This window comes from Gimesia maris (assembly GCF_008298035.1).
Lineage (GTDB): Bacteria > Planctomycetota > Planctomycetia > Planctomycetales > Planctomycetaceae > Gimesia > Gimesia maris.
The window spans coordinates 4,491,855-4,549,525 of record NZ_CP042910.1 but is presented as its reverse complement, the minus strand read 5'-3'; the positions used below and the strand labels follow the sequence as shown (position 1 = coordinate 4,549,525).

Genomic DNA, 57,671 nt, shown 5'->3' with positions numbered 1-57,671 from the left:
AGGATATTTCAGCAAAACGCAGGTCGACTTACTGGTCAAAATGCTCAGTGATTATGCCCAGGCTTCTCTGTTTCCAAATCCTCGGGTGATACAGAGCATCCATTAGTAAAGGCTGTTACTGTTCCTTGCTTCAGTGCATGCCATGTGTCCGGTCTAAATACTCGCTCACAGTGATCGACTAGAACGCATCACATTTAACCATGGCGTCTCTCGATCTATTATAGCTGCTCCAAATGGCTTTGGAGACGCTACAGTGAAATGGGACACAGTCCAGGCAGCCTCCCATACCAATAAAAAAAGGCAGGACACAAATAATCTGCGTCCTGCCCCCTGTTGCATTATCTGAAAAGCCAAGCTTACTCAGGCCAGGGAGATTTCTCCGTCGCCAGGGAATAAATCACGGACTTGGAATTACAGAATTCGTGGGCCGCTTCGATGAAGCCCAGTTCCGCTCCGAATCCACTCTTTTTGTAACCATAGATCGGCACGTTCGGTCTGAGATAACCGCCACCATTGATCGAGATCCGTCCTGCCTGCAGCTCGCGGGCGACTCGCAGCGCCCGTGTGCCGTCAGTGGACCAGATATTGGCCATCAAACCAAAGTCGGAATCATTGGCAATGCGAATCGCTTCTTCTTCCGTTTTAAATGTCATCACGCTTAAGACCGGCCCGAACACTTCTTCCTTCGCGACAGCCATGTCGGGTGAGACCTGGTCGAAAATGGTCGGCGGATAGAAGCAGTCCAGCGGATCATCGGAGATATCACCCGAGAGGACTAACCGGGCCCCTTCCTGTTTTGCCTGTTCAACGCGACTCCGCACGAAGCCGCAGTGCGTTGGCGTGGCCAGACAGCCCAGGTGCATTTCGGGATCGGTCGGATCTCCCTGTTTCAAACTCTGAGCCTTGGCGATAATCCGCTCGAGCAGTTCATCATGCTGGCTCTCATGCACCAGCAGTCTTGAGCCGGCCACACAAATCTGACCCAGGTGACAGAAGATGCCCGTGATCACACCGTTGACAACATGATCCAGCGGGGCATCGGGAAAGACGACGCTCGGCGTTTTGCCGCCCAGTTCCAGCAGCACGCCTTTCATGCCATCCTTGGCCGCTTCCATCAACTGCGCACCGGTTTCATACCGTCCCGTGAACGCAATTTTATTGATGCCCGGATGTTTCACAAGAGCCGTCCCCGCTTCCGCGCCCGTGCCGTGAATCACGTTAATCACGCCAGGAGGAAAGCCCACTTCTTCAGCCATCTTCGCCAGCATCAATGCGGACAGCGGCGAGACTTCAGAAGGCTTCAGCACCACCGTATTGCCGCAGGCAAGAATCGGCGCCAGTTTAATGGCGGCGTTAGTCATGGGATAATTCCAGGGAACGATGGCTGCGATCACACCCATCGGCTCGCGAAACTGCATCGTCACATTGTCCGGCAGGCCGCCATAGGAATGCCCGGCGATTTTGTCCGGCAGTCCCGCATAACTTTCGATTACGTCCGCCCCACAGGGAATGTCAAAGCCCAGCGTGTCGCGAATCGGCTTGCCGATATTGAGCGTATCGGTCATCGCGAGATCTTCCGCAGATTCACGAATGCGTTCTGCCAGCTTGTAAAGCAATCGACCCCGCTGCAGAGGATCCAGACGCGGCCATTCTCCCTTGTCAAACGCACGACGAGCCGCAGTGACCGCCAGATCGACATCACTGGCATTCGCCAGGGCAATCTCCGCCAGCGGTTCCCGGGTCGCCGGGTTCGTGATCGTCCAGTTCGTTTCCGAGCGACCGTCGACCCATTTTCCATCAATATACATTTTCTCTGGCCAGGCTGGCATATTCTTATTTCCTTACTGAAGTGATTAAATCATGGCGTTGTCTGATCGATTTGTGGCTTGACGGTGACCAGAGCAGGAGCGGTATTATCTTAACAAAGCTAACCAATCCGGGGCAACAGTTCGAGAGAGTTTGAGACCAGAAACAGGAACGACCTCCATGCATTAGAAATTTGTCTAACGCAGTTTTAAACGATTCCAGACAAAATGTAGCAGCAAATGGAAACGATAAGCAGGCACCGCTGGCCTCTTTTACTCTGCCCTGAAACAGCGAGGCAGATACCAGCCCTGTTTTCGTGCCCTTTCGTGTTTTTCGTGGTAGAAAAAAACGGATCTGGATTCCAGCTCCTGTTCTGTTAGACTCAAGAGAGGATATGATCCCGTCTCGTTTATAAAAATGGCACTGAATGTGAATCCCCGGGTGAGAGTTTTCTCGGGGAATAGTGCCAGGTTTGTTCTTCGTTACTTTTACAAACCTGGAGATTCCATGTATCGACTATCTGCCCTGCTGATGTTTCTGCTTCCTGCTTTAGTTCAGGCGGCTCCGCATAAAATTATTCATGTCGTCAATCCGCATCATGTTTCCCGGGCTGAATATCTGGCTGATCTGCGGGCGAATTCCAGCTTGACTGACGACCAGATAGATGACCGCTACAGGGAGTTTCTTCACGATCGGGAAAGAAGCCAACGGGGGCTGATTCTGAAGTTGCGGGTTCTGATCAAAAAATACCGCCTGAAGGGCATCTATTTACAAGGGCTTTCTGAGAAGAATCACCAGGCAACGCTGGATTACCTGGAAAGTCTGAAGCAATACGAGAAGACCAATACGATCAATGAATCTGAATTTGAAAAACGGAAAAAAGATCAAAACCGACTCGATTTGTCAGAGTTGGGAGCCGCAGGTCAATTAGTCATCACTGGTGAATTACAGACCATTCTGCCAGCGGAGGATGCAAAGGCTTTCGAAGCGGTTAATTCGGTGAAATCAGATGGAAGCATTAAATTTGTTGAGAAGGAAGAGCACGAGCGCGAGAACGCAATCGTCAGAAACTTAATGAAAGCCGATGGTGTGGCTGTGATCGTGTTGAGCCGTGATCACAACCTGGCAGATAATCTGAAGGAGCTGGGGTTCAGCTGCAGGTATGTGATAACGGGGAGCGATCCACCTGTAGAAAGTAATATAGATACTTTCAAAAATTCAATCTTCAAACGTAGCGATAAACTTACAGGAAACCGACTTAAATAACATCGGCAATAAACAATAAGTTACCTGTAGATTAACAGAGTGAGATCTGAAATGTCACTTGCAGTGTCCTACCTGCTTCAATGTTATTTGGTGGTAGAAAAAAACGGAGGAATCTCCCCTCTGTTTCAGTCCGCCTGCCGCTCCACCATGATCTTGCGACACAGAATCGTTTTCCGTTTCACGCCACTCTCATCCGGATAATAAAAATCACTGTAGAAGAGCAGGGCACTGTTCTCATCCAGAGGCACGATCTCCGGGTTATTGCAGGAGCCGTCCCAGTCGTGAAAGGTGGGGTCAGCTACAGGCTTGTTCGCCAGTCCGCTTCGATCACCGGGCGTCATCACCACCAGCGGTTCAGTCCACTCTGTGCCGCTGTCGTTGAGCGCAGCCCGTACGAATGTCCCCGGACGGGCATAACAGAGCAGTGTCACCCCATTCTCGAGTCGACACAAACGCGGCAGGATACCGACGTCGTCGAACTTCACCGGCTTCGACCAGGTCCGCCCCAAGTCGGTCGAACGCGTCATATACATCGGATCCCACTCTTTGCCGGTTGAAGAATACCAGGTCGATCGCAGGAACCAGACAATCGAACCGTCCGGCATGAATTCAAAGTCACTGTCGCTGAAACCGCCACTCTTATAAGGAAACTCGTGGCCGTTCGCTTCATATTCCAGATGTGAACGTCGCTGGAATGTTTTCCCGTTGTCTTCGGAACGGAAGATTTCCGCCGAGTAGTAAGGGCTGTACTGTCCGTTCTCCGGATTGAGATGCCCCTCCCCCGAAAACACACTTACCCAGATCGCACCGTCGGGCCCCAGCTTCGGATTACCCCGCGGAAAGATCGACTTCAGCACCTTCTTCCCATTTCGACTGACGTGAACCACCCGCGTCAGGTAAGGCCAGTCCACATCGGCCTGCTCCTGCACTGGTTTTGTCTGACCTGCAGGAATGCGATACAGCGTCCATTCCTTTTTAGACATACTCGGCGGCAGGCGATCGGCGTTAAATGCATTGATGGTTGTGCCTCCCATCCAGAAGGTCATGCCATCGGGAATCGGCAGCGTTCCTTCCTCCGCCTGCTTCGAGAAATCATAAGCGGGCGTGTATTTGTTCCAGGGAATCTGCTTGTACTCGCTTACGTCGACACCCGATTCCGGCGGAAGGTAGACCCGGTCACCACTGGGGAGCAGCAAGCCGCACTCCTGCGCGATCGAATCATCGACCTCTTTCCAGGTCACACCCTGATCGCGACTTTCGAACCAGAGGGCCGTCGCACCATAGTTGCTGATATCATCGTTTTTCACATGCACGGAAACAACGAACCGGTCTTTCAGCCGATAAGGACGCGGAAACTGGTACGGCCCCCAGAGCTGCTCCTCCGGCCGAATCCCCCGCACGATCACATGCGGTTCCCCCATTGTCAGCTTGATCCGCGGCGCAGGTCTTTCTTCGGTGTTCGACTTGCTGCTGTCTTGCGCAACTGCGTTAGTCGTGCAGATGATCACCAATAATAAGGAACTGAAGAGGGAGCGTATGGTAATTCTCATGAAATCTGCTGTTGAACTCAAAATAGAAATAAAACGGCTTCAGTTTACGATTAACTGTTTCAGGATTGGGCGGGGATCTCTGCGATCTGTTTCGTGGCGATGCCGACGGGGCGGTCCAGGGGAATCCCGGCGCAGGTCAGCAGGGTTGTTAATAAGTCGCCCTGGTTGCCTTTGACATCGGGCAGGAAACGTCCCGTGTTGATCGCACCGCCGCCTCGTCCTGCCAGAATGAAGGGCAGATTGGCCCGGCTGTGCCTGTCACCGTCTTCCAGGCCCGAGCCCCACATCATAATGCAGTTGTCCAGCAATGTGCCGTCGCCTTCCTTCAGGCTGTGCATCTTGTTGACCATGTAGGCAAACTGGTCGATATTGAATTTCGTGATCGCGGCGACTTTATCCACCTTCTTCTTCTCGCCGTTATGGTGCGTCTGGGAATGGTGCTGATCGTTGAAACCGAGTTCAGGATACGAGACGCCGTTCGGGGTGGAACCAATGTAGGTGCAGACGCGAGTCGTGTCGGTCTGGAACGCGAGCACGTTGAGGTCGCACATCACCTGCATGTACTCACTCCGTTTGTCTCCCTCGGGAATCTTGATCTCGATGGGAGGCGAGTCGGTTTTGTGACTGCGATTCGGTCGGACTCCCGCTTTCTCCAGTGCCGCTTCTTTCTGGCGTATTTCAATGGCGGCGATCCTTCGTTCCACCGAGCGGACACTGTCCAGGTATTGATCCAGCTTGCGCTGGTCAGTCTTTGACAGTGTGCGACGCAGATCGCGGGCACCGCCGATCACCAGGTCCAGCATGCTCCGATCTAAACTGCTCATCCCGTTCGCTGACAGTCCGTCCCCTTTTTCCTTCTTGTTGAACAGACGATTCAGCACGTTGCGGGGATTGGTCTCGGCGGGAACCGCCTGGGTCGGCGAACGGAAGCTGCAGTGGGAATAGTAGGCCTCGTTCAGCCCCGCCTGGTTTTCCTTCCACGTTTGCGGCATTGTGGCCAGTTCCAGCGAAGGCAGCGCAGTAAACGCGCCCAGCGAATTCGCGGCAATCTGGTCGGCGGAGATGGAGATACTGATTTCGTCCCGCTTATCCGGATCGGGTAACGCTGCGGTGAGCCACGTCGAGAGCTCGAGCGCGTGCGGCGCGCCGCGAAAGGGACCGTTGGAAACGCCGGCGATCCCCTTCATCAGCAGACATTGATCGAGCACCGGGCGCAGTGATTCAAGGGCAGGGGGAGGCGAGGTCAGAAACGTTTTGGGATCTTTGGGCCAGAATTGATCCATGATCACGCCATGCGGCATATACATGAACCCCATTCGGACCGGCGGTTGGAACGTTTTTTTCTCGCTGTCTTCAGCCCAGCCCATAACATCCAGCAGAGGCAGTGCCAGTGTGGCTCCCAGGCCTTTCAGACAGGTGCGACGATTGATTCTTTTATAATTACTCATGGGAAGGCTTTCAGGTGGGTAGCAGAGGAAAACAGGTATGTGATACGACGGCCTGCCATTCCGTCTTACCGGTCATTGGGTGTGGTTCGCGGGTCACTCAATACGACGATGCATGAAAGGATAACTGGTGACGACCTCGGTGATGAGCGTCTGGATGCGGTAGTCGTCTTTGGCGATTTTCTGCATCAGTCCATCGATCACAATTTCGTCGTACCCTTCCAGGCGTCGGCATAATGCATAGGCTAACAGTCGTTCGACCAGATTGCGAGAAAACTTTGCGTTATGCTGAGCGATAATCGCTTTCAGTTCTTTGGGATTGGAAAAATTCCTCCCGCCGGGGAGTTCGCCCGAGGCATCGATGGCCTGGCCGTTCTCGTCCAGGTCGCGCCAGCGTCCGATGGCGTCGAAGTTCTCCAGACCGAATCCGATCGGGTCGAGCAAGCGATGGCAGTTGGCACAGACCGCCTCGGAGCGGTGCAGTTCGGTGCGTTCGCGCAACGTCAGACTGGCGATCTGTTTTTGGTCCTGCTTCTCCAGTGAAGGCACATCGGGCGGAGCGGCAGGGACATGATCCCCGAGCACCTGTTCCAGCACCCAGACACCACGATTGACAGGGCTGGTGCGGTTAGGGAACGAAGTCGCCGCCAGCACGCCGGGCATTCCCAGGATTCCGCCGCGATTTCCGTTGGTCAGTTTGACCTTACGCATCTCGGGGCCGGTGACAGTATTTTCCAGACCATAAATCGACGCCAGATTTCCATTGAGGAAGGTGTAATCGCTGTCGATAAACTCCGAAACGCTGCGGTTCTCCCGCACGATGCTTTCGAAAAAGAGCCGGGCTTCATCATACATCGCGCTGCGCAGGGCGGCGGTCATCTGCGGGAATTTCTTCGGGTCAAAGGTTCGCGTGTGCAGATTTCCCAGCTTGAGCCACTGTGCGCCAAAGCCGTCAAACAGGGCCCGCGAACGCGGGTCCATCAACATCCGCGTGACCTGATCTTTCAACACCGGCAGCTCGTGGAGTTTTCCCTGGTCTGCCAGCGTCAGCAATTCAGCGTCGGGCATGGTAGCCCATAACAGATAAGACAGACGCGAGGCAAGCTGATAATCATCAAGGGGTACAATCCCCTTTTCAGTCTCCACTTCTCTCGCCGGCGTGATAAACAGAAACTGCGGGGAAACCAGAATTGCCTTGAGCATTAGACGACAGGATGCCTGGTAGCTGAGGTCGTTCTGTCTTCCCAGTTCAAAAACTTTGAGCAGGACATCCACTTCGGCAGCAGAGGGGGGACGACGGTAGGCGCTGCGCGCCAATGACTTTGCAAGCTTGCGGGCATTTGACTTAGCGTCGGTCTCGGACGTTGGCGGTTCGCCAAAGAGTTCTAACTGAATGGCGGTCGGCGGTTTCCCTTCCGGAGCGACCACCTGATTCAGGACTTTTTCGGAGATGGCCAGATACTGTTCGAGTTGCAGCGGGGAGAGCGAATTGAGATATCCTTCGCCGCTGACTTCGTCAGGCAGACTGGCGACGATGTCAGGATCGACGCCCAGCAGATCGTGCAGCGTGTTGCCATATTCCGTTTTGGTGAGCCGCCGAATGACAAATGGACCAGGATCTTTCGGACTGAGATATTTTATCTGCTGCATCCATTTTGCAAACATCTGACGTTCTTTGTCGGACGGCTGATCCAGTCCTTCCGGCGGCATGTCATGTGCTTTCACGCGGGCCGCCGACTTTTTCCATTTCTCACTGAAGGCCGCATGCCCGGGACTTCGTAGAGCCGGGTCAAAGCTAAGACCGGCTTCCGTCGGCCGACGGTTCTGATGGCAGTCGATGCAATATTTTTTAATGAACGGCTTGATCTGCTTGCTGAAAAACTGCTCCGCTTCCGCTTTCCGCGCCGCCAGCGCTTTGTTCTCTTTCGATGCAGCAAGCCCAGCCTGCGGACAGACCCACAACCCCCACACCAATCCGGCAATCACACCGCGAACAAAACGCGCCTCTAACACTGACATTGCTAAACTCCTCCGACACAATAATCGTACCCACTCATTATAGTTTCTGCATATGTCAGTGTAAACAACTGCCAGAAAACGTAGCGTCTGCACGTGAGTGTAAGTTAATAATAACGTAAAGAACAGTTCGCTATCTGTTGGTTTCAGTTCTGATCGCACAGACCGTCGTTCTAATTCATGCGAGGAAATTAAATAACACTTCTCAGGTTTCAGGAGCATTTGCCTGACGAGGTCTACTTTGAAATTGTTGATGAGATATCGAGCAACTTCAGGATGTGACAAACAGCAGGGCTTTGAGAGGCAGGGAACACGAAGTTAAGATAAGGAGCAAACAGACCTGGAACAGTTCCAGAATTCAGTTAAATAGAGAAGCTCAGGTTTACCGATTATGAAAAACATGGGAGACGATAACATATCCGGTTGCAGAACAAATTACGAATTTGCACACACTTCGACCCGCTGTCTCAATTGACGTATCGCGGGCCGTTTATGTTATAATTACAATTCTACCCAAAAGCATAAACCGGCTCTGCCACAAAAATACGTCCCACTTTAAGACTCAACAGGAAACCCACCATCATGACCTCCACCTCAGATACCACCCGCCGTGACTTTTTGAAAACATCCGTCGCAGCTGCAGCCGCAACCACTTTCGCCGCACCGGCATTTGTCCGCGGACAGAATTTGAACTCGCAATTGCAGTTTGCGGGGATCGGCACCGACGGCAAAGGGTATTCCGACATCAAACTCATTGCCAGCCACGATAAAGTGAAATGCGTCGCCTTTTGCGATGTTGATTTGTCGCGGACCAAAAAAGTCAAGCCGTTAGCACCTGAGGCTCCTGTCTTCCAGGACTACAAAATCATGCTGGATGAACTGGGGGATAAAATCGACGCTGTTTCGGTTTCCACACCCGATCATACTCACGCCATCATCAGCATGGACGCGATGCAACGCGGGAAGCATGTTTACTGCCAGAAACCGCTGACACGCACGGTTTGGGAAGCACGCCAGATGCGTCTGCAGGCAAAAAAATCAGGTGTCATCACACGCATGGGGAACCAGATCCACTCGCACTCCGCTTATCGCACCGCAGCGAAAGCGATACAGGATGGTGTCATCGGAAAAGTGAAGGCCGTGCATTCCTATGTCGGTACCACCGGACATGGACGCAGCGGTCTGCTCAACAAGCCTGCGAATAACGAAGCGGTACCGAAAACACTCGACTGGAATCTCTGGATCAGCGTGGCCCCCATGCGTCCGTACGGCGGAAACCGGGTATACCATCCCTTTACATGGAGAGACTGGCAGGACTTTGGCTCTGGAGCCATCGGCGATTTCGGCTGCCACTTACTTGATCCAGTATATACAGCCCTCAAAATCACGGGCGACCCGATTAGCGTGCACTCGGAACATACCGGCATGAATGATGAAGTCTGGCCCGCCCAGGAAACCATCAAATACGTTATTCCCGGCACGCAGTATACTGCCGGTAGCAGTCTGCCGATTACCTGGTACGATGGTGGACGGCGTCCGAGTGACAGTATCGCCAAACTGTTACCCGGCCAATCTCTGCCGAGCGGTGGCTCCATTTTCGTTGGTGAAAAAGGCAACCTGATTCTGCCTCATTACCGCCAGCCGTTTGTGAACATCGAAGGTGTTAACATAGAACCGGTAGAAAGTCTCGACCATTATCATGGCTGGGTCGATGGTTGCCTGTCTGGAAAACAGCCCAGCGACGGGTTTGAATACGGAGGCCATCTGACCGAAGCTGTGCAGTTGGGAAATGTGGCCGCGTTCTTCCCGGGCGAAACCCTCGAATTCGATGGCAAGGCGCTCAAGATCACCAACAACTCGGAGGCCAACAAATACCTGACACGAGACTACCGCGCCGGCTTCGAAATCGCTTCGATCTAGCCTTCTGATCCTTCAAGATAGAAAACGCTTCGTATGCAGTATTTTAATCTCCGTCGTTTTGCTGTTTTACTGGTAATTCTGTCTGGAACGAGCACCTTGCTGGCTGCCGATGCGGAGTTGGCAAAGCACATCACTGTACCCACGGACTGGAAGGGGGAGCAGATTTCGCTCCCTCCTTCCTTTGCCAGGGAAATGAAATTCAAAGGGCTCGAAGAAGCCCGGTTTTCGCCCGGCATGTTCCAGGAAAAATCAAACACGTTTTTCTCTTACTTCTTCGTGTTTAAAATTGATCCCGGCAGTGAACTGACACAAAAAAACATCGAACGCGAACTACTCACCTATTATCAGGGACTGTCGCGCACCATTTTCAACAGCCGAAAAGCGAAAGTGGATACCAGCGGGTTTTCCTGCGAACTCAAAAAAGTGGTCCCCGTCGATGCTCAGAAGATTTACCCCGAGGGACTCACGGAATATTCGGCAACCGTCAAATGGATCGAACCGTTTGTCACTCAGAAACCGCAAACGCTGCATCTGATCATCCAGGTCTGGACAGACAAAACCACCAAAGACGGCTATCTGTTCGCCTGTGTTTCGCCGCAGGAGATGAAAGCCGAGATCTGGCAGTCAATGCAAAACATCCGCGACTCGTTCTACCGCAGTCTGCAGAAGTAATTCTTCTTGTTGAACTCTGCTCCATTTCTCCCCGGTTTTGAAAAGCTGATCAAATCCAACTGATTATTAAGAGTCACAGTAATCGACCGCAATCTGTCACAGCATTCCAGATCTGTTAGTACGCGAAACTGAAGAATACGTGTCATAAGGGGGGGAGAGAACCAGAGCAACCAGATTGGGGGGGACCCGAATGCAATTCGGGTCGAGCGCAGCAAGCAGGAAACTGACGGTATAAACTTGCCATTGAGTAAGTACGTTCCTGCATTGAATTCATGTTTCGGGATCTGTCCCTTTTACAGCGGTGCCCACTGCAGCGGGTCTATATTATTGTCCGACTTGCCCGTCAGTACAAAGGTGGCGGGTGGCACCGTTGGCTTGCTATTAAGACCGGACACATGATACACAACCGTTCGGGCGGGTGGCACCGTTGGCTTGCCCAACGGTGAAAATCAGGGCCAGGTTTTAACCCCTTTATTTCGAAGCCTGATAATCCTTCCCATTGATACTGCGGATCACAGACCGCATCCAGGCATCCAGTTCCTGCTGCATCTGTTTCACTCGCTGAGCCTGTTCTGGATCTTGGGAAAGATCGGTTTTTTCCATCGGGTCATCACTCAAATTGTAGGGTTCGTATCTGGTACCTTTGATCCGATGCAGTTTCCAGGGCCAGTCATTTCAGGTGGCGGGTGGCACCGTTGGCTTGCCCAACGGTGAAAATCAGGGCCAGGTCTCAACCCCTTTACTTCGATTCCTGATAATCTTTCCCATTGATGCTGCGGATCACAGACCGCATCCAGGCATCCAGTTCCTGCTGCATCTGTTTCACTCGCTGGGCCTGTTCTGGATTTTTAGAAAGATCGGTTTTCTCCATTGGGTCATCGCTTAGATTATAGAGCTCGAATTTTGTGCCTTTGATGCGATGCAGTTTCCAGGGCCAGTCGTTCCAGGCGGCATGCCCGGTCGTGGTCTCTTCGGGAAACTGTGGGAATTCGTCGACGTCTTTACGCATTCTGACAGAATCATGCGGTAAGGGGGCACCCGCCTGTTGCTTTTCCATGATCGCTTTCTGAATCTGGTCACTGCGTGTGCCTTGTCCCCTCTGAAGTTGATGCCAGAAACCCATCGGCTTACTGCGCTTGGTAACCGATCCTGTAATGATGCCGCTCACATCCATGCCATCGAGGGGATGCGGCGCATATAATTCCACGCCGGCCAGTGACAGCAGGGTTGGATAGATATCAAAGGTCGCCACTGGGACCGAGGTGCGACCTTTGAGCTTACGTGCGGGCCATTCGATGATCCCCGGCACACGCAGACCCCCTTCGTAGATGCTGCCCTTTTTCTCGCGGCCGCCGGAGGTCTCCTTGACCAGCCCGCCATTATCGCTGCAGTACCAGACGATGGTATTCTCCGCAATGTTCATGTTCCTGAGAGCGCGTCGCAGTCGTCCAACCTGCTGATCCAGCAGCGTAATCTCACGGTAGTACCCCGCATGTGGTTTCCCCTTATATAGACTGGGGCCTTCCGGCACTTCCGCGTGTGGGTCATGCGGAGAGGGGAACCAGACGACCGTGAAGATCGGCTGCTCGCCGTCTTTGTGTTTCTCGAGGAATTCGAGCGTATCATCCATTAAGATGACCGAACCTTTTCCTTTACGATGCTCGATCTTTCCCATGCGGCTCAGGTAGGGATCGTTGTCGAAAAAGTTGAGTCCGATCACCCATTCATCGAATCCCATGCCACTGGGATTGCAGGGGGAGTCGGGCTGTCCCGAACCCAGGTGCACTTTGCCGAAGATACCGGTGACATAGCCGGCTGCTTTCAGCGTTTCAGCGATGGTCTGCTCATGCGGGCGCATGTAGCGACCGTGGTTGGTGACTTTGGTCCGGTTCGGATTGCGACCGGTCATCACGCTGGCCCGTGTTGGAGAACAGACCGGCGCACCGGCATAGAAGCGGTCGAAGACGAATGCGTCTTTCGCCATGGCATCAAGTTCCGGTGTCTTTACAAACGGGTGACCATTATAACTGGTGTCTCCCCAGCCCTGATCATCCGCCATCACCAGGATGATGTTGGGTTTACCGGAGCGTTCCGCTTTCGCCGCAAAGGAGGCTCCGGTTGATACCAGAGCAAAAACGACTCCTGTCACTGCTATAAAAACGCGTCGATTCCGCATGATTGACTCTCTTCTGCTTTGTGACTGAAATTGTGAATATAAGCCCAATTGAAATCAGGATCATCAGTAATAATCATACCAGTGCCGGTCCCTGATTCACATTATCAGCTCGTAAGAGGATGAAATTATTTTGTATCCAGATCAGGGGAGATTCATAGATCAAAGAGAGGCAGAACCATCCTGCAAGCAGGCAGAAGAAATAAAGCAGCTGAAAAGAGCGGTGATGCTGCTGCTCCATCTGTGTCTCCTGGGAAGCAGACTTAAAAGAGACTACATAGTGATAGCGTTATGAAAAAGCGAATAAATAAATAATGCTACGGAGACGATGATAACGAGATTCGCATAGATCAGCTTGAGCAAGGTGGATTCCGAAAGGGATTTAGCAAGCGAAAAACCCAGTGCAAAACCTACTGCTCCCAACAATATCATTCCGATGGGAACTGTAAAAATAAAGAAAGGCCAGAACCCTTCAATTTGTGTGTAGAACATAAAATAAAGGAGGCCATAAAATCCAATAAATCCACCAGGTACAATTCCATTGATTGTGGAAAAGATAGATAAAATGATGGTTAAAATAGTTTTGTCAGGCACAATCATACCTCAATAACCAGCCATAATCGAAAATGTAAGTTTCGCTGCCTCAACTATGTTTCTGGGCGTAGAGAGTGATCAAATCTCACGCGTATATTGAAAAATTATAGATAATAAGAATGAAGGTCTGTTTACAAAATCGTTTTGATCGATTTCGATCGGGTATTGCGGGTTGACTGCATATACTCAACTGCTTCCCCATTATTGTTCAGCAGCGAACAACGATATACGAATTCGTCACTTTGAAATTAAAGTGGTTTTCAGAGGAGGTTCTACTTTTTTTGATATAAATCAATTCGTTTTTGAATATCGATCGCAGGTTCGGAATTTGGAGGGACAAGAGTGAGTGCAGTTTGCAGGACGCTGATTGCAGCTTGAGTTTTTCCCAATCGATACAGAGATTCTCCCAGATTGAAATAAGCCGGCGCGAAATCAGGCGACGTTTTCATAGCTAGCCGAAAATAATATTCTGCCTGCTCATGATCCTGTTTTTTCTGTAATGTGGTTCCCCGCATATTGTAGGTGAATGTCAATTCCTGAATAACCTGCCTGTGCAAATCAGGCTTCTTTGTTGAGTCCAGGATTTGCAGTGCAGATTCGTAGTGCTTAATGGCTTTCTGCAGATCAGCATTCTTTGCAGCCATCAATCCCAGATTAAATTCGTTAGCCGGGTCTAATAAACCCTGCTTTCTCGAAAGATCAAACTGGTGTTGTGCATTTGTCATGTCTCCCAGTTCCAAATAGAGGTTTCCCAGCGTTTCGCGAATTCCAGGGGCGTCCGGATTGAATTTCAAAGCCAACTGGTAATATCGCAGAGCTTCTTCGTAATTTTTCTGCTTTCGGGCCAGGTTCCCCAATCCAAACAAGGCATCCGCATTTTGAGGTTTTGCTTGTAGAGACTGGAAGTAATGGTTAAATGCTTTTTTGTTGTCTTCTCGAGCTTCGTAGTAAACACCTAAAGCAAAATGTGCACCTGCATGTTTTGGATCAATCTTCAGGACCTTATTAAAGTATTGTAATGCTTGATCCTTACGCCCCAGTTCCATGTAAATCGTTCCCAGGTTCTCATTTGTTCCCACATCATCAGGTATCACTGAAATCGCGTTTTTAAAATGATGAAGCGCCTCGTCATACTTTTGATTATTAAAAGCCAGGTGGCCGAGATTATTAGACGCAATAAACGCATGGGGATTATGCGCCAGGCAATGTTGGTAGAGTGTTCTGCTGTTCGACCAGGTTGCAGTCTGCATAAAGCTCAGGCCGGCGAAGAGAAAGAGAGCAGCATAAGTCAAACTCAGGGAAACCGTTTTGTGATGACTTCGCAAGAGCCAGGCAAGCGCAAGAGCGGGACCCAGCATAGCGAGGTAAACATATCTGTCTGCAACTGTAGAGATAAATTGATAAGAAAAAGGAATCAGGCCCAGCACTGGCAATAGCCCGGTAATAAAAATGGCCAGTGAAGCCTGCAAGACGCGTCTCTGCCTGGGAATGCAGGCGAGCAGAAAGATCAGGCAGGGGATCAGCCAGGACCAATAAATCCAGGATGTGTTCAGAATCAGTTTGATACTCTTATCGTATTGCATTAACAGAGGAGTGGGAATAAACAGTTTCTGAAAATAAAAGGCAAGCGCATCTCCAAAAATCAATGGTCTTGCCCAAAGCGGACTGTCAAAGAGAAGATCAGACTGTTCCCCGCGAGTGATGAAAATGAATGCCAGGGCAAGCATCAGCCAGCAGAGAATCCATCTGCCCAGTTTTTTAAGATGCTCAGCAAAGAAAACAGAGATGAGGATTCCGATGATCAATGGTGTGGTCACCGAACTTGGTTTTGCTAACATTGAGAGTACAAAACACATCGTCGCAATGATCAAGTCGAAATTGGTTTTCCCTGTTTGGGCAGGTGTGGAAGTTTCAGACTTTTTTACATATTTCAGAGTGAAGTAGATTGTGGCAATTGAAAATAAATTACTGAGCAGTCCGCGTGTTTCGCTGATCCAGACGACGGATTCAACCTGTAATGGATGCAATACGAACAGCAATCCCCCCAGACAGGCTGCACGAGTGTCATTCACAATGATATTTAAAATACGGTATATCAGAAGAGAATTGATTAAGTGTAGAAGTAAGCTGCCAGCATGAAAAATGTAGGGGGCCAGGACCGCATGATCCTGAAAGCCGAACAACTGTGTGAGATAAACCTCGATCGCAAAAAAAGAATAGCTAAGGGGGATATAGAGTCCCTCATAAGGCTGACTCCAGATATTCCACATCCCCTTAAAAGAAACGGGATTCAGAGAGGGGTTATCTGTGAGGTGCAGATTATCATCCCAATCCAATAAGGGATAGGGCAGGCATCGCGAGAAAACAAGTAATATCACAAACAGATAAAGTAGTGTTACTCCCAATAAATTAGTTTTGGTTGATCTCTTTATGGGATCATGCTCTGCTGGAATCTGAGGGTTTATCTCATTCATCTATCGTTTTCTATATGTAGCATTCTAAAACGCATCACATTTAACCAGAGCGTCTGTAGATCAATTATCCCTGGTCCCAATAATCCTGGAGAAGCTACAGTAAAACTGGATTCAGTCTCAAGTCAAATCGCATTCTCATATTAATTCACACGTTGAATAAGTTGAATCAGAGAATGTCTGTTTGCTACATCCTATTTAACATTGTTTGGTGCTTCAATGGAATTATGTCATTTCTTTCCTGCATCTCTCTGTTTCCGGTATTCAATAATGGTATTGAATCAGACAGCACAGTGATAAATATGGGAAGTGATTTAAAGATACTGGCACATTGACGCGACCTTCCAGTGACTTATGTGCGAACACAAATTCAACTGGTCGGTCACGGAGCAACGCGAACAATCGGATACCGCGTCTCGGCGTCAGTTAGCTGAGTCGAAAACTATCAGGAGCTCAGGCTTGGATCGGGGGGCTACGTACTGATCTCCGCCGGCATCTGATCTGGTTCGAGTTGCGAGTTCATTCTGGTTTCGTGATCACGACGCCCCATTTACCGAACTTGATGCGGTCTCCTGCTGAAACGCGGCGTTGGTAGACCGAACAGACATTGCCGGGAATCTCGCGTCCGCCCGGCATCAGGAACAGCACGAATTCGGGAATGGAAACCAGTTCGAACCCCTGCTTTTGTAATTCGTCCGTCACGCTATCTCTGTTGCGGTCGGGCAGCGGTGTCACGACATAGACCACCCCCAACGTGGTACAGTCAACTTCGGTATTTTCCATCGGGCTGAAGATAAAATTCCCATCTTGCAGGAACGAAGGCAGCTTGTCATGGAAGGCATAGCTGCGGTTGCTGAAGATCGCCTCGCCGAGTTTTATATCGCGTATTTCACCATTCACGGGTTTCAACTGTGCGCCGGGTTTCTTGAGCAGAACTGCCGCTGTTTCATGCTTGTTTAGCGAAGTAACGCGCTGCTTCTTCAGCCAGGGCTTTGAATTGACGCCCGTCGCATGGTTGATGAGCACTCTCTGCCGGGCCTTGGAACTTTGAAATTTGCCAGCCAGTACATCGGCTTCCGTGAAAGTCGTCAGCAGAATATGTTTCTCATCCGCCCGGTTCCAGTCGTAAATCACGTAGATGGTCCCGTCAGGGGCCTGGGTTGCGTCCGGGTACGAGACCATGTCGCGTGTGTCCAGCAGCAAGCCTCCTTTCCACGATTTGCCATCGTCAGCGGAGAGGTAAGCAGTCAGATGATTGCGGCCGCGGGAGCGTTCATCGATTCCGTTGTGCTTGATCAGCAACAGATTTCCGGATGCCAGTCGCTGGATATGGAAGCGGGATGTGGTTTGCTGCAGATGATCTTTCACTTCCGTCCAGGAGCGACCGGCGTCGGTAGAGACCGAATCTCCAATGCCGTAGGAGGAAGTGCGGACCAGCAGCCAGACAGAACCGTCCTGCCGTTCAACGAGCATCGGTTCATCGCAGTTGCGGCGGTCCTTCGGAACATTCGCGGCGCCGCGCAAAGCCCAGGTACGGCCTTGATCCTTCGATACCATGACGCGACAACTGTCATCCTGTCGCCAGATTGCGGCGGGCATCAGCCACTCGCCGTTTTTGGTGACGATCGGTTTGTTGATCATCACGCCGGGGAACAACGCCCGCGGTTCGGTCCAGTTGGGATTTTCTGCATCCGGATTCTCAGTCGTGATCGACATCGTCACATTCAACCCTCCGCCGTTCATCCACCAGAACAGCCACAGTTTGCCGGAAGGATCAAGCCAGAAACAGGGGTCTGAAGCGCGGCGTGGTCCGTCTCCATCGGGATTGATCACGAATTTCAGATCGCTCCAGGTATTGCCATCGTCGTCGCTGATAGCGGCCATCACGTAGTTGAAGCGGTCTTCGTTAATCGGTCCGGCATACCAGCCTGCCCACAGGCGACCGCCCGGCGTGCGTTCTATCGTCGGGATTCCCTGGTATTTTCGAGCCTCGGAGTTTGATTCTGCGCCCGGGCTGAAATTTACCGGCGGATGAACAAAGTCTTTTAACAGTTCCCCGGTTGCGACAGGAGTATCCTTCGAATCAGCGTGCAGGGGGGCGTGTACCGATAACAGCAGCATGGTGGTGAGAATCAGAAAATGTCTCATGATTGTAATCTTTCTAATGTATCGAATGATGGCGTGTGAGGTGGGAGCGGGAAGTTACGCTGTATTCCTCAGGTAGGAACCGATCCTGGCACACCAGCGGCGGCATCCGTCTATAGTACTCTCAAGTCTTCTGCGTTTCCATGATCTCTTCTCGTCTACCCAGAGAGAGGGATAAACTGAGCAGTGCCCACGTAATGAAGCTAAACATGGCATGGCCGGATACCGGGTTCTGTCGCATCAGACGGAAAAGGGGGATCATGATTATATAACGAGCGAAATTCATACTGCAATTGCTTTGTCGAGAGTGGCATTGCTAGAATAAGGAATATTACAAACCTGGCCTGGATCCAGGCTCCAGCTACCTGGGAAATGTCTGTGTGCAACGATTTTCATTAATTGACTCACTCAGCTCAAGCGGAGACGCCTCCGGGGGTTTTCGGAACGGGATAAAACGATATGGCGGGCAAACCATGCAGCGGACCGGTGAATCGTCGGGAATTCATGCGCATTGGTTCCTTATGCCTGGGCGGGTTATCGCTCTCACAACTGCTGGCATTACGTAGTGAAGCAGGTCAGCCGCGGCAGGATACCTCCGTGATCCTCCTGTTTCTGCATGGCGGACCTTCGCAACTGGAGACTTACGACCTTAAACCGGAAGCTCCCTCGGACTATCGTTCTCTCTTCAACCCGATTGCGACCAATGTCCCGGGTATGGATATCTGCGAACTCTTTCCCCGGCAAGCTAAAATCGCAGATAAATTCTCGCTGGTTCGATCCTTACACCACGACGTGGGAATTCATAGCGACGGTGGGATTATCGTGCTGTCAGGCAAGCGTCCCTCCAAACTGGATCCTTCGTCTGGATCAAAAAGCGAACATCCGGATTTTGGATCCGTCACCAGCGCGGTGCGGGGCTTATCAGGCAAGGGGACGCCTCCCTATGTCTCGATTCCCTCAAAATTTTATATGGTACAACCGACTTATCTCGGTCTGCAGCACGGCCCCTTCGAATCCACCGAACCCTCGTCTGCAAATTACCGCCCGCCATCACTGAAGCTGCAGGCCGGTCTGGATGGCCAGCATCTGGTCGAACGTCGGCAGCTATTAAGACAGATCGACCGTCTGCGGAACGACCTGGATCTGAACGGTGACCTGGCTGGCAACGACAAATTCCGTGATCTGGCATTTCAAATGCTTACCAGCCCCGATGCCGCCAGCTCATTTGAAATTGATCGAGAACCAGACAGTCTACGTGACCGCTATGGCCGTAACATGTGGGGACAGGGCTGCCTGCTGGCCCGCCGACTCGCGGAATCCGGTTGTGGCGTTGTTTCCCTGTTCTTCAATACCCCCAAAAACGGTCAGGAATTTACGAACTGGGACGATCACATTTTAAACGCAGGGCGTCCCGGACATTTCGCGAAGTATATGAAAGTCCGACTGCCATATATGGACCAGGCACTGGCAACTCTTATCGAAGACATTCATGAACGAAGCCTGGAGAAAAAAATCATGGTGGTCGCAGTCGGCGAATTCGGCCGCACGCCCCGACTCTCATCCAATAATTCAGGGACCGGTCGTAACCACTGGCCTCAGGCTTACACGGCACTCTTCTCTGGTGGCAATCTTAAAATGGGACAGGTCGTCGGTGCCACCAATTCCAAAGCAGAGTACCCCACACACTCACCCTGCACGCCACAGGATATGCTGGCTACCATCTATCAGCACCTGGGTATTGATTTTACCCAGTCTCTCGTCGACCACCAGGGGCGACCGATTCCCATTCTACCGCATGGCAAACCTATCGCCGAACTGATCTGAGTGCTTCCTTTTTCATCAACGGGGATTGTCCATGAAGCATTCTAGAGTTCAGAATTGAAAGCCGGTGAGATTCACTAAGCCTCCAGTTTCCTGCCTCTCTGTTGTGATGTTTTATTCAATTCATCAGAAAATGGTGTTTTTTTTAGAAAACAGACCTGAATAATTCTTCGGGTATACGATTACTTATATGACCCAATCTCATTGAGTTCGTTCTCGTGTGACTACACCTTTCTCATTGAGTGGTTCGCTGCTGCGCGGAGTGATAAATAACAATTCTTATTCAGTAACCTGTGTTGTGACTATCGAATAAGTAGCACTACCAGCTGCTGAGTCGAACCGTCACAACGATCTCTGTGTGTGCAGGGCTGTGAAAATCACAGCTTGATCAAGCTGTCACATTTCTATTTTTGTTGTAGTCAGTTCTTATTCCTCAGATTGATTATCTTGTTTCAGGAAGGGCTTTGTTATGTTGAATCGCAGTCATGGGAGAAGGTCAGGTTTTACACTTATTGAGTTGCTGGTTGTGATCGCTATTATCGCGATTCTTATTTCATTGCTCTTGCCAGCGGTACAGCAGGCACGTGAAGCGGCACGTCGAAGTACTTGCAAAAATAACTTGAAGCAGATCGGCCTGGCGCTCCACAACTATCATGAGACTTATGGTATGTTTCCCATTGGTGGAACTGGAGATCGCGATTTGCCGCCGAGGGTAAGCTGGCAGGTTCGAATTTTACCTTATGTCGATCAGGCAACATTGTTTAATCAGATCGACATGTCTGGCGCTACTGCCTCGGCTGTACAGGCCACGCTTGCCGACGGCAGAATCGTACGAGAAATTCCCATGACAATCTATACCTGCCCCAGCGACCCATACAATCAACCACGGGGCGGATATGCTCAATGTAACTATGCTGGATCCATGGGGTCTCAATCAGCACCCAGCGGCTCTTCGGCTTGCAGCCCTTTTCAGGTTTACGCGTTGAAATCAACACTGTATGGAAAGACGCTTTTGAAAGGCGGCATTTCCGGGATGATCTCGCGCAATGGTGCCAGTATTCGTATTGCTGATGTTCTCGACGGCAGTTCAAATACGATTCAGGTGGGAGAGACACTGCCATCATGTCTCGACGCAGACCGGGGTAGCTGGTCCTACGCCCAGTCGACCTGCAACGCAGAAACGATGACACTGACTCCCATCAATGAGTTCACGACCTGCGATCAGTTGGGGTCGTCCCGACGCATCACAAACTCTGCATGCACTGCGCATACTCAATGGAACTACTCTCTTGGGTTTAAGTCGATGCACTCGGGGGGAGCCCACTTCCTGATGGTCGACGGTGCCGTGCGTTTCCTCAGCGAAAACATCGATCATGCCGACACGTTCCAGCATCTGGGCGACCGAGCTGACGGCGCGGTTCTCGGCGAATTCTAATCCTGTCTGAGACGTGAGGATGGGAAGGCTACTTGCACATTCTGTTTCTGGTCAAATACGTACTGACTTCAGTTGGAAACCTGTAACCGACCAACGGCTGGATGCAAAGTCATTCTCCAGAAATCAGGCTGCATCGATGGCTCACAGGTATTCCCTCTGAGCCTTCCTTATCTCCTGGCCTGAACAAGAGAGCGTTATCGAACGCCGTTTATTGTAAACAGGCACTTTATGAACAAAATCTAATAGGAGCATCGAATGAATAGATTCACTGGCATCCTGCTACTCATTTCAGCGTATACACTGTTTGGCTGTAGCGGGAGCGATGGCCCGCAGGTGGCGGCAGTGGAAGGAACAGTTACCTGGGAAGGAAAACCGCTTGCTGATGCTGGCGTTGCTTTCACTCCGGAGAAAGGCCCTGTTGCTATTGGCAGAACAGATGAGTCTGGGCAATTCAGCCTTTCCACTCAAGGACGCGACGGTGCAGTCGTAGGGCCACATCGAGTCACCATTGAAGCCTTCGAACCACTGCCTCCCGGTAAGAAAGCAGTCAGCGAGGAGGGAGAGGTGCTGATCGTACCGGTTTCACGCATTCCTTCCAAATACGGAATCCTCACAAAAAGCGGTCTGGAAGCCAGGGTGACGGCTAATGACAGCGAAAACAATTTTGAGTTTGAACTGAAGTGACAGGGAACTGAAGTGACAGGGATCATCGCAGCTCTGTAAAATTGTGAGGTCGATCACCGTTAGTGTTCTGATTGCACGTCGATGCCCGCAGGAAGTGAGTGAGCTCGATCTCTGCTGCACAACCAGGCGGGCAGCAGTTTATTTAGCTCATCTGGCTGCACCGAAAATATGACATCCAGCTTTTCATCGGTTGCGATGGACAAACGGTCTCTGGGTGTTCGTCGAGACTGGTCTCTCTCCGAGACTACAAATAATTGAATATTTTGTAGATTATTCGAATACGCAACCTGTAATATCCATTGGGCGTACGATTACTTATAGAGACCAGGATAACTGCGTGTTGCCATGATAAGGATGGGAGTGGAGTTGTGTTGGAAAAGCTCGCGGAGCAGAAGAATCAGGAAAGTCAATTTACAAAACTGCTGACAGCTCATCGTCGTCAATTGTATGCTTTCATCTATTCATTATTAGCAGATCACGCTGATGCAGAAGATGTTTACCAGCGTTGCAGTATGATTATGTGGGAAAAATTTGACCAGTATGATTCGAGTTGTGATTTTCTCCCATGGGCGATGGGAATCGCTTTTTACGAAGTGAAAAACTTTCAACGTGTCTCATCGCGAGATCGGCATCATTTCTCAGAGCAGCTTCTCGAACAGCTCTTTGCATGTATGTCTACTCATAAAAACGATCATAGTACACAGATGCTGTCTCTGGAGAAATGTTTGAAATCACTGCGTCAAAAAGATCTGTGGCTGGTGCAACAGGTGTACTGGGAAAGACGGAAGTGCTCGGCCGTCGCAGAAGAAATCGGGATGAAAATCAACGCGCTCTATGACCGGGTTGGCAGAATCCGGAGTCAGTTGAAAGATTGTGTGCGGCGACGCGTAGCGGAGGTGGAACATGTCTGATAACAATCAGAAAAATGATGAAGAATTTAGACGACTATTAAGCCGGCTTGCCGAAGGTTCGCTCGACAAAGCCGATGCGGAAGTTCTGGAGTCGTTGCTGATAAATCAGCCAGAGCGTCAGGCATTGTACCTGGAAACCATGTGGCTGGATGCGTCACTGATTGAGCTGGGGGGCGTTCACAACAGTGCTCCTGAACTCAAAGTGATTCGCGCACAACGAAAATATTCATTCCCCTTCAGCGGGTGGGCGCTCACGGCAATCGCTTTATCCTGCCTGGTGGTAACTGTTCTCTTGACATTCCCGGTTTTTGAACAACGAAAACAATTCGCGGAAAATGAATCTGCAGAGCAAGCGGTAGAATCTACGACCGGAAGAAAAAATCACGACGAATTATTATCCGAAGCGATATTGATTGCAGGGCATCGTACTGTGTTGCGTGGCTCCAGTTCTCCCATTTCGATTGGCAGTCGTTTCCGCTTCGCAGAGCATTACATGCTGCAGGAAGGGTTGATCAAGATTCTTTTTGCTTCGGGCGCCGAAGTGATTCTCAGCGCACCGGCACAGTTTCAGGTCGTCGATAACGAAAAGCTTGCCGTGAACCTTGGCAACTGCTCTGTATATGCACCAGCGGGGGCCGAAGGCTTTGAAGTCACGACGCCGACAAGTGAAGTGATTGATCTGGGAACCCGTTTTTCCGTGGAAGTTGCTGAAGACGGGGCATCAAGTGTGTCGGTCGTGGATGGTGAGGCCGAAGTCACTCCTCTGAGTAAATCTCAAAAACGCACACTGTTCAAGGGCGATTCTGCTTATGTGGGTACTGATTTGCACATATTGGAGGGGGGCGAGAAACCACAAGTTGATGCGTATGTGGCCTCGATCCCTGATCGCCTGATTGCCTATGAGACAATTCAGGACAAGCTGGGGCAGGCAAAAGAACTTTCGTCTTTGACTGTACAACGTGGGGGAGTGAGTCGAACCTATCACCGTGACGATTTCATTCTGCCTGGTATCAATCATTTTCGGCCTCAAACGAATGTCTTTGGTGTCGTTCCGGCGAATTCTCCCCCGGATGAATTTAATCGATTTGGTTCGATGAATCTCCTGTTTGCATCGGGGTTCATTAATCCCGGCGGTCAGAAAGATTATTTTGAGGGTGATTTTATTTCAGGAAAAGATGGTACTCCTGGTATGAATATTGTCTTTGATCAACCCGTTATTAATTCACCCGGTCCCGATATTGTCATCTTCGATGCTCAGTCAATCGCTCACTCTCTCGAAGGAGATGTATTCCATTTGTATCCACATTCCAGTCATCCGAATGCACATCCAGCAACTTTCATGAAATACGACATTGATGGCTATTCTGCAGATGCGCAGTTTATGACCGGTTGTCGATTGATTCACTTGAGTCAGGCTTTTGCCGAGGATGGGACTCCACTACCCAAATTTGGGCGATCTCAATTGATTAATAGAGTTCCCTCTCGCATGTTTGCCATCGGCATCGATCTGGATGACATGAATATTCCACCTGGCGGGTCGATCACCGGCCTCTTTCTTCAAGATGCCCAGGACGACAAAGACTGTATTGACCCCGTCGTCATCGTCGGGCTCCCACCCGTGAAATAATTTGCAAGATCTCAACATTCATGCTTCACATATTCAAATACCTTGTGTGTATCCTTTTCTGTTCTCTACTGACGGTTTCCTCGGCCAGTGCCGCTGATCTGTCACCGGAAGTGATGACTTTTTTTGAAAAGGAAGTACGCCCGCTTCTTTCAGAACACTGCTGGTCCTGCCACGGTGAGAAGGAACAGAAAGGAGCACTGCGTCTCGACACGCGCGGTCACACGCTCCTGGGAGGCGAGTCTGGTACATCAATCATTCCCGGAAAACCAGACGAAAGCCTGCTCATCGAAGCGGTGCGCTACGAATCCTACGAGATGCCCCCTTCGGGAAAACTGAAGGAAAAGCAGATCAAGATCCTCGAAAAATGGGTCGCTCTGGGGGCGCCCTGGCCCGGCGCAGACGATTCTGTTCCGGTTCGTAAAGAACACGGTCCCGCGTTCACCGACGAGGATCGCACCTGGTGGGCCATTCAGCCACTGCAGGAGGTGATTGTCCCGGAAATTGAAAACTCTGACTGGGGCAGAAACGAAGTCGACCGCTTCATTCTTGCAAAATTAAAACAACAGGGACTGGCTCCGTCACCAGAAGCGGATCGAAAAGCATTGATCCGCCGGGTCTATTTTGATCTGCACGGCCTGCCTCCCACTCCCGAGGAAGTTCAGGAATTCGTAAATGACCAGAGCCCTGATGCCTATGAGCGGCTGGTAGAGCGACTGCTTGACAGTCCACGCTATGGAGAACGCTGGGCCCGTCACTGGCTTGATGTTGTCAGATACGCTGATTCAGACGGTTATCGCGCTGACGGCTTTCGCCCGAATGCGTGGCGCTATCGGGATTATGTGATCCGCTCGCTGAATGAAGATAAACCTTATAATCAGTTCGTTCAGGAACAACTGGCAGGCGATGAACTGTTCCCCGATAATGTCGATGCGCAAATCGCAACCGGCTTCCTCACGCATGGCAATTATGAATGGAACAGCCGCGATGTCGCCGGTCAGTGGAATCTGATGCTGAACGAACTGACCGATACGGTGGGCGATGTCTTCCTGGGAGTAGGCATGCAGTGTGCCCGCTGCCATGATCACAAATTTGACCCCATCCTGCAAAAAGACTATTTCCAGTTACGCGCTTTCTTTGAACCGATTCTGATCCAGACTGATCAGGTCGCTGCCTCTGCGAAACAACTGGAGAAGTATAATCGCGAAATGGCCGACTGGGAGCAGGCGACGAAAGAAATTCGCCAGGAAATCGAAGAAATTCAGATCCCTTATCACAAGAAAGCCGAAGCAGTCGTCAAGTCGTTTCCTCCTGAAATCCAGGCCATGATCGACAAACCGGAAGAGGAACGGACGCCGCGCGAACGTCAACTGGTCAAACTCGGCTGGAGGCAGGTGGAATACAATTACGACAGGCTCGACAGAATGTTGAAGCCGGAGGACAAGGAAAAAGTCCTCGCGCTAAGACGTAAGCTGGCAAAGTTCGACAAGCTGAAACCCGCACCGTTACCGGTTGCGCAACAGGCCAGGGATATCGGTCCCGTTGCCCCCAAAACAACCATTCCCAAAAAACGGATTGAATGCAAACCAGGCTTTCTGACAATTCTGGATGAAACCCCCGGCGATTATTTCAACTCCCAAAGCGAAGAAACAACCAGTCGCCGCAGTGCACTTGCCCAGTGGCTCACGCAGGAAAGCAATCCCCTGTCGACTCGAGTGATCGTGAACCGTATCTGGCAATATCATTTCGGTAAAGGATTGGCACCGCACAGCAGCGATTTCGGCCGCCTGGGAGGACCGCCCGATCATCCTGAATTACTCGATTGGCTGACGCGACAGTTTCTCGAAGATGGCTGGCGATTCAAGAACCTGCACCGGTTGATTGTTACCTCAGCCACCTATCGCCAATCCGCCCGGCATCCACAGGAAGCCGAGATGTCCGCCCTCGATCCGGGGAATAAGTATTACTGGTGTGCCGATACCCGCCGGCTCGACGCGGAACAGATCCGCGATTCCATTCTGTCTGTAACAGGTCAACTGAATCCACAGGCAGGTGGTCCCGGTGTCGCTGCCAGTGTCCCCAGACGGTCGATCTATTTGCGTGTAATGCGAAACAGTCGAGATCCGCTGCTGGATGTGTTTGATTTACCTCGCTTTTTCGTCAGCGTGCCTGCACGCGACACGACAACCTCGCCGGTTCAATCACTGCAGCTATTCAACAGCCAGCAAATGCTGAGACTCGCCGATCAACTGTCCAAACGAGCCTTCGACGAATCAAAAACAGTACCCGAAGCAAAAAGAGAAGAAGCGGCATTGCGTCGCGCCTGGGAGATCGTTTTCGGCAGATCAATCACCGATGAAGAATTGACCATCGCCAGAGAGTTTCTCGCGCGTCACTCAAAGATGCTGTCGGAACAGGAAATCACCGTCGATCTACAGGAACTGGAAACCGCGACCATGCCTTACCGCACTGGACAGTCGGTCGTTTTTCAAGCGGACAAGCCGTCTCCCTTTTACGTCGCAGATGACAAACAATTGAAACCGGAAAACTGCACGATCGAAGTCTTTTTCCAGGTCCGATCGATCTACGAATCAGGGGCTGTACGCACACTGGCTTCAAAGTGGACCGGTAAAGTGCCTGAACCCGGCTGGATATTCGGTGTGACGGGCCGTGGCTCACGCCGCAAACCTCAAACGCTTGTCTTCCGCACATTCGGTAAAAGAAACGACGGCTCAGTCGGTGACGAGATCATTTTTTCCGACCAGCACATTCAGCTTAACACTCCCTACTATGCCGCTGTCAGTTTTCATGTCTCCGGTAAACAGGCAGGCACAATCGACTTCTACCTCAAAGATCTCTCGAATGATGATGAGCAGCTAGGCCGGATTACCAAGAAACACCGGATTGTCCAGGTTCAGGATAATAACCTGCCCATCGCTTTCGGACGTATGGTCCGTAATTCTCAGAGTTACTTTGACGGTCTGATTGACGACATCCGCTTTTCCTCAAAGGCGCTGGACGCCCCGTCTCTGCTCTTCACGCAGGAATCCGTGACGAAGGATACGCTGGGCTACTGGAAATTCGATCCTGTACCAGGCATGTTCCAGGACAGCTCGAATCATCAGCATCATATTACGCATGAAGACCAGTTATCATCAGCCGGCAATCCGCGACGGGCAGCCTTCGTCGATCTCTGCCATATCCTTCTGAACTCAAATGAATTTCTCTACGTCCATTAAGGTTCTTTCATGTTTTCAATACCACATATTCAAGTGCCTCAAAACCGACGCGAATTCCTGGAAACCAGCGGCCACGGATTCGGTGCCCTTGCACTGGCCAGCCTGCTCTCCCAGTCTGAAGCCTCAGCCGCCCCGAGTCGATCCACAACCGCCGGACCACTCCCGCATCATAAACCAAAGGCGAAGAACATTATCTTCCTGTTCATGGAGGGCGGACCGAGCCATATTGATACGTTCGATCCCAAGCCGCTTTTAAATAAACTGGCCGGTAAAACGCTTCCCGACAGTTTCGGCAAAATCCTGACCGCGGCGGGAGAATCGCGATCACCGCTGCTGGTCTCAAAACGGAAATGGAAACAACACGGCGAAGCCGGTACCTGGGTCTCCGACTGGCTCCCCGAGATCGCAACCTGCGTCGACGATATCGCCGTGATCCGTTCCTGCTGGGCTGACGGCCTGAACCATTCTTCAAGCGTCTGCCAGATGAATACCTGCTCGCTGATTGGCGGTCGCCCCTCACTGGGAAGCTGGGTTACCTACGGGCTGGGCTCGGAAAACAGGGATCTCCCCTCGTTCGTCGTCATGCAGGATAATCGCTCGCAGGTTGTGAATGGCCCACGTAACTGGGGAACCGGATTTATGCCGGCCGTCTACCAGGGAATTCAACTGCGGGAAGGCAAACAACCGATTCCGAATCTGAACAATCCTGAAGGAATTACCGACACGCGCCAGCAGAGTAAACTTTCGCTGCTGAAATCTTTGAACCAGGGATTTACCAACGCACATTCCCGACAGACTGAACTGGAAGCACGCATCGCCAGCTATGAGTTGGCGTTCCGCATGCAGGCCGAAGCCCCAGAAGCCGTCGACCTAGCACAGGAGACTCAAGACACACGCAAGCTGTACGGCATGGACCAGGAAGAGACATCTTCTTTCGGTCGTTTATGTCTGATGTCACGTCGGCTGGTCGAACGAGGCGTCCGCTTTGTACAGCTCTATCATGGAGCCGGAAGTAAGTGGGATGCCCACTCTGGTATTGAAAAGAATCATACCAGGCTCTGCAAAACGATGGACCTCCCTGTAGCCGGTTTAATCAAGGACCTGAAACAGCGGGGCTTGCTGGATGAAACCCTCGTCGTCTGGGGAGGCGAATTCGGACGCACCCCCATGTCTGAAAAGGGAGACGGCCGCGACCACAACCCGACCGGATTCACCATGTGGATGGCTGGCGGAGGCGTCAAAGGCGGTCAAACCATCGGTACCACCGATGACCTGGGCCTCCGGGCGATTGAGGATCGCATGCACGTTCACGATCTGCACGCGTCCATCCTCCACCTGTTGGGTCTGGACCGTATGAAACTGGTTTACGAATACAACGGCCGGCCCGAACGTCCTACCATCAATGAAGGTGAGTTCCAGACAAAACTGGTAACTGGTTAGAAACGCATTCGCTTAAACTGACCGTTATTACTTATCGTTAAAAACGAGAAAGTACGCCAATCAAGGGGGCGCCCGAATACAATTCGAGCACAGCGAGCAGGCAGTCGCAGCAAAAACGTATCGCAGAGATAGCATGTGCTTTCGCAGAATTCGGGTTCCGGAGGCCTGTCACTTTTCGGTTCGTGGAGATTAGGTTGTCTGTGTCATGCAGTACGGTGTATCATGACTCGTATATAACGATAGTCATCAAAGGCTGGTTTTCTACAGCGCAGTTCGCACCCCTTTGATTTACCGTGGAAAGAACTGGCTCAGGTCAAAATTCACGAGCGGAACGGAGAAAAGGGATGAGTAGCAACAGGAACCTTCGTTTCGTACAGAAGCGGTGTCTGCACATCGAATGGTTGGCGATGATCCTTGGCGTCGTGCTGATTGCTGTCGGCAACACGGCTTCTCTGGCGCAAACTACCGACGGCAATGGGATCTTCAATCCCGGTTTTGAAAAGGCCGGCCCGTTGCGATGGAGTGCTGGTTCAACGGCAGCCACGATCGAACGCTCGGCAACTCTCCCGCATTCAGGAGATGCGTCTTTGCGTGTTGCCGATCAAAGTCCGGATGCGGTCGCATTCGTTGCCAGTGAACCGAATCGAGTGTTATTGCAGGGCGGCGGCCGCTTTTACGCTGAAGCGTGGGTGCGCGTCGACAATGCTGCGGCAGGTCGCACCGGCTATGGTAGTGCATCACTTGATGTTGTGTTCTACACCGCTGATGGAAAATATTTGAGCAGGGAAAACGTCGGTACCACCTCTTCGGCAAAGTGGACGCGTCACAGTAATGTCGTCACCTTGCCGTATGAGGCGGCGCTAATCGGCTTCAGGGTGACGCCCGTTGACAAGGTGCCGTCTTTACGGGGCGCGGTGTTTGTCGATGACCTTTATCTTGCCTCCTTGCCCGTAGCCGAGCGTCATGACCGCGTGAATCTGATTTCGGCACCACAGCCACCGAAAGGTGCGCCGGAATATGTTGCACCGCCGCGTCCTGCTGATGGCAAGTTCATGGCACAGACGGTTAACAAACTCGAAAACGATTTTGATCCGCCCCGACCGCTGGTGATCTGGGCGATCGGCTCGAGTTTTACCGACTTCCTGGGAAATGGCGAGCAACTGATCACCGCCATTCGCAAACGGATCCCGAATGCGCCACCGATCGTTTACAAGAAAATGGTCGGAGGTTCGACGCCCTGGCATTTGACCCGGGGCTGGGCGCGCCACCTCGTGGCTGCCGATCAACCTGATGTGGTGCTGGTCTATAATTTCGGTTCGACCTCGGGCCTGGAAAAGTTACTGATCGAACTGCGCAGCCGGATAACTGCCGACATTCTCGTCGGTACCTTGCACTGGTGTCGAGGGCATCAACCTGTCTGGCCAGATCCAGAAGCCGCGACCCGGCATCTCGACCCACCCGCTGTGCGTGAACTATGCGCGCGATACCAGGTGGAACTGGTCGAAAGTCGCCGCGAGATCACTCGCTACATGCTTGACAACAGCCTGGAGATTTCCGACCTGCTGGTCGATACTGTTCATCAGAGTCCTTACGCCGCACATATTATCAACGCCAATATCGCGCGACACTTTCATCGCTCGAATGCTGCAGTGGACCATCTCCCGCCTCGAGAAACACGCATCGCTGCGAACGCGGAACAAGTAGCCAGAACAGGCAAATGGAATTCCGCTGAGAGAGGGGCAGCCATTCAGACGACAGGGCCAGCCAGCCTCGAAGTCGAGTTCACCGGCACAGGAGTGGACTTGATCGGCTGGAGGAAACCTGACGCTGGCGTGGCGCGGGTCTGGATTGACGGCAAACCGGCCGACATGGCCAAGGCTTTCTGCGCCACGTATATCCAGCCGGACGCTGACAACTACATTGATCTCCACTCAACCGATGTCGACTTTCGACGTCACATTTCCGATCGCTGTCCCCATGGCATTTCGCTCGGTCAAAACCTGCGGCCCCAGACCTGGACCATCGACATGACCAGCGACGCGGGAGATTATTTAGTGACCGGTTCGGTGACCGGTGCCGATGGAAAAGGTAACGCCTTCCGACCGTTCACCAGCACCAGCGGACAGATCATTATCGATCCTGAACTGTGGCGCCTGGCAAAGACGAATCGCAGCGGTGACAAGTTTACTTTTGAAGTGATCCGTAACGTGCTGCCGCAAGTCGACTTTGCCGGTCGGGAACAAAAAGTCCGCTTTCGTCTCGTGCACGATCTTCCCCATGGCAAGCACACGCTGAAGCTCGAAGTCAAGCCAGGCAACGAGGTCAGCATCGAAGCCTTTGATGTGTTCAGGCCGCTACTGAAAACGCCATAAGAGGACCTTGTACGTTTGGGGAAGAGCAGGGTGTCGAATCAGTGATAGGTGAGTTTCCCAGAAATAGTAGGCGCGGGGATTATCGGTACTCTAATCACACTTCTGGTTTCTCTTTTGATATGAAACTATTGAATTAATAATGAGGGGCGAGAGAAGGGAGTAACATAATCCTGTCCTCTTTACCGCTCGGCACAGAAACAACCAAATGCCAAAAGACACCAAAATGATCTACCTCCCAAAGACCATGAGCATGAAAAGTTATTATTTGACTTCTTCAAGCATCAGACAACGCTTTGCACAGCTACGATTGTCGTCTTCCTGGCGATCGCAGGTAATATATTTCCTCAACCGATGTCGAACTTGCTCAAAGCATTGATTGGCACAGGGAGCATCGCCATTCTCTGCTCATTGGGAACAGCGTTTCTCGCAATAGTAGAGATCAACATGTCCTACAAGGATGCTGAGGAGTCGAAGCACTGGAAAGGCAATATGGTGGTTTCTGCTATCCTATTTCTGATAGGGCTTTTTTCTTTCCTGTCCACTCTGTTATTGGGCAAATAAGGCTGACTGCATACAAGAGAATGTCAGGCTTAGCAAGAATGCTCAGTTCTGCTCCGCCATCCTCCTGCTCACCTCTTTCGCACTGGGGCGTTTGCCGGGCTCCATCGCAAACAGGTCAAGCAGATCGCTGCGGAACTCCTGGGGAATCTGCTCTGTCAGAGATTCGACGAAATCAGTTTTCCATAAAGCAGAGATGATTTCCAGAGCCGTCATGTCTCGCATTACAGATTCACCACACAGCATCTCTACGAAAATTAATCCCAGGGAGAAGATGTCGCTGGCTGCACTCAATTGCGCTCCACGGGCCTGTTCGGGAGACATATAAGCCGGCGTGCCAGAGATCCCGTTGGAGTCGTCAGCCGAGATCGTGGCAGGGGCGATTGGATTGGAATCAAGCACAATGGTCTCATCTAAATCCAGCTCTGATTCTTTCGATTCAGTAGCGACATCTGTTTTCGTCGTTACCGGGAATTGTGGTGCGTTATCTGAACTGGTCCTGGTGACGACACCGATCTGGCGATAAGAACGAGCGAGCCCAAAGTCGACAATGACCGGTTCGTCTCCGCCGCGCAGCAGAATATTCGCAGGCTTCAGGTCTCCGTGAACGATTCCCTTTTCGTGAGCGGCAGCCAGTCCCAAGGCAATATGAGAAGCGATCCTGCGGAATTGACGGTGATCGAATCCGGTGCCAATCATATCTGCGAGTGAGCAACCATCAATATACTCCATGACAATCGTCGGTAAGGTGTCAATTAAATCCGCAGAATAAATCGTGCAGACATTCGGATGATTGATACCGGCCGCCGACCGTGCTTCCCGCAGGACTTGTTTTTCGGTTTGATCATCTTGTTTTGAGATCACTTTGAGCGCGACTTTGCGCTCGAGACGCAAGTCGTCTGCTTCGAAAACCTGCCCGAAAGCCCCGAGACCCAACTCGCGTACGATACGGTAATGGCCGAGTACCCGGCCCGACTTCAAAAGCGACGCGGTATCCAGCACTCCATCGGCACGCTTCCAGTTGGCCGGACAGAGTCCTCCCGCCTGTAAAGCGTCTAAAACTCGCAGGACGTCTTGAACATTCCGCCCCACGCTCAAGTCATAACTGGCGGCGAAGCGCAGGGTCCCTTCCGGGTCAATCAGAAACAACCCGCGATTGGGCAGATCGTCGGCTTCACGCCAGACACCATAATATTTACAAAGCGCGCCCTGGGGATCAGAAGCCAGGGGAAATCGGAGTCCTTCAACACCACCTTCGTTCGCGGGAGTTTGAAGCCACTGAGAGTGTGTCTCGAGGGAGTCAATGCTTACCCCCAGCAGTTCACAGTTGAGTTGATCAAACTGCGATTTCTCCGCGCTGAATCCTGTGAGTTCGGTGGGACAGACAAACGAGAAGTCATGTGGATAGAATATCAGTGCCAGCCAGCGTCCCTGGTAATCTTCGGATTGGATCTGCTTGGGTTGAAGGTGGGGGCTAACCGCGTGCAATTGAAATGGTCGGACCTTTGAACCAACGACGCAGCTTTGTACGGAGTTCATTAAATATCCTTTAAACCCTGCTTGATCATTTATCAGAAACGCGATACGAGCACTGTCAGGCCAGTTTAACTGGCAAGTCAGTCATCTGGCCACGATCATCATAATATCTGTATTAGTCCAATACTCCAGAGGTAACATGAGCAACCAGCCTAATGAGGCCTGTGGTTCGATGTTCGCTGCATACAAGCATATAAAACCAGCAAGTCAGGTCCACTACCAAAGTCAATCATTCAGGAACAAAGGCAGTAAAATAAAAGAGCCTTAAGCGATGGCAGCTTAAGGCTCTTGAACATGAGGGCGCGGGGACTGATTTCCTTGTGTACTATTTCATCGAAAGCTGCTGTCCATCAGCGCTTTGGGTTTTATACATACTCAAGGACATGCGTTAGACGTTCTAAGGTGTCAGCTGATTGTCCAGGCGCGGCACTCAGATTATTACTATCACAGACTGATCAAGAAGTTTGTGGTTTTAGAACTACCTCTAGGGACTGATCGAGAGCATCATAACTGATCTGGAATTGGTCTCCGGGATAGTTCCGCTGACTTGTCGCACAGGTCGACTGGCCGGCGGAGGCAGCATTGAAGAGTTCATGGGCTTTAATATTGGTGCTTTCGGTTTGGGTAAAGGTAATGGGGCTGAAGGTGCTGAGACCGGAGCCGCTATTCCTGATGCCGGTACCGACGCCGGAGCTGCACCGGTAGTGGTATCATCACACTTTTTACACTCGTTACAGTGAGCCAGTTTGATAGTCAGGCTTTTGTTGACAGAGTAGAGCGGTAGCGGGTCCAGGTTGCCATTAAGATAGACTTGGATATTGCCGCTGAGCTGAATCGCTTTAATGTCATTATTGACATGATTGCTTAGGGAAATTGCATCTGCAATTGCAGATGAGAGAGTGAATGCGGGAATCTGAGCCACGGCAACCTGTTGCATAGCGTTAGGATCCACACACGGCAGGAGATCCGCATCAATTCCAATTTGGGCAATGCATCCAGTGGGTTTTCCCTTGAGATTCGTGAAATTCTTTCCATCTGTTGATATTTTTAGATTAGCCAGCAGTTTGATTTTTTGTACTTCAGGAAGTAGAACTTCTGAATTAATTTTGATTTGAGTGTCATCTCGTATTTGTAGATTGATGCATCGTGTCGTTGGGTCAAGATCGAGACATCCTTCAATTTCGGTGGTGAGCCATTCGAATTGTAAAGGCGGATTTTGCTTTGCCGCTTTGATCTCTTTTTCGACTATGGCAAGCCTGGCATTGATACTGGCCTGAACAGCAGTTGCCTGAGGTTCTACGGCTGGAATCTCCAGATGGCTTGTTACACCATGCGGTGTCGCGATATGCACGTCAACATATCTCTGGCCATTCGGGGTTTTAGATTCTTCAACAACAACGTGCGACGGAACGGTGACTTGCAATACATTGCGGCTGACTAATATTCTGTCACCCGAGATATCAACGCCACCAGCGATGATGCGTGTTTTATTTCCCAGGGAAGTGAAATTCTTTCCGACCAGAAACAGGGTTGTAGGAGGGTTGTCGATCTTCAGTTGTGATCGGCTTTCCAGAGTCGTTCTGGTTACTGGCGCATTTGACGTTGCTTCATGGATCTGATGATCCTTCACTTCATAGTTGGGGCCGCCGACGGCAATTCCAGGACCGCCATACCAGTCGATGAGTTCCGGTCCGAGATCGGTGACGCCATTATTGAAAATTTCAAATCCGCTCAAATTATTTTCATAGGGGATTTGAACATACGCCGTCTGCAGGGGCAATTGCCGTTCAATCTGATCGACGGCCCGCAGCAGACGATGTGTTTCTCCATCACGATAAAGATGTTCGTCTTTTTTACAGAGACTGGCCAGTTCACGCAGTTTCGTGACATCTTTACTCAGTTCGACGGCATCGGAGAGATCGAGTTGTCGCTTCAAATACTTGCCAGTGAAGCTGGTGCTCAATTTAAACCAGTTGGTCTGTACATCAACCGTGATATAGGGGATGAAGGACGGCATCACGATCAAAGCCGAACATTCACGCATTGCCGGCTCCAGCATTTGGTGTTTCAGTCGTTTTTCCCGAGACTGCCCTCCAATCAGCGTTTGCCCAAACGCCGTGATGCTTCCGGGGGCGGGGAGACTTTGAACGCGCGGATAGAACCTCCAGCCGAACGTATCTTCCCCGTGAGAGAATCCGATGGCGGTGCGGTTCAACTGGATTGTTTCCAGATCGTACTCCAGACGACGCACAAAACGCGTCAAACTCTGTGCTCCGAAGATTCCTTTGGAAGCAGCGATTGCCAGAGCCAGTTGCAGTTCACGACGCTGACTGAATGCATCGGCGATATTTTGATCATCGGTGACAGGATCTAACGCGAATACATGAATGGGCCAGCGACACCGAATGTAATCCTGAAAGGCGACACGGGCTTCGATGCTCGGATTGGGACCATAGAACTTCAGGCCGTCGGGGGGCATCTGACAACAGTTTTTGTTGGCAGAAACGGACTTCATATCATCAATCAGACGTTCGTTTAACATCACCGATTCGACTAAAATATGCCAACCGAGATTTTCTGTTGTACTAAATTTTGCTCCTGGGAAAATCGAATTCACTCTTCCGTAATACATGCCTCGTAATTGTGACAGTTTTTCAGGAAGTGATTCACCACTGGGAGCTGTCCGATGTTCAATGATGGCGTTTTTGATACTATCTAAGTAGGTTGTATCAAACCAAAGCTCTGCTAATTGGGGTTGGCTGAGCAGGTCATAAGCAGCCTGGATTTCCAGGGTCAGGTATCGACGAACATCTTCCAGATGGATTAAGTCACCGTTCATTTCTAAGTGTTTGTGAGCAGAAATGACTGCTGGTACCAGTGAGGTTCCTGAAACGGCCTCAGAAAGTGAAGGGGGATAAGCTCGTTTCGAATTGACAAAAGGAGCCGAACCAAGGTGTTCGATCACGCCAGCTCGCCCACTATCTAAGCTTTCTAATACTGGCTGACGGAGGGGGTCTAATGCCAACTCGGCTTTATTCAGATCGATCCGGACTTGTTTTGCTGATTCCATATTATTTTCAGCTCTTAACCTTTGATACTCTATGTTCAGTTCGCTGTAGCTTTTAGAATCTTTTGGTTTTTTCGTTAGAGAATCCTTATATTTCTTCCAGTATATTTCAAGTCTTTCAAATTCTGTATCGTTGTTGATGACATTAGTGACTGTGGGAGCGATGCGATTGATGACGCCGTTGATGACGAAATTACGAAATGCTTCTGGTAGCAGTTCTTCGCTGGCATAGGGGTCGACGGTAATTGAGACTTGCGCACCATAACCCTGACGTGTTTCGCGGCCAGGGAGGACGGAAACGGGAATGCGGACCAGATTTAATGCATAGCCCGGGGAGTCGGCGATGTCGTCACCTTCATTCAGCCTGCGCAAGGCATTCAGGTGATCCAGATAGCGTTTTTTCTGATCGAGGAAAACCGTTGGTTCCAGAGAGATACCGAGTTTCTGCTCCGATGAAATTGCACTTGTGAATTCATTCGCAAACTGCGGGCCAAAGCCCGATGAACGGGAAACCAGATTACCGTCTTTAGAATTAATCGTGGCATTATCCGGGACAAGCTGATCTGGAGTGGCCACAAATATTTGTGTGTTCGATTTCACTTCCTCTGAGTTCGGTGAGGTTGCGATAGGGGTTCCCAAAACAGTGGACAGTGACAACGCACTTGCCAGGAAGGCAGAGTCTCGTGTTGACTGGGCTCCTGATAGTGTTTCCCTGAATTTGGTTAAGTCATCATGTAATTCTTTTTCAAATTCGTCTCGGTGTTGAAGTAAACGGGATTCTCCCCAGACGTCTGGGGATTTGGCAACGATCGTGCCGTACTTGTCGAGACGGTGTTGCACGTGATCGATTTTCTTCGCCAGTTCTTCGACTGTGGTTGTTTTTCCAATCTTATAAAATGACCAGCTTCCGGCGAGAAGCTGTGTTGGCAAGATGGAATTTGCCATAAAGGTTGCCAGCAGACAGTAAACGCCGATCTTTTGAATTTTGACCCGACTCATAACTTTTTTGATCCTGTTAAAGAGAAATGCATCAATTTGTATGCCGCTTAATATGGAAACACTTGAACGACGAAGTGATTCGATCAGGCTCAGCCCAATCGTACGACACTTACCAGTGTTAATTAGCTGTCTCGAAAGCAATCAGATCATGTGACGGGAAGGCGCATCATCATTAGCATTGGTATTACTGCTACAATGCTAATAATCGGTAAAGTGAATGGACCTGTTCACATCAATACGTATTGTGTAGTAGTATTCACAAGGCCATTTGAATCTGGTGTGGAAGGATGATGTATTTTGACTAAATGTGGTTAAATGTCCCATGTTGACAGAAGGTGCAGCGGGTTTCGGTCTCAGAAACCTGATTCGATGTCTGCCATTCGGATCTTTTGACCACTGTCCCGACCGCTTCTGAAATAAGTATGAGCCATCAAAACAGCTTTTTTCAGAAACGAAGTCTTTCCTCATTTCCAGTGAATTTCATTGCACAGAAGGAAAAAGGTGTCAGGAACGAATGGCACTGCCGGTGTTTTTTTGCTTTGAGTATGCGCAACGGTTCCCATGTGACATCGTCACATGTTTTGATTTTCTGATTTTTTTGCCAGTTCGCTGGAAATTGAGTTTGGCAAAACCTCTCCTGGCATTATGCTGCGTTCTGGCAGGGCCTTCCTTGGGTTGGTGTGGGCAAAACATTTGACCAAGGAAGGTCCTATGCCATTTATATCATCTTCCCGAGTGAATGCAGCATCATTTTCTCTTTTCAAACGTTCGATGATGCAGGAGAGCAGCCTGCCGCTAGCCGACGTCCTTGACGATCAACGCTGGCAGCAGGTGTTTGACGAACACGAAATCGATTTTGGCAATGACCCCGATGCCATCTACACACCGGCGATCACGCTCTGGGCGTTAATCTCTCAGGTCTTCTTTTCCGGCGAGCAGCGCAGCTGTAAAGCAGCCGTCATCCGTGTTGCCAGCTTCTGGGCGGCACTGGGCCGGCGAGTCTGCAGCACGAATACTGGTGCTTACTGTCGGGCGCGACTCAAACTGTCCTTTACCACCATCCGTGAGATCGTCCAGCAACTTGCCGCCGATGCCGAAGCGGCCTGTGACCAGAACTGTGTCCAGTCCCGAGAGCAGTCAGCGGCGCGCCTCAGTCCTTCCAACGTGGCCGATGTGAAATCACGGAGCACCGGCGGTCGCATTCTGCTTGTCGACGGCTTCACCATCACGGCCGCCGATACGCCTGAGAATCAGCGGGCCTATCCGCAGAATCCGGCACAGAAGCCAGGGCTCGGGTTCCCCGTTCTCCGCTGCGTTTCTCTGATTTCGATGACTACCGGACTGCTGGTTGACCTGGTGAGCGGACCTTACAGCGGTAAAGGGAGTGGCGAAACAGCCCTGCTTTGGCAAATGCTCGATGTACTCCGACCGGGCGATATTCTGGTAGCTGACTCGTATTACTGCACGTACTGGCTGGTGAGTGCTTGCCGTACCCGGGGCGTGCAGATCCTGATGAAAAATCATCACCTGCGAGACGATCATCCGCAAACCGCACGCCGACTGAACAAGCGAGAGCGCCTGGTGACGTGGTTACGTCCCCCCGTCCGTCCTGCCTGGATGGCCCGTCAGGAATACCGGCGACAGCCGCTGACACTCACTCTGCGCCTGGTCGATGTGCAGGTCAGTCAGCCGGGGTGTCGCACCAAAACTTTTACGATTGCCACCACCATCACAGATCGGAAAGCATGCCCGGCACGCTGGATCGCCGCCGTGTATCAGAGCCGCTGGCTGATCGAACTGGACATTCGCAGTATCAAGTGTTCTCTGGGCATGGATATTCTACGGGCAAAGTCTCCGGCCATGGTGCTTACCGAACTCTGGTCGTGTCTGCTGGCGTACAATCTGATTCGGTTGAAGATGCTGCAGAGTGGTATGGCGACAGGCCGAGATCCGCGCTCGCTCTCGTTTACCGCCACGCAACAGCTGCTGGCTGCAAGTTGGTTGCTGGGAGCCGTCACGCAGACGACCGAGGAATTAGCCACACTCGGACAGCAGGTCCCCAGCAGCGAACGTGTAGGGCATCGCACCGGCCGAACAGAACCCAGAGCCAATAAACGCCGCACCAAAGTGCTGGCTTTGCTGAAGCAACCGAGATACCATTACCATCAACAAAGAAGGGCAACTGTATGAACGCAAACTCTTTCACAACAACAGGCAGTGCCATTCGTGTCAGGAACCTTTTGTTGACAATGCTAGGGGAATCCCGCTAAATTCGTCGATTATGGGACGACCGAAACGCGCCGCTCCCGGCGATAATCTTTTGCCACAGAAAAACGTGGCACAGAACAAAGGTGTCCGGAACCAAAAATAGTTTTCTTGGTCATTCGTAAGTGATGACTACTGTTTACGCTGCTGTTTGCGAACAGTCTGCTCTGCTTTGCTCTGCTTCGCAGCAGGTGGCTTCTGTCTGTTTAAGTCGGGCATCGGCCAGTCGGTGGAAGAGCCGACGGTTGCGGCTAGTGCGCATGAGAAGAGAGCGCAGCCATCTTCACCCACGGGAGAGTATAAGCTCAAGTCGGTCGCCGAATTCAAGGTGGGTGATACGATCATGGCCCTCAACCATGAGACAGGCCAGCGGGAACAGAAGACCGTCAAGCAGACGTTCCAGCGACAAGTGGATCATCTCCGCATTCTGGAAGTCAAAAGCGAGGACGGCAGCACCCGGACGATCAAAACCACCGACGAGCATCCCTTCTGGGTTCCTTCAGCCGACGAGTATGTGGAAGCCAAACAGCTAACCCCCGGCACCAAACTGACCGGCGCCAACGGCCACTTCATCACCGTCACCTCCACCCGCCACGAACCGTACCCCGAAGGCGTCACCGTCTACAACGTCGAAGTCGAAGGCTTTCACAATTACTTCGTCGCCGCCAATGGGTATCGCGGGCCGCCTGTTTTGGCGCATAATAAGTGCAATACAAGTAAGCATTCGAAGGCTCTTGGACAGGATTTGACAAATAATAAAATTCCTAGACCCCAAGGTGGTTATCAGGCTGCTCACATTGTTCCGACTAATAATTTTTCTAAGCGATCGCAGTCTGTACAAAACGCAATCAAGACAGCGCAGAAAAAGTTTAATACTTATCTTGGCAAAAAACTTCGAGACACTAACATAAATGGTTTTTGGGCAAAAGCAGGACATGCAGGGACCCATACGGATGAGTATTTTTTAGAACTAGGCAAAGCCTTTCAGTCAGCGAATTCAAAAGATGCTGTTGAAAAAGCATTGACATTAATGTGGAAGAGAATTGAGGCTGGGGAGTTTATCCAATGAGAAAAGAGAAAATAAAAGAGCTTTATGAGTTACGTATCATAACAGACAACCCAGTATTTGAAGGTTTTGCACTTAAAGAAACGCCATCCCTTCTCGGAAGAGATAATTTACAAGATGATATCACACCTGGATATGGTGTCACTGATTTGAACAAAAAGTGGTGCCAAGAAAAGCTGCATAGAAAATGGCAAACGCCAGAAGTAATTGGTCGGGTTGTGCCCTTCAATGACTATCCAGGAATAGATATGTATTTTCCTGCTTTTAGTAGTCGCGCTTGCGGCTATTTAAAGGATTTTTTACTACCAAACGGAGAACTACTTCCGCTGGCAACCGACGTGGGGGAGTACTATTTTTATAACATTACGACGATTAGTGATGCACTTAATACTCAGAAGTCAGATTGTGAGTACGCTCCAATGACAATCGATTTCTTTGAATTTCATAAACAGAAATTATTAGGGCTCTCAATATTTCGAATCTATCAATGGCCTATGGGAGTAATTGTAACAGATAGTTTTGTCGATCGAGTTTTAAGCAGTGGACTCAGTGGTTTTCGTTTTGTGAAGATTTGGCCATACAAGAGGGGGGAAGATTGGAGGATTCAAGGAAAGAAGACACATAAGAAAGCTGCTATTAGGAAAGACTTAAAAAAACAAACTTTGGTACTTTTCCTACAACTTAACAAAGAGAAACCTATCTCAACTGAGAAGAAAGCTATCAAAAAACTGGAAGATGAACTGGATGCTCAACTGGTCCTGCAATCAATCGATGCTCCCTATTTTGGATCGTATGAGGGAATTGATACACTAGATGGGGAATATCGATTATTTCTAAGCTGCCCTGATGTGGATGCACTCAGTGAGAAGCTACAGCCCTGGTTAAATCATTTAGAATGGCCCAATAGTGCTTACATTATGAAGCGTTATGGAGACATGTATGATTCAGATGCTGAAGAAACATTAGAACAGTTAAAATAAATCTTCTTAAAATGACGAAAGAATGCTTCAGATCAAAACCGCACTCTCGATCGAGGAGAAATTAGAGTGAAACGAAATGCCCCTCAATCTCAGCCGGTATCGCCTGTGATACGGCTGTTTACAATTTTACTCTGCTTCGCAGCAGGTGGCTTCTGTCTGTTTATGTCGGGCATCGGCCAGTCGGTCGAACCACCGGCGGTCGCGGCAAGTTCTCCTGCGAAGACAGCACAGACACCTTCACCCACGAGAGAGTTCAAGCTCAAGTCGGTCGCCGACTTCTGCCTGTTTCCTGGCCTCGCGGCGCCAACAGGCTGCCTCAGAGGCCCACTGATGTGAAGTTAGCGATGGAGGCATGAACTGCCTTCTCAGGATTTTCAAGGCCGAATAAAGCGATTCAAAGTGGCCTGGAGCACAGACAGCTCTAAGACTCCTAATCGCTGTTTTGCTGCAATTGAAACGAGCAAATCAGGTACACTTTGAAAATCAATCCTTCGTGTACAAAGGCAGTAAAATAAAAGAGCCTTAAGCTATTGAAGCTTAAGGCTCTTAAGAATGAGGGCGCAGGGATTCGAACCCTGGACCTACGGATTAAAAGTCCAGGCAGTGACTATCTAACAAATGGTATTCAATCGATAAACACTACGTTTTAAGGGTTTATTCAATATCATTATTACTCTTGGGTTCTAGTAAAATACCCTGTGAATGGCCCGAGGAGGTCGGTTGCCGTAGTAGTTTACGTAGTAGTTTGAAATTGACTCAATTAACGGGTGTAGTTTGGTCTCTGAGTATATAACCCTTCAACTTATCTCACAAAAATATTTCGTTCAATATGGTTCTGATACTTATTATCGGGGCAATGACTGAGCAGCGATCATCGATTTAAATTGAATAATAACTGAGTTCAGATGATCAATGTTTGATACCATGGATTGGTAATGTTGCTCCCCATCTATTTCGCCTTGCTCAGATTTGATTTTATGGTCCTGTATTATATCAGCTATACTATCACGAGCTTGAAAGTAGTTTTTTAATCCATCTCTCAAGGAAGGAGAATAAAGATCGACTAACATCTCGAGCCGTTCAAAGGTAATAGGTTGGGATTTAAAATATTCAGCTTCAGCTTCAAATGCCTCGATGTAAGTGGTCCTACCGTCCATGACGTTCATTCGATTATTACAGTGCGCCAGTAATTGTATACTGTGCTTGTTGAAAAGAGTGTAGAGCTCCTCAAGCTTATCGCGATAGATATTTTCACGAGAGATTTCGAATTCATGTCTCTGTTGTGATTTCACTCGGTGGTTGTTTTGCTTATTGGTCAGATAAACAGCTCCCAGTGTGAAGATGCCCGTTATAATGGCCGGGAATAGAACTAAGTAGATTTCGGTAGTCATTAAAACACCTTTCCTTCTAATCCATAAATTATCTGCTGTAATTTTGATTGCATTTTGAGTATTCGCAATTCCAAACATCTAATCAATTGCAGATAATTTTAATATCGTTATTCCATATGAGTTCAGATAAAATACCCCGTGAATGACCTGAGGAGGTCTGTTGCCGTAGTTATTTGATATCAACTGGAATACATACACGATGAACACCTTAGAGATAATCGGTGCTTTCCTGGGCATACCTCTTGCGATATTGGGTGTTGCTGGTGGGCTTCTTAACATCGAAGAGAAGGTGAAAAAATGGAAAAGGGAACGCCTTAAGCATGGCGATAGGGGAGTAGAGTATTTTGTACTCAGTAAATCCGTTGTTGATGGTTTGTCTGAATATCACATTTTAGTTGCAGGTGATTTATGGCATATCCTGCAGCCTCTGATTAGAGACACAAAAGGAACTGTTACTCAACTCAATATGGTCGGTGAGTACTACGAAGTTAAAGTGAGATGTGTTCCAGGTTTTAACTCGATATTTCAGAAGGTCGATAAAACACAATGATCGGGTGCGCGTGAATGATCTGCATCTAAGTTGCACCAGTCTTGTACCTCATCTGAACTCTGTTTTCTCGTCTCTTGTTCTCTCTTTTCAAATCTAAATCCTCCGGTAGAAATTCATCCAACGGCAATCAACAGTGTAATGATTGCTGTTCACACTAATCAGTGAAACGGAGTGAATCATGCTTGTCCGGAACGCTACCCCAGATAAAAACTCAAAAAAGTGGAAAAAATTCCAGGGGTAATCTCAGGATGCATACCGGTGCATGACGGCGCATACGGTTCCATAGGGCGTCACTAGTTTTGAGTCGCTGATGTGCTCTTTGATAGTGACGCGATATTCTCTCTTTTCAAACGAAAATCTCCTTGTATAAATTTCTCAAACGACAATCACAGGTTTGATGATTGAAACTCAAAACAGAAATTGAAGGGAGATAATTATGTCAAAGGGAACCGGCCAGATTGAGCCCGATACACTCTATTCTCTGGATCAGTTCAAGCAAGTTTCCGGTATGGGAAACTGGGCTTTGCGTGAAGCGCGTAAGGCTGGTCTGAAGATGCTGAAAATCGGAAATCGAAAATATGTAAAGGGGCAATCCTTTATTGATTTCCTGGAATCCGTAAATGAGACCAGTACAACAATGGGAGCGTAATTCAAACGCTGGCTATGTCTAACTGTGAACGTCTGCAGTAGACCACAGAAGACAAAACGAGGTAATCATGGCTACTACGATATTTCAAAATCCCCCGCTGCTGCTCACGGAAGAGGAAGCAGCACACCTGATGAATTGCTCAGCGAGAACGGTTTCACGAATGAGGCAGAAGGGTCTGCTTAAATACATGAACCTGGGGAACACTATCAGGTATCCCCGCGCTGCTATCGAGAAGTTCATTGAAGAGCAGTCAAAGACAGTAACAGCGTAGACGTAAAAAAAGCCTCCGAATTGATCCCTTGGAGGCTTTAAGTTGTTTTCAGCGAGTTGAGATTTGACAACCGAAAACGAGTACAAAAGCATAATATCAGACCAATCAAATCGGTCAATGCTAAAACACTCTTTTCTGAAATTTCGACTCAATGAGAACAACGCCAATTGCACCATGGCCGTAAGTTCTCGACCAGCGGCATATAGCCCTGATTGGCAGTGAGTTGAGATAGCTTCGATGCATGTGTTTTAGCAGCATGTCACTACCCGAGGGTAAGAGTAGGGGGTGTCCAGCGGTAACCGTGGAGGCTGATGAATCGGTCAGGGAGTGACGTCCCTGGCGTCTCTGTGCATCAGTTAGAAGCGGCGTCCCTGAGTGGGCGTGGAATGAGGAGCAAAGTCCCGTTCGAATCGAAGCGAAAGCGTATTTTTTAAAGCGTTACATTTAACGTCTTAGCTCAGGGTATGCGCACGAAGTGTGTGGTCAAAGGCCTACCAGGTTATTTATTTGAGGTGTGACTCATGATACGAAAGCAACCATGTTCAGACGATGGTGACCAGGGGCTGACCAGTGGAGAAAGAATCTTCCTGGTGACTCTTGAGCCGATCAACGAACACATCACCACAGACGATCTGTTACGCAAGCTGCAGCTGGTGGCCGGCGGTTGCGGGATCCGCATCAATGCAGCCCAACTGGTCAGCCCTGAGTCACCACTGGGCAGCGGAGAGCAGGACAGCATTTCCAACTTCACGGGTCCTTCCAACGATCTTTTTTAAAGCTCCATACCACAGGGAACTACCGGTATTTGAGGTATCTTTACTTACGCAACACAGACGCGTTTTTCCCGAAGCGCAGTTTCTGCGCTTCGGAGGATTTGAGGGGCTTATGAACGATCAATACAGAAACCTGGTTCAGATGCTGCAGGGAGGCGCGAAGCTGGCACCTGACTTGACTGGTTCGATTCTGGCAGCCTGCGGAAAAACTCACGCAGATTTGACGCGTGATATTTTCGGTGGCACTGATGAACCATCTGTGATGCCTGGTGACCAGTGTGACTGCGGTGGATCAATCTTTGTGTACAGCTCACGAAAAAAAGGGATCGACCGACACCAGTACCTGAAGTGTGACCGATGCCAGAACACATGCGGGAAACGAATCATTCCGGAAGCACAAATCCGGAAACGAAAAAAAAGAACCTGTCTTACTTAGTTAAGTAAAAGCGGTCTTTAAGAACGGTCAGCAGTCGAAATAATCCAATTATTCAAAACGATATCCATTAGTTTTGAACTCGTTCATTGGGTGGCTTGCCCTGATTTCCTTTGGCGGGGTGAGCCACTTTTAAAACTCGACAGGAAAAAAACAATGTCCGTTGAATTACCAGCCTACGTGATGTCTCGAAACGAGTACAACGAAGAATCAGCAAGTATGATTCGTAATTGTTTCGACTCTGAACGGGCAGAAGCGATCATTCAGAACCAGTACCCCAAAAGTCCCCAGGCTGCGGAGTTGGAGCTGCGGCACAGAGGCCTGGTTACTTCCGTCACCGACTATCGGCAATCGACCGATCGATACTTCGAATCAAAAACGATCGATTTTGAACGTGAACTGAGGGACCTGCAGGAATTCACAGGCCAAACGGGGTTCACTGCTGACGACATCGACAACATGGCAGCCCGTCTGGCTGTTCGGGAATATCTGAACTGTACTGCTCACGCAGCGAAAGCAAACAGGATTTCCTATCAGGAACAGGATCAGCGGTTCCGGAATCTTGAATCCGTAGAGGCTGAATAATGCCAACGTATCGAACAGAACCCAAAACCTTGATCACATTGAACGGTGGCCAGGTCGACCTGCAGGCAAAGCAAGCGGAAGGCCTGAAACGTTTCACAATGACTGCCTACACGGGCGGTCCAATGCGTCTGGCAGGGTTTCGACTGCCGGTAGTGGTCGACCTGGCTGGGTTACAGATTACAAAGCAGAATCAGCCGATCCTGAAGGACCACGATTCAAGTCAAATCGTCGGACACTCAACCGAGATTGAAAAAATCAACGGTGAATTGCACGTAGCCGGCCTTGTTTCTGGATCCGGTGAAGCAGCTGACGAGGTCAGGAATACCGCAAAAAACGGTTTCCCCTGGCAAGCATCCATCGGAGCTGGCGTTACCCGCCTGGAATCAGTTCGTGAGGGAGAGAGTGTTACCGTCAACGGGCAGACGTTCCAGGGCCCGATTTATGTTGCACGTGAATCAGTATTACGAGAGGTTTCATTCGTTGCCATGGGCGCCGATCTGAACACCTCTGCTCATGTTGAAGGACAATTTACCATGCCACAACCAACGGCTGAAAAAAAGACTCTTGAAGAAATCAAAGCCCAGGCAGCAGAAGCCGAGGGAAAGCGAATCGAACGTGTTAAGCAGATTCTCAGCGATTGCCCAGACCATATTCAAGCAAAAGCAATCGAGGAGGGATGGACCGAACAGGATGCAAATGAAGTTGCTTTAATCAACTTGCGAGCATCACGTCCTAAAGCGCGACCTAAACAGTATCTGGATAGCGCGAGGAATGTAGACCGGATGCATGGCGAAATGCCCGGGGCTCCGTTACCTGGTAAAAGCTCCGGACATCCCAGCAAAACGGAAGTCATCGAAGCTTCTGCCTGTATTGAAGCCGGCATGACCGAATCCGAAGCAGGGCAGTTCTACGATGAACGCGTGATGAATGCAGCAGTCTCGAGGGAGTACCGCGGCTATTCAATCGTTGCCATCATGAAAGATGCCATCGCGCTTGATGGTGGCGATCCAAACGCCCGTATGAGTGACCGTGAATTCGTCAAAGCTGCATTCACAGCTGACCGCAACATTCAGGCCAGCGGAGGTTTCTCTACGTTCTCGGTTCCCGGAATCCTGGGGAACGTTGCCAACAAGCATCTGCTGAACGGTTATAATGCCGTTCCGACAACATGGCGTAAGTTCTGCGGAATTGCAGAACACAAAGACTTCAAAGCTCACTCTCATTATCGCCTGACTGGATCCGGAGAGTTTAAACCAGTCACGAAAGGTGGTGAGATCAAACATATCTCACTGAAAGAATCAAGCTACCAAAACCAGCTCGACACTGAGGGGGCAATCATTACGTTGACCCGTCAGGACATCATCAACGACGATATGGGAGCCTTTGTCAAACTGCCTCGCATCCTGGGGCGTATGTCTGCCCTGAAGGTTGAAGAGACGGTATACATCCTGCTGTTGAGCAATCCGAATGACTTCTTTCACGCTGACAACAACAACTACCTCGCAGGAGCGAACACGGCCCTGGCAATCGAATCGTTGACAGCTGGGGAAATGGTATTTCTTGACCAGGTAGACGAAAACGGAAAACCGATTCTGTTGTCTCCTTCAGTGTTGCTGGTTCCGACCGATTTAAAAGTGACTGCTCAACAGCTCTATGCTGATTTGAAAGTCGTTACCGGTGAGGTTGCAACGGTCACAGACGGGAATCCTCATTCCGGTAAATTTGAACCAGTACCCTCTCCACACCTGAAGTCGGCAGCGTTCAGCGGTTCCAGCACAAAGGCCTGGTACCTGTTCAACAATCCGGCAGACGTGGCAGCGCTGGAGGTTGCATTCCTGAACGGGAATCAAAATCCGATCATTGAACATGCTGATACTGATTTCAACACGCTGGGAATGAGCTGGAGAGCGTATCACGATTTCGGTGTCGCCATGGCAGACAAAAAAGCAGCCTTCAAAGCGAAGGGTGAAGCGTAGTCATCGCAACGGCCCGGTCTCCTTCTTCTTACTTCTGGGGAGGCCGGGTTTGTGTTATGTGATGTAATTATGCTTATACAGATTTAATCAAATCGTTTTAGAAATCACCTTTTGACGTAGAATTTCTGATAAGCCGAATCATTCCATCACCAGCATCAAATGCCAAATAATTGTTTTCTTGTACCAAATCTGACAATTGACCCCCTGTCATATTAAGTCTGATTAATTCAGGAGTTAAAACATCATATTTTTTAGAAAAATCAAATATCTTTGTTATCTTCGGTGATTTAGATTTCTCCGTCTCCAAGCCCATTCTTCGTTTAATAGGTTCACGCTGAAGGGGACGCATCTGCCTGTTAATTCTATCCATCTTATCTGATAACTCTTCAAGTTTCTCTATGAAAAAATCGGTCGAAGTTATCTCAGTTGTTTTGATCTTGGCAACTTTTTCTATTTGGTAATTTCCTAAAAACGACGAGTAATTATCATTCGCTTTCTTTTTCTCTATAGTGGCATCAACTTTTTTTCTCAGCGCTTTCATGAATTTAACGATACCAGGATAGTTTAAATCGCGTGGATAAGGAACGTGTTCAATGGGTGACGTATCAAACGAGTATTTTGTAACATCATCTTTAACGACAACTGTTGGCATGTCGAATGCGAGCCTCATTCCCAGCTCAAACATGACGTTTGGGTTTTTGCCACTTACGTCACAGACAACGATAGGATTTGTGTAAAGGTTTTGAATAATTCGGTTATGTATGATTCCAGATTCATCTGAGTCGCTTACCAATGATGTATTCAGGTAGTCACAATCCAGTGATTCAATAATTATTTTTTTCACGCTTTCCCAATGAGCTTCAGAGCAACCATCAATTTCAGAAATTGGCATTACTAATCCACACGCGAAAACCTCTTTTTCCTCTGTTGGTTTCTCTTCTTGTGGAGTTTCTTCAGTACTTTTGGGGGGTGTTTTTTTAGCCATGACTAATTCTTCGTTCGGATGCAATTCAATAGGTGTGTAAATCTGAATTCACTCTAACCACGAAAATATACCAATGTCAATTACTGAATTCTGAACAATGAATTATGGGTCTAATTGCAGTTGAAATGGCAGAGCATTCTCCCGAAGCGCCACTTTGTCGCTTCGGTAAAACAAGGCGTTTTTCGCTGTTTTTCCCGAGGGCTCATTTTGAGCTATCGAGGATTTTAAAAAATGGGGTCATAGTGAGCCCATTATTTTTTTCCCGGGTGTTCATTTTGGACACCCGGAGAATTTGAGGCAAAAAACGCTATGTTTGCCCGAGGGTCCACAGTGAACCTTCGGGAGAATTATTGAGTCAGTGTTGACAATCGAGGACCTGCGGTTAAAAATGCAATCTCTCAAAGTCCGAAAGGACGTTATAGTGCTTAATCTCAAAAAAATTATAGTAACCAAGAATCCATACTCTTGCGCAGAGTGGGGTAACCGTGAGGCCCCCAAGGTGGCACTATACCACCTGAGAGCTGTGTGTGAGAGTATGGGTTCTTTTTTTACGCTCCGGCGTAAAGAAAGGTGCCTCTTATGAGCACTACTCTCTCTCACAGCAGCGTTTGTGACACTCTCCACGATTCCCCAGTCGAGCAGCTATTCCAGCGGTCAACCAACTGGTCTGCCCTGGAACCGGTCACAGCTCCCCCGTTTGGCAATCCAGTTCCTGAAGATATGCTGCGAATCGATGCCCCGCGGCATAACTGGCCAGTTTACCTGGTCATCGTTCCGGAAGAATGGAAACCGCAATCATGGCGATCAGTCCCCCCGCATACACCAACGTACAAGAAAGCCAAAACAGCTGCAGAGGTTGCCGCTATTCTCAACCGTGAACGCATCGCAGTCAGTAAAGACGGGTTTGTATCACACTGGCACATCAGAGTTCGCGTAGGCAGCAGGTTTGCCAATCTCAGCGTGGCTCTGCAGGCTCCCTGGATGCCGAAAAACGAATATGATCTTCCCCCCGCATTTATCACTCTCGATGGCCCCCGGGGACAGTGCGAACAAATTATTGGCGATTTGAACAGACGGCTTGACCAGTGCGAGCCCGGAGAAGTCCGCAAGCGGGCTTTCATCGCGCGTTCCATCAATCCAGCTGATCTGGAACCGATTGAGCAAAAGGGGGACACAGTGTCCCCCTTAACTAAACCAGCAGAACTGCCGGAAGAGATCGAAGGCCCCCCAGAGCTCTACGAAGTCCACGAAGGGCACACGTTCAACGTAAACCCCTCATGCGGTGAAGAGGTTCTAATAAGGGTGTTCAACACATCCGATCCGGAGAAGGCCAGACAGAAGGCAGAACGCTATCTGAAACTGCATGCCCAGGACCTGCTGGAGTGGGGACAATTGGATCCGGAAGCAGCTGCTGGCGATCTGCTGAAATACCACGGTCTGCAACTCTATCGACCAGTGACCGATTCTGAAAAACATCAATAAACGCCTTGTTTTCCCCGACTGGCAACTATTGCCTATCGGGGATTTAAAAAATGGCGACACCGTGTCACCATTAATTAGGGTGGTCACTATGACTACCCTACGCTTTGCCTGTTTCCCCCGTTCCGACACAGTGACGGAACGGGGGTTTTCAAAAAGGGTGACACTGTGTCGTCCTTTTTATTCGAAGGTCTTTTTAGCCGTTTTTTTAAGGTGGCAGCTATCGCCACCTTAATGATTTTAAAACTCCGACACTGTGTCGGAGTTAATTAAAGGGGTCACTATGACCCCTTTTTCTCAGAAGTAAGGGGGTTTCGGTGATAAACGTTTATTTGAGCAAGCAGAAGAATAGCAAAAACTGGTATATGCGGTGGGTTGATCCAGAAACAGAGCGAGAACGATGGGAAAGCACCAGAACCAATATCAAGCGTGATGCAGAACGGATTGCCGGCCAGACTGAAAAGGAGTTGAACGAGGGAACATACTTCAGGCGTTCCACAATCTCATGGGATGACTTCCGTGAGCGATATGAGACAGAAGAGGCGGTCGCACATGCTGAACGGACTCAGCAGAAAATCAACACTGTTTTTAATTACGTGGAAAATCACTGCAATCCTAAGCGACTCGTAAGCATGAACGAGACAGCTATCAGTAAGCTGGTTAAGAAACTCAGAGCGCAGGGGCTGGAAGAGATCACAATCAAAAACAGTCTCGGACACTTGAAAGCCGCTTTCAACTGGGCAAAGACTCAGAAACTGCTTGCCAAGGTTCCCGACTTCCCGAAGTTCAAACGGGCGCGAAGTAAAAAGGTAATGCGCGGACGGCCCATTACTCTGGAAGAGTTGGAACGAATGATTGAAGCCATCCCCGAAGTGATCAAATACCCGGGGGAAAGCGAAGCCAGCCAGCAGAGGAAAGCCGAGATCGTAGCGTCATGGGAGTTCTATCTATGGGGCTTGTGGTTCTCCGGGCTGCGGTTGGAAGAGTCTTTAAAACTGTACTGGGACAATGAAGAGGGTATCTGTATTGATCTGGACGGGGAATATCCGATGTTCCGTATCAGGGCAGAAGCCGAGAAGGGCAATAAAGACCGTCTGTTGCCGATGACACCAGAATTCTATGAGTTCCTGGATCAAGTCCCAGAGGATGAGAGAACCGGCCCGGTATTCAATCCACAGGCAATGAGACGACATAAAGACCGGATGCTAACGACTTCCGTTTCCAATGTGGTTGCCGATATCGGGGAAAAGGCTAATGTCATGGTTGGGGACAAAGGAAAGAAAGATAAGAAGACCGGCGAACGAAAACCCCGCTTTGCGTCAGCTCATGACCTGCGGCGGGCGTTCGGGTTCCGGTGGTCGCGACGGGTTAAGGCGTTCGAACTGAAAGAACTGATGCGACATGAGAACATCGCGACGACTCAGGAATACTACCTTGAAGAGAACGCACAGGATACAGCCCGTTCTATCTGGGATGCCTGCGAGGTAAACCGCCGTAGTAGTTTACGTAAGAGTTCCCAAAATGACGACAAACAGGGAAATGAGGCAAGTTCTAAAGTGTTGCCAGATAAGAAGTAAGAATGAGGGCGCAGGGATTCGAACCCTGGACCTACGGATTAAAAGTCCGTTGCTCTACCAACTGAGCTACGCCCTCATTTAGTCTTACTGTATTGGATACGGCTGGATCTTGAAGCGTTGGAATTCGCTTGCTGTTCTCGACAGGCCGTTTGTTGACTGAGTCAGGATAATAGCAACACACACGCTGACTACACAACATTACGGGCAAAAAAAATCATTGTAAATTCATATTTTCTCAGTGCTTAGTCCTATAGAGGCTTCTGCGACGCAGCAGGTTCGCCGATTCCCCGCTCTGAACGTTTCTGAACTGCTTTTCCTGCTGGCATTGTCGCCTGGTTGCCCTGACATTATGCCTCGTAGTCAGCCTGTGTGTACATTCCGTCAATATACCGCCACAGCTTGCCGTTCGGGTTTTTCGGTTGTAACGCCTCGGGAAGACGCTGCGGGCGAACGTTGTCGTAACACTGCAGCATCGAAAAGCGGTGGATGGCGGCGGGAATGCCGACCGAGGTGAAGACCGGGTGCCCCGTGGACGGGAAGGGGCCGCCATGGTTCATTGCCGGGCTGACAGCCACGCCGGTGGGCATCTTGTCATTCAGCAGGCGTCCCACTTTCTGACGTAAAGCGGGTGCCAGTTGTTCGTACAGGCCTTCATCTTCACCGCCGGTATGACTGTAAATGCAGCCAGTGAGGTTGCCTTCCAGATATTCGGCGATCTGCACCAGCTGTTCGTCAGAGTCAGCCACGACGATCAGCGAGCTGTTTCCGAAGGCTTCTGACTGCAGGGCTTCCGGATTTTCCAGGAACTGGCTGCCACTGACTTTGAGTAAGGTGTTTGCACAGGAGAAGCCGGGGCCGTCGGTCTGCAGGCCGCCTGTGACCAGTGTCGCACCGGCAGACTGGATGGCGGTAATGCCGGACTGGAAGCCGCGCTGCACGCCTTCTCCCAGCAGAATGCCCGCGGGGGACTCTTCGAATTTCTGTTTGACTGCTTCAATGAAGGCGTCGGCGGTTTCACCGGCTTTAATGGCGACCAGACCGGGATTGGTGCAGAACTGGCCCGTTCCCATCAGGCAGCTACCTTTGAATTCTTCAGCGATGTCAGCACCCCGTTCGGTCAACGCGCCGGGCAGGATGAAGACCGGGTTGATGCTGGAGAGTTCCAGGTAGGCTGGTTTGCCGGCTTTGTCTGCCGCTTCTTTGATCGTGAGACCCGCACTACGTCCGCCGGTATAGCCGATGGCACCCATCAGGGGATGCGACACCAGTCGGCAGCCATCGGCGTGACTCGTGCGATAAATCAGCTGAACGAAACCTGCGGGCATGTCGGTCGCTTTGGCAGCAGCATCAGCGGCTTCCGCGAAGATCTGCGTGGTTTTGGGGTGTGAAGAGTGACCCTTGGCGATCACCGGATTTCCCGCAGCGACGGCAGCGGCGAAGTCACCGCCGGCGATGCTGTTGAAGGCAAAGGGAAAATTGTTCGGGCCAAAGACCGCCACCGGACCAATGGGACCAAACATGGAACTGATTCCGGCAGCCGTGTCGATGGTGGGTTGAGTCCAGGTACCTTCGCGGGCATGCGCGGCTGCCTGGCGCAGTTGGTTGGTCGTGCGGGGAAGCTCGCCGTCTCTTAAGCGGGGTGATTCGGGATAGCCTGTCTCTGCATGCGCGGTTGCGACCAGTTCATCGGTTCGCTTTTCGATCTCGTTGGCGTAAGCTTCCAGGAAGGCGGCGAAGCGCTGTCCCGACCAGCCACGCATCGCTTTTGCAGCGTCGGCAGCCGCTTCGAGCGCGGATTCGATTTCGTCCCACGGGCTGACAGGGAAGACAGGGTCCAGCGCTTCGGCAGTAGCCGGGTTAACAGCCTGGAAGCTGGTGGTGCCTGTAGAGGGAATCCATTGTCCGTTGATGAGAACCGGTTGTATCTGCATGATCTATCCTTCTGAACCTGCCTTTGAGTCAGCAATCGGTTAATATGTCTGCTGCGAATTGTTTATCAAACTCTGAATCAAGTAGAATCAATCCACTCTCATGCAGCACTTTGACGTCGTGATTCTGGGAGCCGGCTTTGGTGGCAGCCTGACGGCACTGTTGCTGGACCGCATTGGCTTGTCGGTCGCGTTAATCGACCGCGGAAAACACCCCCGTTTTTCGATTGGGGAATCGTCGACGCCCGCGGCCGGGTATCTGCTGCAATCACTGTCCCAGAAGTACGATCTTCCACAATTTCAGCCATTTTGCAAGTATGGGACGTGGCAGCAGGCCTGTCCTGATGTCGCCTGTGGCGTCAAGCGGGGCTTCAGCTACTTCGTCCATCAGCCGGACCTGCGGTTTCAAACCGATACAGCGCATGGCAGCGAACTCCTGGTGACAGCGAATTTGAGTGAAACGCTGGCAGATACGCACTGGTACCGGGCGGACGTTGATGAATTCTTCGCGAAGCAAGTCCAGAATTCGAATGTTTTGTACCTGGATCAGACGGAAATATTACTCCAACGGACAGACGGCTGGCAAATTTCAGGCAGTAGAAACGGTGAGGAAGTCTCTCTGCAGGCTGCGTTTCTGATCGATGCGAGTGGAGCCGCAGGTCTGGTGCCCCGCGCTTTAGGAATCAGACCGCAGACGGAGTTCGCCACCCGATCTCGCGCGATTTATGGACATTTCAGAGACGTCAAGCTGTGGGATGAGGTGCTGGAACAGAACCAGGTGGATCGCAGTGATTATCCGTTTGCCTGTGATTTAGCGGCGTTGCATCACGTGTTGCAGGAGGGTTGGATGTGGCAACTGCGGTTCAATAACGGCATCACCAGCGCGGGACTCGTATTGGACGAGCGACAAGCTGGCATGGACTGGCGGCAGATGCTCGCGCGATATCCGGCGATCGAGGCACAGTTTGCCGAGGCGTCTGTCGTGGGACCGGAGACGGGACTGGTCACCACAGGACGTCTGCAGCGGGGCTGGACACAGTGTGCCGGGAACGACTGGGCGCTATTACCTCACACGGCGGGGTTTATTGATCCGCTGCACAGTACCGGGATCGCGCAGACATTATGCGGTATTGAGCGACTGGTCTCTGTGTTGGAGCAACATTGGAAAACAGACTCGCGGGGAGATCAGTTAGCAGATTATTCAAAGTCGCTGCAAATAGAGCGGTCATTGATTGATGGGCTGGTGGCCTGTTGTTATCGCAGCCGGTTTGATTTCAATCTGTTTACGGCGAGCACGTTGTTTTATTTTGCAGCGGCGACCAGCTTTGAGCATCAACGCAGCCAGGAACAGAAGCAACCGTTATTTTTATGTGCCGATGACAGCGAGTTCGTACGAACCGTCGATCGCTGGTTGCAACTGGTGTCAGATTGGGAGCAGCAGCCCCGGTTTGCGAAAGCGGAAATCAGGCAGGCAGTCGAACAGGCGGAACGGATGCTGGCGCCGTGGAATCGGGTGGGACTGTTCCAGCCTGCAGTACCCAATATGTATTACTACACTGCGGCTCCAGAACTGGAACCGCGGTGAGCAAAATACGACTCAGTAGCGTTTCTGAATTAGAACGCGTGATAGTTAATGTGAGATAACCGCGGCTAACGCCGTGCGGCTGATTTTTTAACAGCAATTAGCCGAAGGGCATTAGCCCCGGTCATCTCTGATCTCGGTGTGATCGTATTCCTGAGAAACACACTCAATACGAGACAGTTCGCGTTCCCTAAGTAATAATGGGGGAGCGTTTCTGCGCGAGTTCTTCCATCATACTCTGAATGTTCTCCGTGATCTGCTCTGGACTGGTTGCGATGCCCGTCATCAGGGACGCATTCCAGAACAGCTGTCGCCCGCATTGTTTGATGAAGGCGTGCTGATCGTTGTTGGAGGAAAGCGTGCAGAGGCGTTTGATCAGTTCGGCGTCGGGGTTGATTTCCAGAATGCGTTTGGTTGTCGGGAAATCTTTGTTGCCCATGCTCAACACTTTTTGCAGCTGAGAACTGATCGCACCTTCCGGCATGACCAGGCAACAGGGGCTGTCGGTCAGACGATCGGATTTCGTGACCGACTCGACATCCTCTTTGAGCTCTTCCTGGAACAGGGAAAGGACCTTTTCGAACTCGGGTGTTGCAGGTTCTTTGGTTTCTTCCTTTTTCTCTGCGCTTTCTTCGGAGTCATCGTCTGCTTTTTCTTCTCCGGGCAGTTTGACGTCGGACGAATCGATGGAAACGATGTCATGGTCGGAGAACTTTGCCAGGTTGGACAGGACGATTTCGTCCATCGGGTCTTCCAGGTAGAAGACTTCGATGCCTTTTTTGCGGAAGATTTCCAGGTTGGGATTACGGGCGATTGTATTGAAATCGTTTCCGCCCAGGTAATAGATCTGCTTCTGGTCTTCGCCGGCCCGTTCCAGGTAGGCTTCCAGTGAAAAGAGTTCGCTCTCGGAAGACCCTTTGGAGGACGGGAATCGCAGCAGCTTCGCGAGGGCGTCGCGGTTTTCAAAATCGGTGCCAATGCCTTCCCGCAGGACGCTGCCGAACTGGCGATAGAACTCCAGATATTTTTCTTCGTCGTCTTTGGCGATGGATGCCAGGTGAGAGAGTACACGCTTGGTGAGCACTTTTTTGATTTTGCGGAAAACGGTGTTGTCCTGTAGCGATTCACGCGAAATATTTAACGGCAGATCCGCGGAATCGACGAGTCCGTACAGGAATCGCAGGTATTCGGGGAGCAGGTCGCGGTTATCATTCTGAACGAGGATGCGTTTGGCACACAGGCTGATGCCATGTTCGGTGCGTCCGAAGCCCATCAGTTCCATGTTGTTCTGCGGGCAATACAGGATGCAGTGGAACTGGAACGGGGAATCGCTACTGAGGTGCAGATGCCAGCGGGCCGAATCTTCGCCGTTGTGGGCGAGGTACTGGTAGAACCCGTCGTACTGTTCCTGGGTGAGTTGATTTTTGGGTTCGATCC

General features: G+C 50.4%; 42 protein-coding genes and 1 tRNA gene (2 of these 43 cut by a window edge). 26 read left to right on the top strand and 17 right to left on the bottom strand.

Going from position 1 to position 57,671, the window contains the following annotated elements; all coding sequences use genetic code 11:
- Window positions 1-106, top strand: partial view of a response regulator gene (locus tag GmarT_RS16620; protein ID WP_002645283.1) — the 3' portion only. 332 nt of this gene lie to the left of the window's left edge; 106 of the gene's 438 nt are visible here — the last part of the coding sequence; the start codon falls outside the window, past its left edge; its stop codon occupies window positions 104-106.
- Between the two features lie 250 nt (window positions 107-356).
- Here GmarT_RS16620 and GmarT_RS16615 read toward each other — a convergent pair whose 3' ends face one another.
- Complete coding sequence (locus GmarT_RS16615) at window positions 357-1,829, bottom strand: aldehyde dehydrogenase family protein (protein ID WP_002645284.1); 1,473 nt, start codon at window positions 1,827-1,829, stop codon at window positions 357-359.
- A gap of 484 nt (window positions 1,830-2,313) precedes the next feature.
- On the opposite strand from GmarT_RS16615, the gene GmarT_RS16610 reads away from it, so the two are divergent.
- The gene (locus tag GmarT_RS16610) at window positions 2,314-3,072 is read left to right on the top strand and encodes a hypothetical protein (protein WP_002645285.1); all 759 of its coding nucleotides are present in this window, start codon (window positions 2,314-2,316) and stop codon (window positions 3,070-3,072) included.
- A 125-nt stretch (window positions 3,073-3,197) separates the two neighbouring features.
- Here the strand turns inward: GmarT_RS16610 and GmarT_RS16605 are convergent, their stop codons facing one another.
- The 3 genes from GmarT_RS16605 to GmarT_RS16595 all read right to left on the bottom strand — a co-directional run bounded on the left by GmarT_RS16605 (window position 3,198) and on the right by GmarT_RS16595 (window position 8,086).
- Window positions 3,198-4,622 carry a sialidase family protein gene (locus tag GmarT_RS16605; protein ID WP_002645286.1) on the bottom strand — a complete coding sequence of 475 codons (1,425 nt, stop codon included), beginning with the start codon at window positions 4,620-4,622 and terminating at the stop codon, window positions 3,198-3,200.
- A gap of 59 nt (window positions 4,623-4,681) precedes the next feature.
- Complete coding sequence (locus GmarT_RS16600; RefSeq protein ID WP_002645287.1) at window positions 4,682-6,070, bottom strand: DUF1552 domain-containing protein; 1,389 nt, start codon at window positions 6,068-6,070, stop codon at window positions 4,682-4,684.
- Between the two features lie 93 nt (window positions 6,071-6,163).
- Entirely contained in the window at window positions 6,164-8,086 is a 1,923-nt protein-coding gene (locus GmarT_RS16595; protein ID WP_149302988.1) for a DUF1592 domain-containing protein, read from the bottom strand.
- 579 nt (window positions 8,087-8,665) lie between these two features.
- Here GmarT_RS16595 and GmarT_RS16590 point away from each other — a divergent pair.
- Both GmarT_RS16590 and GmarT_RS16585 read left to right on the top strand, forming a co-directional pair.
- Complete coding sequence (locus GmarT_RS16590; protein ID WP_002647439.1) at window positions 8,666-10,003, top strand: Gfo/Idh/MocA family protein; 1,338 nt, start codon at window positions 8,666-8,668, stop codon at window positions 10,001-10,003.
- A gap of 33 nt (window positions 10,004-10,036) precedes the next feature.
- A complete protein-coding gene (locus tag GmarT_RS16585) occupies window positions 10,037-10,675 on the top strand; it encodes a hypothetical protein (protein WP_002647440.1) in 639 nt (212 codons plus the stop codon).
- Between the two features lie 471 nt (window positions 10,676-11,146).
- On the opposite strand, the gene GmarT_RS30245 is transcribed toward GmarT_RS16585, so the two are convergent.
- The 5 genes from GmarT_RS30245 to GmarT_RS16560 all read right to left on the bottom strand — a co-directional run bounded on the left by GmarT_RS30245 (window position 11,147) and on the right by GmarT_RS16560 (window position 18,061).
- A complete protein-coding gene (locus GmarT_RS30245; protein WP_261337839.1) occupies window positions 11,147-11,278 on the bottom strand; it encodes a hypothetical protein in 132 nt (43 codons plus the stop codon).
- Window positions 11,279-11,414: 136 nt separating this feature from the next.
- Window positions 11,415-12,851 (bottom strand): sulfatase-like hydrolase/transferase, encoded by a 1,437-nt coding sequence (locus GmarT_RS16575; RefSeq protein WP_002647442.1) that lies wholly within the window; start codon window positions 12,849-12,851, stop codon window positions 11,415-11,417.
- A 270-nt stretch (window positions 12,852-13,121) separates the two neighbouring features.
- Entirely contained in the window at window positions 13,122-13,442 is a 321-nt protein-coding gene (locus GmarT_RS16570) for a hypothetical protein (RefSeq protein ID WP_149302986.1), read from the bottom strand.
- Between the two features lie 272 nt (window positions 13,443-13,714).
- The gene (locus tag GmarT_RS16565; protein ID WP_081459540.1) at window positions 13,715-15,916 is read right to left on the bottom strand and encodes a tetratricopeptide repeat protein; all 2,202 of its coding nucleotides are present in this window, start codon (window positions 15,914-15,916) and stop codon (window positions 13,715-13,717) included.
- A gap of 516 nt (window positions 15,917-16,432) precedes the next feature.
- Window positions 16,433-18,061, bottom strand: a complete 1,629-nt coding sequence (locus GmarT_RS16560) for a sialidase family protein (RefSeq protein WP_002647446.1) — start codon at window positions 18,059-18,061, stop codon at window positions 16,433-16,435.
- A 456-nt stretch (window positions 18,062-18,517) separates the two neighbouring features.
- Between GmarT_RS16560 and GmarT_RS16555 the strand changes: the two genes are divergently transcribed.
- From GmarT_RS16555 to GmarT_RS16520, 8 genes are all read left to right on the top strand, one after another.
- Window positions 18,518-19,882: a DUF1501 domain-containing protein gene (locus tag GmarT_RS16555; protein WP_002647448.1), complete on the top strand. Its 1,365-nt coding sequence runs from the start codon at window positions 18,518-18,520 to the stop codon at window positions 19,880-19,882.
- A 466-nt stretch (window positions 19,883-20,348) separates the two neighbouring features.
- Entirely contained in the window at window positions 20,349-21,314 is a 966-nt protein-coding gene (locus GmarT_RS16550; protein ID WP_002647449.1) for a DUF1559 domain-containing protein, read from the top strand.
- A gap of 255 nt (window positions 21,315-21,569) precedes the next feature.
- The gene (locus tag GmarT_RS16545) at window positions 21,570-21,998 is read left to right on the top strand and encodes a transthyretin-like family protein (protein WP_002647450.1); all 429 of its coding nucleotides are present in this window, start codon (window positions 21,570-21,572) and stop codon (window positions 21,996-21,998) included.
- Between the two features lie 368 nt (window positions 21,999-22,366).
- On the top strand, window positions 22,367-22,909 hold the full coding sequence (locus tag GmarT_RS16540; protein WP_002647451.1) for a sigma-70 family RNA polymerase sigma factor: 543 nt from the start codon (window positions 22,367-22,369) through the stop codon (window positions 22,907-22,909).
- Window positions 22,902-24,536: a FecR family protein gene (locus GmarT_RS16535; protein ID WP_002647452.1), complete on the top strand. Its 1,635-nt coding sequence runs from the start codon at window positions 22,902-22,904 to the stop codon at window positions 24,534-24,536. The genes GmarT_RS16540 and GmarT_RS16535 overlap by 8 nt, the downstream gene beginning before the upstream one ends.
- Before the next feature lie 20 nt (window positions 24,537-24,556).
- A complete protein-coding gene (locus GmarT_RS16530) occupies window positions 24,557-27,772 on the top strand; it encodes a DUF1549 domain-containing protein (protein ID WP_002647453.1) in 3,216 nt (1,071 codons plus the stop codon).
- A 9-nt stretch (window positions 27,773-27,781) separates the two neighbouring features.
- Entirely contained in the window at window positions 27,782-29,212 is a 1,431-nt protein-coding gene (locus GmarT_RS16525) for a DUF1501 domain-containing protein (protein ID WP_002647454.1), read from the top strand.
- A 344-nt stretch (window positions 29,213-29,556) separates the two neighbouring features.
- Window positions 29,557-31,584, top strand: coding sequence for an SGNH/GDSL hydrolase family protein (locus GmarT_RS16520; protein WP_149302983.1), 2,028 nt, complete (start codon window positions 29,557-29,559; stop codon window positions 31,582-31,584).
- Between the two features lie 603 nt (window positions 31,585-32,187).
- Here GmarT_RS16520 and GmarT_RS16515 read toward each other — a convergent pair.
- Both GmarT_RS16515 and GmarT_RS16510 read right to left on the bottom strand, forming a co-directional pair.
- A complete protein-coding gene (locus GmarT_RS16515) occupies window positions 32,188-33,681 on the bottom strand; it encodes a bifunctional peroxiredoxin/serine/threonine-protein kinase (RefSeq protein WP_002647457.1) in 1,494 nt (497 codons plus the stop codon).
- Window positions 33,682-34,162: 481 nt separating this feature from the next.
- Complete coding sequence (locus GmarT_RS16510) at window positions 34,163-37,744, bottom strand: hypothetical protein (protein ID WP_044238800.1); 3,582 nt, start codon at window positions 37,742-37,744, stop codon at window positions 34,163-34,165.
- 711 nt (window positions 37,745-38,455) lie between these two features.
- Between GmarT_RS16510 and GmarT_RS16505 the strand changes: the two genes are divergently transcribed.
- Entirely contained in the window at window positions 38,456-39,934 is a 1,479-nt protein-coding gene (locus GmarT_RS16505; RefSeq protein ID WP_230682482.1) for an IS4 family transposase, read from the top strand.
- 207 nt (window positions 39,935-40,141) lie between these two features.
- Here GmarT_RS16505 and GmarT_RS16500 read toward each other — a convergent pair whose 3' ends face one another.
- Window positions 40,142-40,354, bottom strand: coding sequence for a hypothetical protein (locus GmarT_RS16500; protein WP_149302981.1), 213 nt, complete (start codon window positions 40,352-40,354; stop codon window positions 40,142-40,144).
- Between GmarT_RS16500 and GmarT_RS16495 the strand changes: the two genes are divergently transcribed.
- The 3 genes from GmarT_RS16495 to GmarT_RS16485 all read left to right on the top strand — a co-directional run bounded on the left by GmarT_RS16495 (window position 40,353) and on the right by GmarT_RS16485 (window position 42,391).
- Window positions 40,353-41,078, top strand: coding sequence for a polymorphic toxin-type HINT domain-containing protein (locus GmarT_RS16495; protein ID WP_149302979.1), 726 nt, complete (start codon window positions 40,353-40,355; stop codon window positions 41,076-41,078). The two genes, GmarT_RS16500 and GmarT_RS16495, sit on opposite strands and share 2 nt — an antisense overlap.
- Complete coding sequence (locus GmarT_RS16490; protein WP_002647461.1) at window positions 41,075-42,055, top strand: hypothetical protein; 981 nt, start codon at window positions 41,075-41,077, stop codon at window positions 42,053-42,055. The genes GmarT_RS16495 and GmarT_RS16490 overlap by 4 nt, the downstream gene beginning before the upstream one ends.
- A gap of 66 nt (window positions 42,056-42,121) precedes the next feature.
- A complete protein-coding gene (locus GmarT_RS16485) occupies window positions 42,122-42,391 on the top strand; it encodes a hypothetical protein (protein WP_149302977.1) in 270 nt (89 codons plus the stop codon).
- A 509-nt stretch (window positions 42,392-42,900) separates the two neighbouring features.
- Here the strand turns inward: GmarT_RS16485 and GmarT_RS16480 are convergent.
- Window positions 42,901-43,524, bottom strand: a complete 624-nt coding sequence (locus GmarT_RS16480) for a hypothetical protein (protein ID WP_002647463.1) — start codon at window positions 43,522-43,524, stop codon at window positions 42,901-42,903.
- Between the two features lie 121 nt (window positions 43,525-43,645).
- On the opposite strand from GmarT_RS16480, the gene GmarT_RS16475 reads away from it, so the two are divergent.
- The 7 genes from GmarT_RS16475 to GmarT_RS16445 all read left to right on the top strand — a co-directional run bounded on the left by GmarT_RS16475 (window position 43,646) and on the right by GmarT_RS16445 (window position 48,683).
- Window positions 43,646-43,996 (top strand): hypothetical protein, encoded by a 351-nt coding sequence (locus GmarT_RS16475; protein WP_002647464.1) that lies wholly within the window; start codon window positions 43,646-43,648, stop codon window positions 43,994-43,996.
- Between the two features lie 436 nt (window positions 43,997-44,432).
- The gene (locus GmarT_RS16470; RefSeq protein WP_002647465.1) at window positions 44,433-44,645 is read left to right on the top strand and encodes a hypothetical protein; all 213 of its coding nucleotides are present in this window, start codon (window positions 44,433-44,435) and stop codon (window positions 44,643-44,645) included.
- 67 nt (window positions 44,646-44,712) lie between these two features.
- A complete protein-coding gene (locus GmarT_RS30240) occupies window positions 44,713-44,916 on the top strand; it encodes a helix-turn-helix domain-containing protein (protein WP_002647466.1) in 204 nt (67 codons plus the stop codon).
- Between the two features lie 521 nt (window positions 44,917-45,437).
- The gene (locus GmarT_RS16460; RefSeq protein ID WP_002647467.1) at window positions 45,438-45,692 is read left to right on the top strand and encodes a hypothetical protein; all 255 of its coding nucleotides are present in this window, start codon (window positions 45,438-45,440) and stop codon (window positions 45,690-45,692) included.
- A 109-nt stretch (window positions 45,693-45,801) separates the two neighbouring features.
- Window positions 45,802-46,125, top strand: coding sequence for a hypothetical protein (locus GmarT_RS16455; protein ID WP_002647468.1), 324 nt, complete (start codon window positions 45,802-45,804; stop codon window positions 46,123-46,125).
- 153 nt (window positions 46,126-46,278) lie between these two features.
- Complete coding sequence (locus tag GmarT_RS16450) at window positions 46,279-46,707, top strand: hypothetical protein (protein WP_002647469.1); 429 nt, start codon at window positions 46,279-46,281, stop codon at window positions 46,705-46,707.
- Complete coding sequence (locus GmarT_RS16445) at window positions 46,707-48,683, top strand: phage major capsid protein (RefSeq protein WP_002647470.1); 1,977 nt, start codon at window positions 46,707-46,709, stop codon at window positions 48,681-48,683. Before GmarT_RS16450 ends, GmarT_RS16445 begins: the two co-directional genes overlap by 1 nt.
- 97 nt (window positions 48,684-48,780) lie before the next feature.
- Here the strand turns inward: GmarT_RS16445 and GmarT_RS16440 are convergent, their stop codons facing one another.
- On the bottom strand, window positions 48,781-49,668 hold the full coding sequence (locus GmarT_RS16440; protein ID WP_002647471.1) for a hypothetical protein: 888 nt from the start codon (window positions 49,666-49,668) through the stop codon (window positions 48,781-48,783).
- Between the two features lie 579 nt (window positions 49,669-50,247).
- On the opposite strand from GmarT_RS16440, the gene GmarT_RS16435 reads away from it, so the two are divergent.
- Both GmarT_RS16435 and GmarT_RS16430 read left to right on the top strand, forming a co-directional pair.
- A complete protein-coding gene (locus tag GmarT_RS16435; RefSeq protein ID WP_002647473.1) occupies window positions 50,248-51,150 on the top strand; it encodes a hypothetical protein in 903 nt (300 codons plus the stop codon).
- 314 nt (window positions 51,151-51,464) lie between these two features.
- Window positions 51,465-52,724 carry a tyrosine-type recombinase/integrase gene (locus GmarT_RS16430; RefSeq protein ID WP_149302975.1) on the top strand — a complete coding sequence of 420 codons (1,260 nt, stop codon included), beginning with the start codon at window positions 51,465-51,467 and terminating at the stop codon, window positions 52,722-52,724.
- A 3-nt stretch (window positions 52,725-52,727) separates the two neighbouring features.
- Here the strand turns inward: GmarT_RS16430 and GmarT_RS16425 are convergent.
- Both GmarT_RS16425 and GmarT_RS16420 read right to left on the bottom strand, forming a co-directional pair.
- Window positions 52,728-52,800 (bottom strand) — tRNA-Lys (locus GmarT_RS16425).
- A 271-nt stretch (window positions 52,801-53,071) separates the two neighbouring features.
- Window positions 53,072-54,655, bottom strand: coding sequence for an aldehyde dehydrogenase (NADP(+)) (locus tag GmarT_RS16420; protein WP_002647475.1), 1,584 nt, complete (start codon window positions 54,653-54,655; stop codon window positions 53,072-53,074).
- A gap of 100 nt (window positions 54,656-54,755) precedes the next feature.
- On the opposite strand from GmarT_RS16420, the gene GmarT_RS16415 reads away from it, so the two are divergent.
- Entirely contained in the window at window positions 54,756-56,237 is a 1,482-nt protein-coding gene (locus GmarT_RS16415; RefSeq protein ID WP_002647476.1) for an NAD(P)/FAD-dependent oxidoreductase, read from the top strand.
- 187 nt (window positions 56,238-56,424) lie between these two features.
- Here GmarT_RS16415 and htpG read toward each other — a convergent pair whose 3' ends face one another.
- Window positions 56,425-57,671 carry the 3' portion of a molecular chaperone HtpG gene (htpG, locus tag GmarT_RS16410; RefSeq protein ID WP_002647477.1) on the bottom strand. Its footprint extends 664 nt past the window's final position, so the window shows 1,247 of its 1,911 coding nt (coding positions 665-1,911); its start codon lies beyond the right edge, outside the window; it ends in the stop codon at window positions 56,425-56,427.

What these genes read in the sequence shown, in the direction of transcription:
- GmarT_RS16615 (WP_002645284.1), bottom strand. Translation starts at nt 1,829, where the DNA reads ATGCCAGCCTGGCCAGAGAAAATGTATATTGATGGAAAATGGGTCGAC.
- GmarT_RS16610 (WP_002645285.1), top strand. Translation starts at nt 2,314, where the DNA reads ATGTATCGACTATCTGCCCTGCTGATGTTTCTGCTTCCTGCTTTAGTT.
- GmarT_RS16605 (WP_002645286.1), bottom strand. Translation starts at nt 4,622, where the DNA reads ATGAGAATTACCATACGCTCCCTCTTCAGTTCCTTATTATTGGTGATC.
- GmarT_RS16600 (WP_002645287.1), bottom strand. Translation starts at nt 6,070, where the DNA reads ATGAGTAATTATAAAAGAATCAATCGTCGCACCTGTCTGAAAGGCCTG.
- GmarT_RS16595 (WP_149302988.1), bottom strand. Translation starts at nt 8,086, where the DNA reads ATGTCAGTGTTAGAGGCGCGTTTTGTTCGCGGTGTGATTGCCGGATTG.
- GmarT_RS16590 (WP_002647439.1), top strand. Translation starts at nt 8,666, where the DNA reads ATGACCTCCACCTCAGATACCACCCGCCGTGACTTTTTGAAAACATCC.
- GmarT_RS16585 (WP_002647440.1), top strand. Translation starts at nt 10,037, where the DNA reads ATGCAGTATTTTAATCTCCGTCGTTTTGCTGTTTTACTGGTAATTCTG.
- GmarT_RS30245 (WP_261337839.1), bottom strand. Translation starts at nt 11,278, where the DNA reads ATGGAAAAAACCGATCTTTCCCAAGATCCAGAACAGGCTCAGCGAGTG.
- GmarT_RS16575 (WP_002647442.1), bottom strand. Translation starts at nt 12,851, where the DNA reads ATGCGGAATCGACGCGTTTTTATAGCAGTGACAGGAGTCGTTTTTGCT.
- GmarT_RS16565 (WP_081459540.1), bottom strand. Translation starts at nt 15,916, where the DNA reads ATGAATGAGATAAACCCTCAGATTCCAGCAGAGCATGATCCCATAAAG.
- GmarT_RS16560 (WP_002647446.1), bottom strand. Translation starts at nt 18,061, where the DNA reads ATGAGACATTTTCTGATTCTCACCACCATGCTGCTGTTATCGGTACAC.
- GmarT_RS16555 (WP_002647448.1), top strand. Translation starts at nt 18,518, where the DNA reads ATGGCGGGCAAACCATGCAGCGGACCGGTGAATCGTCGGGAATTCATG.
- GmarT_RS16550 (WP_002647449.1), top strand. Translation starts at nt 20,349, where the DNA reads ATGTTGAATCGCAGTCATGGGAGAAGGTCAGGTTTTACACTTATTGAG.
- GmarT_RS16545 (WP_002647450.1), top strand. Translation starts at nt 21,570, where the DNA reads ATGAATAGATTCACTGGCATCCTGCTACTCATTTCAGCGTATACACTG.
- GmarT_RS16535 (WP_002647452.1), top strand. Translation starts at nt 22,902, where the DNA reads ATGTCTGATAACAATCAGAAAAATGATGAAGAATTTAGACGACTATTA.
- GmarT_RS16530 (WP_002647453.1), top strand. Translation starts at nt 24,557, where the DNA reads ATGCTTCACATATTCAAATACCTTGTGTGTATCCTTTTCTGTTCTCTA.
- GmarT_RS16525 (WP_002647454.1), top strand. Translation starts at nt 27,782, where the DNA reads ATGTTTTCAATACCACATATTCAAGTGCCTCAAAACCGACGCGAATTC.
- GmarT_RS16520 (WP_149302983.1), top strand. Translation starts at nt 29,557, where the DNA reads ATGAGTAGCAACAGGAACCTTCGTTTCGTACAGAAGCGGTGTCTGCAC.
- GmarT_RS16515 (WP_002647457.1), bottom strand. Translation starts at nt 33,681, where the DNA reads ATGAACTCCGTACAAAGCTGCGTCGTTGGTTCAAAGGTCCGACCATTT.
- GmarT_RS16510 (WP_044238800.1), bottom strand. Translation starts at nt 37,744, where the DNA reads ATGAGTCGGGTCAAAATTCAAAAGATCGGCGTTTACTGTCTGCTGGCA.
- GmarT_RS16505 (WP_230682482.1), top strand. Translation starts at nt 38,456, where the DNA reads ATGCCATTTATATCATCTTCCCGAGTGAATGCAGCATCATTTTCTCTT.
- GmarT_RS16495 (WP_149302979.1), top strand. Translation starts at nt 40,353, where the DNA reads ATGGCCCTCAACCATGAGACAGGCCAGCGGGAACAGAAGACCGTCAAG.
- GmarT_RS16500 (WP_149302981.1), bottom strand. Translation starts at nt 40,354, where the DNA reads ATGATCGTATCACCCACCTTGAATTCGGCGACCGACTTGAGCTTATAC.
- GmarT_RS16490 (WP_002647461.1), top strand. Translation starts at nt 41,075, where the DNA reads ATGAGAAAAGAGAAAATAAAAGAGCTTTATGAGTTACGTATCATAACA.
- GmarT_RS16480 (WP_002647463.1), bottom strand. Translation starts at nt 43,524, where the DNA reads ATGTTTGGAATTGCGAATACTCAAAATGCAATCAAAATTACAGCAGAT.
- GmarT_RS16475 (WP_002647464.1), top strand. Translation starts at nt 43,646, where the DNA reads ATGAACACCTTAGAGATAATCGGTGCTTTCCTGGGCATACCTCTTGCG.
- GmarT_RS16470 (WP_002647465.1), top strand. Translation starts at nt 44,433, where the DNA reads ATGTCAAAGGGAACCGGCCAGATTGAGCCCGATACACTCTATTCTCTG.
- GmarT_RS30240 (WP_002647466.1), top strand. Translation starts at nt 44,713, where the DNA reads ATGGCTACTACGATATTTCAAAATCCCCCGCTGCTGCTCACGGAAGAG.
- GmarT_RS16460 (WP_002647467.1), top strand. Translation starts at nt 45,438, where the DNA reads ATGATACGAAAGCAACCATGTTCAGACGATGGTGACCAGGGGCTGACC.
- GmarT_RS16455 (WP_002647468.1), top strand. Translation starts at nt 45,802, where the DNA reads ATGAACGATCAATACAGAAACCTGGTTCAGATGCTGCAGGGAGGCGCG.
- GmarT_RS16450 (WP_002647469.1), top strand. Translation starts at nt 46,279, where the DNA reads ATGTCCGTTGAATTACCAGCCTACGTGATGTCTCGAAACGAGTACAAC.
- GmarT_RS16445 (WP_002647470.1), top strand. Translation starts at nt 46,707, where the DNA reads ATGCCAACGTATCGAACAGAACCCAAAACCTTGATCACATTGAACGGT.
- GmarT_RS16440 (WP_002647471.1), bottom strand. Translation starts at nt 49,668, where the DNA reads ATGGCTAAAAAAACACCCCCCAAAAGTACTGAAGAAACTCCACAAGAA.
- GmarT_RS16435 (WP_002647473.1), top strand. Translation starts at nt 50,248, where the DNA reads ATGAGCACTACTCTCTCTCACAGCAGCGTTTGTGACACTCTCCACGAT.
- GmarT_RS16420 (WP_002647475.1), bottom strand. Translation starts at nt 54,655, where the DNA reads ATGCAGATACAACCGGTTCTCATCAACGGACAATGGATTCCCTCTACA.
- GmarT_RS16415 (WP_002647476.1), top strand. Translation starts at nt 54,756, where the DNA reads ATGCAGCACTTTGACGTCGTGATTCTGGGAGCCGGCTTTGGTGGCAGC.